The organism is Arthrobacter sp. 9AX, from assembly GCF_902506095.1.
Classification (GTDB): Bacteria; Actinomycetota; Actinomycetes; order Actinomycetales; family Micrococcaceae; genus Arthrobacter.
Genome location: NZ_LR733293.1, coordinates 3,547,138 through 3,601,854, shown reverse-complemented (window position 1 = coordinate 3,601,854; position 54,717 = coordinate 3,547,138). Strand labels below are relative to the sequence as shown.

The following is a 54,717-nucleotide window of genomic DNA, read 5'->3' as shown; positions in this document are numbered from 1 at the left end:
AGACCTCAACGTAGCGCTCCACAAACGATTCAGGAACAGCGACGCCGGCTGTGAGCCGCGAGTCGGTGGTGGTGGTCATCTTGGGTTTCCCTTTCAGTGGGTGGGTTCGGAAATCGTTGTGGGCTGCTTTTCCTGCGTGGAGCCGGTTGGCGCCGTTTTCGACCGCGCCAACCATGAAGCGGCAATGGTGATGATGACTGCCAGTGCCGTGGCGAAGTAGGTCAGGGCCGGCGCGAGGGGCACAACAACAAAGACGATGGCGGCCGCAACTGCCACCGCGACCATCGTGGTGCGGCGGCTTTTCATTGCCAGGACGCTTTGGAGCACCACTGCCCCGAAGATCGCGGGCAGGATGTAGCTGCGGGCAGTGGCAATCAGCGGTGCGGGCAGCATGCCCACAAGCCAGGTGCCCAATACGCCCACGAAGAGGATGAGCGTGGTGATGTGGACCAGGACCGCACCGATGATGGCGCTTCCGGCGATGAGTTCCGCGCGCCGGGTACCCGGCTTTTCGCCGAGGTTGGCCTGGGCCACGATGGCTGCGGGGAGCAGCTTGTTGGCGATGTTGCCGATCAGGAACGCCTGGTACATGGCGGAGCGGCCCAAAATGGGAAAGTAGGACACCGGCTCAATCACTGCGATGATCCCGAAAGTGGCCAGTACTGCACCAACCGCGGTGACCAGCTCCAGCGGGGTCACACCCACGCCGGTGCCGAAGGCGGCGTACAGCGCCGCAGCCAAGGAAATGAGGAGTCCGAGGCCCAGCGTGATGGGTCCCCAAACAGAGGTGGTGCGGTCGAAGGCGGAAAATCCTGAGGTCTTCTCAGCGGGTGTCAGTGTAGGCATCTGAATGGCTCCTGTCGGGTGGGTTTTCAGGCTGCGGTCATGAAGTAGGCGGCGGAGAGCGCCACAATGATGGCCACTCCCAATCCCCATTCCCGCAGCCAGGGGAGCCGGAACTTGTGTGCCAGCACGAGGCAGATGGCCATGGCGCCGGCGGAGGCGACCATGGTCCCCAAGTGGGCCGGAGACTTGAGTACTTCCTGGAACGCCAGCGTGAAAAACGCGCCCAGCAGCGCCGCCGTCGGGACGATGGCCATCACTGCAGGGTTGACCTTGCGAAGCTTTGCGTCGCCCTTGCTCATGATGGGGGTGAGGATCAGGGCCGTGAGCATCCAGACGAGCCCCCCGATGGTCATCGCCGCAAAGGCGATGGCGAAGATTTTCTGGGTATAGCTGGGGCCGCCCAGCTGCGCACCCTGGGTACCTGCTGAGATGCCGGCTGCGGCCACATCGAAGGCAGCCGACCCGACCAGTCCGATGCGCGTCAGTACAGCGGGTGTGCCAAAAAGGGGCAGCAGGCTGATGGCGATGAGTGCGACGGCCAGGGACGGTCCGATCGCCGCTACCGCTCCGGAGCGGACCGAGCCGGCCACCTGGGCCCGCGACAGGTCAGCTGCGGGAGCTGCTTTGCTGATGGCCTTGAAGTAGATAACGGATTGCAGGATTACCACGGCGAAGACGCCCACCGCGGATGCCCACAGGACGGGGTGATGGATGAGGGGGGTGATGTCTGTGGAACTGGGATCGACCGCTGTTAAGACCACGTGCACTCCTATGAAGACCTATGGACAAACATCATTGAGTGTCCAAATATGGATATGAATGGCTGTCAATGTCTATATTTCTCATTTATAGAGCATTGAATGTCCATAAGTACATACTTTGAAGATTTCCGCCCGATTACAGCCGTGGTGCGGCGGCGTAACTTTTGCGGCCGGACTTCGGTCCTGGAAGGCTCCTGCAGTTCAAAGTGAGCAATCGACGGGCCTTGGAGTAGCCTCGGTCCATGCCGCACATCACCCTGCCGATCCGGACGGAACGGCTCATCCTGCGCCGCTTCGAGGGCAGCGACCTGGACGCCTACCACGCCTACCATTCGCTGCCGCAGACGGCACGGTTCCTGCCCGGCCCGGCCAAGACGTACACGCAGTCGATGGAGCGGGTGGGCAAGTACGCCAACTTCGCCTTCGAGAAGGAGGGCGACTGGGTGGCGCTCGCCATCGAGGACCCGGCCCGTCCCGGCCTGCAGGGCGAGGTGGTCCTGAAGTGGCTCCCCGGCCGGGGCCAGGGCGAAATCGGCTGGACGCTGGCGCCCGCTGCCCGGGGCAAGGGCTACGCCACCGAAGCCGCGGACGCTGTGCTCAAACTCGGCTTCGAAGAACTGGGCATGCACCGGATCGAGGCCCGGCTGGACGAGCTCAACACGGCATCCGCAGAACTCTGCCGCCGGTTGGGCATGCGGCAGGAGGGGCGGCACGTGGACAAGTGGCACTACAAAGGCCAGTGGGCCACCGAGCTGATCTACGCGGTCCTGGCCGACGAGTGGCGGGTGGACCGGGCTTTGAAGCGCCGCACCTCGCAAGCCCGGCCAGGGAACCTTGCGGTCGTGGGCCCTTCGTCAATAACCGGCAGTGCCTAGGCGCGGCCCTTGAGGATCAGGTTCCAGTACACCTGCGGGAAGATGGTCCGGTCCACCACCCAGGACAGCTTGCTCTCGTTCCAGGTGGGGACGCGGGGGATGGTGGGCATGGGCCGGTAGCGGTCGTCGAACTCGGCGAACACCACGGTGTCGCGGGAGACGGTGAACGGGCACACGGAGTAGCCGTTGTACTTGGCCGGCAGCCGCTTCCCCTTCCGGCCGGCCACCAGGTTCCTGGCCAGCACGGAGGTCTGCTTGCGCAAGGCACCGCCGGACTTTGAATTGGTGGTTCCGGCGGCGTCACCCAGGGACCAGACGTTCGGGAACCGGATGTGCCGCAGGGTCTGCCGGTCCACCTCCACAAAACCGCCGGCGTCACCGGCCGCGGGCAGGTCGGTGGCCTTGAGCCAGTCCGGAGCCGATTGCGGCGGCACGCCGTTGAGGACGTCGTAATGCAGGACTTCCTCATCGCCGGTTTCCGTGTTGCGGATCGTTGCCCGCTGCCCGGACGCGTCAACGGACACCAGTTCGCTGTTGGTCCACAGCTCGATCCCGTACTCGGCGATCTTGCGGTCCAGCTCCCGGTCCACCTCCGGCACGCCGAACACGGTGGGGTAGGGCTGCACCATCACCACGCGGATGCGGTCCAGGACGCCCTGGTCCTTCCAGTAGTCGCAGGCCAGGTACATGGGTTTCTGGGCTGCGCCGCCGCATTTGACCGGTCCGGCGGGCATCGTGAACAACGCGGTACCCGATGTCAGCCCGCTCAGCAGGGTCCAGGCCTTGGGCGCCAACTCGAACTCGTAGTGGGAGGCGCCGTTCGGCGAATGGACCGCGTCGCGGAGCCCGGGCACGGCATCCCAGTCATACTGCAGCCCGGGGCACACCACCAGCTGTCCGTACGCCACCGTGCCGCCGGACGCGAGGCTCACGGTGTTCGAGTCCGTGTCCACTCCGGTGGCGGCGTCCCGGATCCACGTGACCCCGTCCGGGATCAGGGGTTCCTGCGGCCGGATGGCTTCGGCGGCTAAGGCCCGGCCCCCGGCGATGTGCGAGAACAGGGGCTGGTACAGATGGTGCTCCCGCGGTTCGACGACGGCCACGTCCTTGACCCCGTAACGCTCCAGCCGGGCGGCGAGGGAGATGCCCGCATTGCCGCCGCCGATGACCACCACCTCATGCTGCGCGGCCACCGTGCTACTTCCGTTCCGTCAGGGCCGAGGCTTTGTGTGCGGCACGTGCCCCGGTTTTCGCCGATTCCACCACGTACTGGGGCTCATCCTCGCTGGCGCGGTGGGTGTTGCCGTCCAGCTCGAAGTCACTGGTCTTCTTGTCCACGATCTTGCCGTGCGTCTTGCCCTGCGGCGTATTCCATTCCACGGACGTTCCCTTGCTCAACGACATCGGCTCTCCTAGCTGGGGTTTGCAGTGGACTGGGCTTGCACGGCCGGGGCCGTGCCCCCAGTATCCGCCGTTGGGGCCGGCGTCTCAACGGGGGTGTACGACGGCGGAGCGTCACCGGGGGCGGGCTGGCTCGGCGGGGCGGTGGCAGGCGCTGTTCCTGCCGGGGCAGGTGCCCGGGTTCCTGTGAGCGAACCGGGCGCGGTCTGTCCGGGTGCCGGCACACCCGTTCCGGTCGGCGCGGCGGGCTCGGCTGTCCCGCCCGGCGGGACGGTGGCCCGGGAAGTGCCGGTGGGCGCCGGGTTTTTCGTGGCGCTGGGGTCTGCCCTGATGATGGCTGTGATCTGTTCCTTGTAGGCGGCCAGCCGGCCCTGGATTTCCGAGAGCGGTACGTTTCGGATGGTCCGGCCGTACTCCGCGATCTCTGCCCACAGCGCCTGCAGCGAAGCCATGCCTTCGTCCGTTAACGGGCCGTCCAGGGTGAGGACGAGCTGGCTGGCCAGGGCGTAGGTGAGGCATTGTAAGCAGTTGTAGTTCGCGGCGGCCGAGAGGTTTTCTGGCACAATAACGTCCGCCTGGCCCACGATGAGGACCACCTGGAAACCCACCGCCACGGCCGAACAGCCGCTGCAGCTGGCAAAGGCGTAGGCCTCGTTCCGGGTGTCAACGGATTCTCCGTCCTCGGCCCACACCAGCGCGAAAGCCACGCTGTAGGTGACGGACCCGTCGGTGGTGTTCACCGCCAGTGCCTGGTTGCCGTCCTCCTCGGGAGCGTCCGGCCGGTCGAACGGGAACACCCACGACGGAGCGGCTGCACCGGCGCCGCCGGATGCGGCGGATCCAGCCGGGTCAACGGCGGATGAGCCAGCACCCGCACCCCCTGCGGGAACCAGCACCATGGCCAGCTGCGGGTTCTCCCGGGTCGGCTTCGCGGCTCCCTCCGGCCAGAGCGCAACGGTCCGCCCGCTGCCGCCCTCCCGCAGGGCACTGCCTGCGGACGGCAGGACTGAGGAGGTTGCATCAGCCAGCGTCCCGCGTTCGTAAGGCTGGACCGGACGGTACGTCCCGCCGTCGGGCCACCATGCCCAGGCGAGCCCCGCCAACAGCGCGGCCACGGCACCCATGGCAGCGGTGCGCTGCACAACCTTGCCGCGCGTCTTCTGCCAGAGCCCGGTGACCACCTGCCGCAGCAGGCGCCCCAGGATGTACAGCATGCCCAGGGTGGGCAGGACAACGGCCGCGATGGCCAGGGCGCGGACCGCGGCACCGGCGAAATCCCCGGACGACAGGCCCTCGGTGAGCATGGCCTGTTGCTTGGCGGCGCTGGCCCAGGCGGTGGCCAGCAGCCGCGGAAGGGAGATCACCATCATGGCCAGGCTGAACAGCAGCAGCGGCACGGTGACCAGCACCCACAGCGTCACGACGGCGCGTGCCCAGGGCTTGAGGACCTTGTTTTCCGGCCGCCCCCACCGCCAGGGGAGCAGGCCGAGGAGGACAGGCTTGATGCGCTGGAAGAGGTCCGGGACCCCGGTGGCATCGGCCAGGATGTGGTAGCCGTCGAACCTGACCAGGGGCAGCAGTTGGCGGACCATCTGCAGGATCTGTGTGACCACCACCAGCAGCAGGGCATCGAAGCCGGTGGCCCACCACAGCCCCATGATCGCCACGGCAACGGTGGCGTTGAAATACAGCCCGCCCAGGTCGGTGCGGAGGCGGCCGCCCCGGCCCAGCCGGTAGGAATCCGTGACGTCCGTAAAGAACGCCGGCCAGACCAGGTACAGGCCCGCACCCATGGCGCCCGGCGTGGCACCGCCCTTGCGCGCAGCGGCGGCGTGCCCGAACTCGTGGAAGCCGGCAGACAGGATGGTCACGGCAAAGACCAGCAGCAGCAGGACGGGATTCTCGAACGCCTCATGGGTAGCCGATCCCAGCCCCTTCACCATCAGCACCCACCAGCACGACGCCAGGAACGCCGCCGTCACAGCCACCACAATCAGCGGGTTGAACAGGGCCGTGAAGGGTGCCGTGATCCTTCGGGTCCGCTCCGGATCGGTCACCGTGTAGCGGAAGCGCATGCCCAGCAACGGGTTGGCTTTGCGCACCTCCGGCTGCGACCCGTCGGCCAGCCGGAGCAGGCCAAGCGGCAGCAGCTGTGAGTCCATCAGGGTCCGAACGTTGCCGGCGCTGATGAGCCGGCCGGACGCCCCGCTGGCGTATTCGGCCACCTCCTCCACCGTGCGGTTGCCGTCCACCGCTTCGAGCACCGCGAACAGCAGCGGCGTCAGCTGCAGCGTTTGCCCGTCCGCGCGGCGGACCAGTGACGGCGGCTCCCGGTAGCCGGATCCCAGCGCCCGGCCGATCAGCTGGACCCCGTCCGCCCGGGCGGGAACGTGCAGCGGAGGCCCGCCTGGGAGTGCAGCGGACGACGACGGCGGGCCGGGCCGGGTGCGCGGCCCGCCGCTGGTGTGGGTCATCCGGGCTTACTGTTCGAGGTTGGACTGCTGGTCAGCGGAGGCATTGGCTTCGCCCTCGATGTGCTGGGTGATCAGTGCGTCCTGGTCAGCCACGGCGTAGGCCTGGCTGTCGATGGAGCCGATGTTCGCGGCTACGGCGGCATCGATCGGCGCGGCCACGTTGGCGTTGGCGGCCACAGCGCCGTTGATCGGAGCCGCGATATCGGCGTCGGCGGCCAGGTCCACGTTGACGTTGAGCAGGTCCCCGTCGAGGGCGGCTGCGGGATCCACCGGCAGTGCACCGACGTCGGGCAGTGCGTCGCCGAGGCCTCCGTCCGGGATCGCTCCGTCGGCGCCGTCGGGGACCGAGCCGTCGGGGACAGAGCCGCCCGGGACGGCACCATCGGTGCCCGTTCCTGCGGTGCCCGCAGCATCGGTGCCCGCCGCGCCAGTGCCCGCCGTGCCGCCGTCCACCGTGTCGTTGGCCTGGCCGATGACGCTGTCCTGCGTGGACTCGGCGTTCGCGTCCGCCACGATGCCCTGGTCGATCATGACGCCCTGGTCCGCCAGCGCTTGGGCATCGGAGCCGAACGAGAGGATGTTGGCCGAGGCTGCGGCATCGATCGGAGCGGCGACGTTGGCGTTGGCCGCGACGGCCAAGTCGATGGGTGCAGCGGCGTCGATGCCGAGGTCAAGATCGGCGTTCAGGTCAAGGACGGAGGCGACTTCTTTGTCCGGCAAAGCGGTTGCCTGTTCTGCGGTCAGTTCGTCGTCGGTCAGGGGACGCATTTCCTGTTCCATGCTCACGCAAACCTCCAGTGTGGCGCGGGTTGTCTACCCCCAGCGGGCAGCCCGACGCCAGACAATAGTAAGCATGATTATGTTTTTTTGAAATCCGCACCGCTGACTGTTCCGGCTTCGGCGGCAGGTTCGGCAGCGGGTTCGACGGACGTTGCACTGCCGTCTTCGGTGGCACCGGGGCCGGCCTGGACGATTGCGGTGATCTGCTCCTGGTACGCCTCGAGCCGGTTCTGGATGTCGGACAGGGGGACGTCTTCGAGGGCGCTGCCGTACTCGTTAATTTCGCACCACAGCGCTGACAGCTGCTCCATGCTGTCGTCACTCAACGGGCCGCGCAGCGACAGAACCAGCTGGTTGGCCACTGCAAAAGTGTTGCATCCGGAGCAGTCATAGTTCACCGCCGCCGACCGGTTGTCCGGAGCTATGACGTCGGTTGGTTCCTCAATCAGCACCACCTGGAATCCCACGGCCACCGCGGTGCAGTCCGTGCAGTTGGCGAACGCGTACGCTTCATTCTTTGTGATGACCGGCTCGCCATCCTCGGCCCAGACCAGCGCGAACTCCACGCTGTAGTCCACTGAGCCGTCCGTGGTGGTGACCGCCAGGGCTTGGTTACCGTCCCCTTCCGGGTCCTCCGGCGGTTCGAACGGGAAAACCCACGGCGGGCCCGAATCCTCCCATTCGGCAGCCGGTACCGTGCTCCCGTCCCGGGGGACTGCGGCGTACGCTCCGGCGGCGGGCCACCATGCCCCCGCGGGTCCGGCCAAAAGAGCCGTAACGGTTGCCACGGCCAACTTGCGACCGGGAAAGCCCGCCGCACGCCGCGGACAAGCGGTTGTTCCTTCGTCGCTGTGCTGGGAAAACATGCTCACGTCACCTCATGTTCCGGCGCGGTTGACCTGCCCCCCAGCGGACAGCACTGCGTCAGATAAGAGTAAGTGTGATGAGCTTTTTTGGATACCGGCAATCCCCACCCGCGCCCTGGCCTCCCGTTAGCGCAGCCCGGCGCCCGGCAGCAGCGTGGTGGCCCCCAGCGAATCGGCGATGAAGGCGTAGTCCCAGGCCCGTTCACGCCACTGGACATAGCGGCCGGACGCGCCGCCGTGCCCGCCGTCCATCTCGATCTTCATGATGATGGGCTCGGATCCTGCGGTCTTGTTCCGCAGCTCCTGCACCCACTTGGCCGGCTCCACGTACAGCACCCGGGTGTCGTTGAACGATGTCACGGCAGCGATCTTCGGGTAGGCCACCTGCCGCACGTTTTCGTACGGGGTGTAGGACTTCATGTACTGGTATACCTCAGGATCCGTGATGGGGTTGCCCCATTCCTCCCACTCCAGCGCGGACAGCGGCAGGTCCGGATCCAGGATGCTGGTCAGCGGATCCACAAACGGCACCTGTGCCACCACCGCGGCGTACTTTTCCGGCGCCATGTTCGCGATGGCACCCATCAGCAGCCCGCCGGCCGAACCGCCCAGGGCCGCGATCCGGGCCGGATCCACCCAGCCCGATCCGGCCAGCCAGTCGGTGGCGTCAATGAAATCGGTGAACGTGTTCTTCTTGGTGAGCTTCTTGCCGTCCTCGTACCAGTGCCGGCCCAGCTCGCCGCCGCCGCGGATGTGCGCGATCACAAACACCACACCGCGGTCCAGCAGGGACAGCCGCGCAATACCGAAACCGGGATCCATGCTCAGCTCATAGGAGCCGTACCCGTACACTAGACCGGCCGCCGTCGAATCCTGCTTGACGGTCTTGTGCCGCAGCACGGAGAGCGGGATGCGCGTGCCGTCCGCCGCCGTCGCCCATTCGCGGGTGGCCACGTAATCGTTGCCGTCGTAGCCGCCCAGTACCGGGCTTTCCTTCCGCAGCAGCAGCTCGCCGGCGGGCTGCTCCGGAGTGGGCAGCACAAAGTCGTAAACGCGCGACGGCGTGAAGTAGGACGTGTAGCCCAGCCGGATCACCGGCGCCTCGTAGTCCGAGCGGCCCACGCCGGCCGTGTACAGCTCCTCTTCGAACGCCGGCTCCACGGGTGCTTCCTGCGAGGCCGTCCCCAGCCCGGCGAGCCCCATCACCTGGACGCGCTCGATGGTGTCCTTCCGGATGGACACCACCAGGTGTGTCGAGGTGACGCCCGCGCCGTTGACGCGGACGTCGTCGGAATGTGCGACGACGGTGTCCCACTGCTGCTCCGCGAGCGGCTTTGCCAGCTCGGCCGGGTCCGTCAGGGAGACCATGGAGTTGATCGCGCCCCGGTTGTGCGTGAGCAGGATCTTTTCCGTCTTGCTGCCGCCAGGGCCGGGAAGGAGGAAGGGTTCGGCCTCGTAGAGCACGCGTTCGTCCCGGGAAATCACGGTGGCCAGTTCCTGGGCGGGGTCATCGAAGCGGAGCAGGCGGGTCTCGCTGTACTCGGAGCAGCCGATGCCCAGCACCAGGTAGCGGCGGTCCGCGGAGAGTTCGAAGCCAAGCCACATGGCGACGTCGTCCTCCTGGTAGATCACCACGTCCTCGGTGACCGGGGTGCCCAGGGTGTGCGCCTTGACCTGGTACGGGCGCCAGGATTCGTCCACAACCGTGTAGAAGATGCGGGCGCCGTCAGGTGAGAAGGAGACCCCATAGAAGACGTTCTCGATAACGTCCGGGAGCAGCTCACCCGTCCGGAGGTCCTTGATGCGCAGGGCGAAGCGCTCATCGCCGCTGTTGTCCACGGCGTAGGCATACAGGTTGCCGTCCACCGTTACGGCCGTGCCGCCCACGGAGAAGAAGGGTTTGCCCTCCGCCTCGACGTTGCCGTCCAGCAGGACCTCCTCGCCGGGAATGTCGACGCCGGGCTCCACCTGGGGCGGCGTCCAGTCCCGTACCGGATTGCCGGTGTTACCGGCCTTGACCCGGCACTGGATGCCGTATTCCTTGCCCTCCACGGAGCGGCTGAAGTACCACCAGCCGTCCTTGCGGTGGGGGACGGAAAGGTCCGTTTCCTGGGTGCGGCCCTTGATCTCCTGGAAGATGGCCTCGCGCAGCGGCTCCTGGTGCGCGGTGACGGCTTCCTGGTAGGCGTTTTCGGCCTTCAGATGCTCCACGACCTCGGCCGATTCCTTGTCCCGCAGCCACTCGTAATTGTCCACGAAGGTGTCCCCGTGGTGTTTGCGTTCGGTGGGGATCTTCTTGGCAACCGGGGGAGCGGGCGTGGCAGTCGCGGTGCCGGCGGAATCCTGCAGCGGAGTCTGGGTCATGTTTTCAATATATAGACCTGCCCGGACAATGAACCGCCCGTTCGCTACCGGACGATAACCCTGCAAACCCGGGTGCAGTTGTGGCCGCCTGAGCGTGCACCCGGGCGCAGTCTGGATGCTCAAGCGAGCCGGCGTTTGCGGGAAGGCGGCCTTGAGTGAGCGGGGTTTGGGGGAAGGCGGTCATAAGTGAGCGGGCGTCGGGAGGCGCTAGGTGCCCTAGTGGGGTTAGGGCCGCAGGCGTATCCTGTTCACGCTAAGGCACAACCGCCCAGCGTGAGAGGGGAAGCATATGACCATCCCGCCAGTGCACGAGCCCGAACCGTTCCCGCCGGAACCCGGCCCGGACCAGCCTGATCCCGCCCAGCCCGGCCATCCCGGCCCGCAGCCTCCCAGCCCGTTCCCGACGCCGGAACCTCCAGGGCCACTGCCAGTCCCGGATCCGGGGCCCGCACCGCTGCGTCCCGATCCCACCCGCAGCTGACCACCGGCAGCTGACCAGCCAAAAAGCACAAAGCAGGGGCCTTCCGCACGCCGTGGGAGGCCCCTTCGGACTGTTTGGTCGAACACACAAAATGAGAAAAAATCCTTCCCGGAATACTTGCAGACCTGCGGCAGCAGTGCTAAAAAATCTATATCAGCCACTACAGATCGGCTGATACCGGAACATTGTTGGACCGTCTCTTAGGAGGAGGGAAGCCATGTTGATGCGGACCGATCCGTTCCGTGAGCTGGACAGGCTGGCCCAGCAGGTCCTGGGCACCGCAGCACGTCCGGCAGCCATGCCGATGGACGCTTGGCGGGAGGGCCAGGAATTCGTCGTCGCCTTTGACCTGCCCGGCGTCGCACTGGATTCGGTGGACCTGAATGTGGAACGGAATGTCCTGACGGTGAAGGCCGAGCGGCCCGAGCCTGCCGGAAAGGACACCGAATTGATCGCCTCGGAGCGCCCGCGCGGCGTGTTCAGCCGCCAGCTGATCCTCGGGGACACCCTTGATACCGACAACGTCAAGGCAACTTACGACGCCGGTGTCCTGATCCTGCGGATCCCTGTCGCCGAACGGGCTAAACCGCGTAAGATCGAGATTGAGACCAAGGGCAAAAAGCAGGAAATTTCCGCCTAGTCTCAACAGCTCAACAGAATCGGGACGTCGGGTAATTGTTTATTGCTGACTGCCTTTTGGGCGGATCGCGAATGTGCACGCCACAGCGCTTGTTGCGCACCGGCAGCCTATGCCTGAACCTCCCGATACGGTGACCCCCGGCCCGTGCCGGGGGTCATCCCACGCCGGAGCGCTGCCAGCCCGGAAACTCAGGTGTCCAACTCCAGCATCAGCGCGGGCAATTCGTCGGCGAGTTCGCGGGCCAGGAAGCCGAGGGGTCCCATCCTGCTGGCCAGCCGGTCGGCCGCCGCGGCATGGAGGTGGGTTCCCCAGCAGGCGGCCTGAGCGTGGCTGGTACCCCGCGCACGGAGGCCCGCAATGGCCCCGGCCAGCACATCACCGCTCCCTGAGGTTCCCAGTCCGCCGTAGCCCGTGGTGATCTGCCAAAGCCGGGGCTCATCCTCCGTCCCGCCGCCCGCCGGCCGGGCGATGAAGCCCTGGCAGCTCACCACCGCCTGGAACTTGTCCGCAATCTCGGCCACATCAGCCTCGAGGTCATCCACGTCCCGCTCCAGCAGTACCGCGGCCTCCTTGGGATTCGGCGTCAGGATGAGCCGTCCCTTCCAGGGCTCCAGCTGATCGGCCACCTTCAGCAGTCCGCCGAGGGCAAAGGCGTCAAGTACGACGGCGGGGCCTCCACCGGCGCCCTCCTCACCAGGGCGCGAATCACCGGAGCCGGCCTCCCGCTCAAGCAGCCCCCGCAGCAGTTCCGTAGCGAGGTCCGCGTCGTCCAGGCCCGGGCCCACCAGAACCGCATCGGCCCGGTCGAGGTAGGACCCGATCCGGTCCAACCCCTCACCGGTCACGGACCCTCCGGCCGTTTCCGGCAGTCCCATGGCCCCGCATTCGGGAAGAGCCACCGCCACCTGCACGGCCACCGACTCCGCCACGGCGAGGCTGAGTTTCCCCGCCCCGGCCCGCAGAGCGGCGGCACCAGCCAGCAGGGCAGCCCCCGGCGTGGCCCGCGCACCGCCAATCACCAGGACCGAACCGCGCGAATACTTGTCCTCGCCCGGCGCCGGCAGCGGCCACTCACGCAGCAGCGACGGCGTCACCAGTGTGGGTGAGCCCGGGTCACTTCGGGTGGACACTGGAGTCTCCGGCGTGTTCGGTGACTTCGACGCCCTGCTCGGTGAGGTGATCTGCCACGTTGAAGCTTTCCAGCGTCCACGGTCCCTCGCCGGACGGCCGGACATAGCGGGTCAGGGAGGCATTCAGGACCGAGGTGCTGGCCGCCAGATCCAGGATCTGTTCCTCGTTCATTCCTTCCAGGACGTACCGGAACAACAGGATCACGGCGTCGTGGCAGACCAGCATCACGCGGTGCCCAGTGCTCAGGTTGTTCAGCTCGTCAAGGACGGAGCGCAGCCGCAGGGCCACATCGGCCCAGGATTCCCCGCCCGGCGGCCGGTAGTACAGCTTGCCCAGCCACTCCCGGCGCTCGGCCTCTTCCGGGAACCGCTTCTCCACCCCCAGCCGCGTCAGTCGGTCCAGGATGCCCAACTCGCGGTCGCGCAGCCGCTCATCCACACGGACGTCCACCGGCCAACCGGCGGTTTCCACTGCGATCTCAGCGGTCTGGCGCGCCCGGGCATAAGGGGAGGACACCACGGTGTCGGGCCGGACGTCCTCCGCGATCCTGGCCAGGGCTGCGCCCAGGGCCTTGGCCTGCTCCTGGCCGGTGCCTGACAGGTTCACGTCCGCATCCCTCGCCGGCACGTCGATGACTTCGGCACCGGCCAGCCGCGCGTCCGTGGCCGCCACGTTGCCCTCGCTCTCGCCGTGCCGGACCAGGAGCAGCTCCACCGCCCCGGCCTCCTGGACAGCTTCCGTCAGCCCGTCCTCTTTCACAATGAATCACCCCGTCCGCGTGGCTTGCTGAATGCTGGAACACTACCAGCGGCGTACCCACAGGCAGCGGAAAGTAAACGTGCACAAACCGCAACGCGGGGTCCCTTGGCGCCCAGAACCCCTCAAATAGTGGCCCGGGAATGACCCCGCGTCGCCGGAATTACCGCTGCGGCGTCAGCTCCTTGGAGAACACTGTGGCACCGTTCGCGTTCCGCAGGCTGGCGGTGAAAGTGTTGTCCTCGCCCAACTGGACATGCCCGAAGAACTGGTTTTCGCCGTCGCGCGGTGACTCGCCGGCGAAGCGGCCGGCCTTGGAGAACACCACCTCGGGACCAAAAGTGGTGTCCATCGCGTTCGGCCCGAAGGACCCTGCGGCGATCGGGCCGGCCACAAACTCCCAGAACGGGTCGAAGTCGGTGAACGCCGCGCGTTCGGGGGAGTAATGGTGGGCGGCGCAGTAATGCACGTCGGCGGTCAGCCACACCACGTTCTTAACCCGGTTGTGCTTGAACGCGCCCAGCACCCCGGCGATCTCGAGTTCACGGCCCAGCGGCGCCCCCGGATCGCGGTTGGCCAGGCTCTCCTGGTTCACGGCGCCGTCGGGCACGATGATCCCCAGCGGCAGGTCCGCGGCGATCACCTTCCATGTCGCCGTGGACTTCGTGACCTCGCGGATCAGCCAGTCCACCTGTTCCTGGCCCAGGATGTTGGTGGCGTAGGCTTCCTTGCCGTCGGTGTTCGGCGACTTGAACGTGCGCATGTCCAGGCAGAAGATGTCCAGTTGCGGGCCCCGGCTGATCTTCCGGTAGATGCGCGCGGGCTGGTACTGGCCGCCGTCGTCGAACGTTCCCGGACGCCACAGCGCGGCCGAATCCGCGATCGGCATGTTCTCCTGCCACGCCTGCCGTCCGCGCGCCGCGAGGGTGTTGACGTCGCGGACGGTGTAGCGGGGATCGTCCAGGATCTCGCCGGGGTACCAGTTGTTGGTGGTCTCGTGGTCGTCCCAGTTCGCGATCACCGGGACGTCGGCGAACATCGCCCGCATGTTGGCGTCCATCGAGTTGTACCGGTGGCGGCCGCGGAACTCGGTGAGGGTTTCGGCCACCTTGGACACCTCCTCCGTGACCAGGTTCCGCCACACCTGCCCGTCCCGCTCCACCACGGTCTCGGCCAGCGGCCCGTCGGCGTACACGGTGTCGCCTGAGTGGATGAAAAAGTCTCGCCGGGTCTGGTGCATGGCCCGGTAGCCGCGCATCCCGCCGATCTCCTCGTTGATGCCCCAGCCCTGGCCCGCCGTGTCACCGGTCCACACGAAGCTTTGCACGGACGACGCCGTCACCTCACCTCCGTTGCTCGTGCCACCGGTGCGGCCCTTGCCGTTGTACGTCCCGGCGTCCGGAGCCGTCCGGAAGGTACCGCGCACGCTCTCACCTGCCGCGCCGCCGTCGTCCTCGAAGCTGATCTCCAGCGCGAAGCGGGTGTTGGACGGCAGGTTTCCGGCGTGGATCTTGGCGGTGAAGTCGGACGCCTGGGTGGCCCGGGGACCGCGAAGGGTGTGCTCAAAGGCGCCGCGACCGCGAAGGACCGCGCCGCCGTCGTCCACTGCCCGAAGTACCGCCGTCATCCGGCCGGCGCCCGACGCGCGGGACCAGAGCACCGCCGAATCCGAGGTGACGTCGCCGGTGGCGATGCCGCTGGGCAAGGTGAGGCGGTTCCGGACCAGCGCCACTCCGGCTGGCTGGCGCGGTGTGGGGGCGGATGCGGATGCGGCGGCGGGTGTGGCGGCCAGGGCGGCGGCGAGGACGGAGCCCTTAACGATGGTGCGGCGGGAAATATCAGTCATGCAGCCCAGCCTTTCGGTGCCGGGCGCACGGACTGTTGCCCGCGGGTGAACGCCGGGTAAGCCGGCGCTGAACAGCGCGGGACCCGTATTCGACGCGCAGGATGATTTTCGACGCGCAAGAACGGTGACGCACGGGGTATTCCGGCCGCGTCAAAGAACATGCGCGTCGACACCGAAGATGCGCGTCCCATCCGGAGCGCCCACATCACCTGCCGACAGCGGGCCGGAACCCCTACGGCACAGCGAACTCGGCGATCCGGCCCTCCCGCAGCGCGGCCCCGACGGCGCTGATGCCGCCGTAGTCGGGGAACAGCACGGACTGGCCGGCCACGAATCCGGAGCCGGCGGTGGGCAGGGTCATGGTGCCGATCGCGTTGGGGTCCAGGTTGCGCAGGCTGTAGGCGAGGATGGCGGCCTGCACCGGGTCGAAGCCCTTGTCCACGGTGAGGCAGCAGGACGCGAAGTCAACCAGTCCGCGGACCGCGTTGACGTCGTTCAGGTAGCCGCCGCCGGTGAGCCGGGCGAGGATGGCGCGGAGCATGGTCTGCTGGTTGCGCACGCGCTGGAAATCGCCATCGGCAAAGGCATACCGCTCGCGGACGAACTCCATGGCGGCCTGTCCGTCCAGGTGGTTTATGCCCGGACCGAAGTAGTGGCCGGTATCGTGCGTGGACTGGAACGGGAGGGTGACGTTGACGTCGATGCCGCCCAGCCCGTCGATCAGAGCCTTGTAACCGCCGAAGTCCAGCATCAGTGTGTGGTCAATGGTGATGCCCAGGAGTTGCTGCACCGTTGCCGTGGTCATGTCGATGCCGCCGTACTCCAGGCCAGCGTTGATCTTCCCGCCGCCGAATCCCGGGATGTCCACCCACAGGTCGCGGTTAATGGACACGATGTACACGGCGTGCCGGTCGGCCGGGACGTGGACCACCATCAGGGTATCGGAGCGGTGGTCCATGGCCTCACCCGTTGCCGCGGTGTGGGCCGCGGCATCCCTGGCATTCGCACGGTTGTCGCTGCCGATCACCAGGACGTTCATGGCTCCCGCCGCCAGTTCCGGAATGGGTGGCGGGAGCCATGAACGTCCTGGTTTTCGGAAGGGGTATCAGTGGGGGTTTCCGTGGGGGAAGCGCTTTGGGCTGCTGCGGGCTGCGCTTCCGTGCCGGCACGGTTGAGGTTAACGATCGCGACGACGGCCACCGCCACGAGTGCCAGCGCCAGCAGGGAGGCGATCCACCGCCGTCGTCCGTGCGCCACCCAGCCCAGGCCGTGCGGATGGGAACCGGAGGGGGCGTTGCCGGCCGCGCCCGACGCGTCCGCGTCGGCTCCGGGCGCGCCGCCGACTGCGCCTGCGCCGGACGGACCCGTGCCGGAGGGTTCAGAACCGTCTGGCGTGCTCATGGTGCCTCACTTCATTGTGCTGGTGGCTACCGCTTCAGTGGGATCAGTGTCCGCCAGCCAGGGCTCCGCTGGCTATATACGTATCCAAACTGTCACCTGCCAGCGCCTCGGAAATGCTCTCGACAGCCCAGGGATCGGGCAGGACGATCGACTGGCCGTCCGCGGAGGTGCCGATTCCCAGCGTGGGAAGGGTGAACATGACCATGTCGTTGGCCCGCACGTCACGCAGTTCCAGGGCCAGGCGGGCCAGGGTCGCAGCGTCCAGCCCGCGGTCCCCGCTGATGAACGGGGCCATGGCGCTGATGACGTTGTGGACCTTCACCGGGTTGAGGAGCGTCTCCGGGCTGAGGTTCTTCGCGAACAGTGCCCGCACAAACGCCTGCTGGTTCCGGACCCGCTGGTAGTCGCCGTCGGCAAAGGCATAGCGCTCGCGGACGAACTCGAGGGCATGCTCGCCGTCCAGCGTCTGGGTTCCGGCACTGAAGGCGAAGTTGTCGTGGCGGGAGACGAAGGGCTGGGGGATGTCCACGGTCACGCCGCCGAGGGCATCGGTCATTGCCTTGAAGCCTTCGAAATCGATCATTGCCACGTGGTCGATCCGCTGCTGGAACAGCGACTCCACTGTCTGGACCATCAGCGGCACGCCCCCAAAAGCCAGGGCTGCGTTGATCTTGGCCTGGCCGTGGTCCGGGATGCCGATCCAAAGGTCACGCATCAGCGAAATGGAGTAAATCCTGGCCCGGTCCGCGGGGATGTGCACCAGCATCAGGGTGTCGGCGCGCTGGTTGGAGTTGGCGCCGGAGAGGGCTTCGTCCGCCGTGGCGCCGCGGCTGTCGCTGCCCATGACCAGGATGTTCATGGACGTGCCGGCATACGGATCTTCCTGGGCCGCGGTTCCGGCGGCTGTCCCCGCTGCCGGACCGGCCCCGGGAACGCCTCCGGCTCCGCCTGGACCGCCTGCCGGCCCCGGGGTGCGCGGCTGCGGCCGGGTGGACTCGGGCGGAAACGGGCTTTCGATCGTGTTGGTCTTGGATTCGTAGATCTGCCCGAGGCTAAAGAGGTAAGCGCCGGCCGCAACAGGGACCAGGACCGCCACTGCCAGGAGCACCAGGAGGATGGTCCGCAAGGGGTGCCGGCGGCGCACGGCCCGGGGTTCGGAGCCGGGATCCTGTGCACCTGGATGCTTTCGCTGGCTGCCCATTCCCGAAAATTAGCAGCGGCCGAACGGCGATACATCGGGGGAATCCACAGAAGACCCACACACTTGTCCGCAGCGGAATAACCACGGCGGAGGCAGGGCAGGCGGGCATTTTCACCGCGGGTGCTGCAGCGGTTTTCAGGCGCGGGTGCGCGGGCAGGGTCTTGGGCGGAACGCTGCGTTCGCCGGAAACGTGCAGATTTGGCGGAACGCTACGGCGTGGCCGCACCTGTCCCGCGAACGGGGGCCTTCAGGCGTGCGTGGCGCAGGATGGACACGATCGCGGGCGCGAGCTCGTCCTCCATCTGCCGGTATACCTCGGGTGACCGCCGGTACGGGTCGATGATGTCGTTCTCCGCGGAGTCCGCGGGCAGCGACAAATGCCGCACAGCCGCGGCGCGCGCAGGCAGGCCCCGCCAGATGGCGAGGTTGGCTGCCAGTGGATCGCCGCCGTCGTACGTCCCCTCAGGGGCCACGCCCTCGGCCCCGGCGCGCCGGTCCAGGACATCGAGCATGCGGGCGAACTCTCGGATGGTGAACGTGCGTTTGAGGAGGGACGCGTCCAGCTGCAGGACTTCGCCGCGGTGCCCGGACGTCATGGTCAGGACCAGGTCCACGCCGCGCAGGATCTTCGGGGTCAGCTGGCGGGCGGCGAAGTGCTCAGGGTCGCCGCCGAAGGTTCGGATGATGTCGGCAGAGATGGGCTGGATGGGGTCGCCCACCATGGCGCGGGTCCCGGCGCTGCGCACCTCGAAACCGCCGGGCACCACCTGGTTGAGCCCGGCCTGCAGCAGCCGTTCGGCCACGGGGGAGCGGCAGATGTTGCCCGTGCAGACAGTCAGGATTCTTACTGGTGCGGGTGAGTCCAAGGGAGATTCTCTTTCCAGCCGGTGCCTCCGTGCTTTTCAACTTAACACGCAACTGCCCCGACGCCGGCCGCCCCACCCCGCACGCCCGCTCACTTTTGGCCGCTTCCCACCCGACGCTCCATCAGCTTTCGCCGCTTTTCACCCGACGCTCCATCAGCTTTGGCCGTTTTTCACCCGACGCCCTATCAGCTTTGGCCGCTTTTCACCCGACGCTCCATCAGCTTTGGCCGTTTTTCGCCCGACGCTCCATCAGCTTTGGCCGTTTTTCGCCCGACGCCCTATCAGCTTTCGCGAAGAGGCCCGATGATATGACTGTGGACAGCGTGATCGAACGGGACTGCGTGATCGCCGGCGGCGGCCCCGCGGGCATGGTGCTGGGGTACCTGCTCGCGCGCCGGGGCCTGCGGGTCACCGTCCTGGAGAAGCACGGCGACTTCCTGCGGGACTTCCGCGGCGACACCGTCCACCCCTCCACCGTGACCCTGCTCGGCGAACTCGGGCTGCGTCACAAATTCCTTGAACTGCCGCTGACCAGGCTGTCCACCCTGGACGCCGTCGTCGATGGCCAGCGCCTCACCATCGTGGACTTCGGCACCCTCCCCCTGCCGGACAACTTCCTCGTCCTCGCACCCCAGTGGGACTTCCTGAACTTCCTTGCCCGCGAGACGGCGGCGTTCCCCACGTTCGAGCTCCGCCTGCGCACCGAGGCCACCCACCTCATCATCGATGGCGGCCAGGTGCGCGGCGTCAGGGCCAGGACGTCCGACGGCGGTCTGGAGATCCGCGCGCCCCTCACCGTTGCTGCCGACGGGCGCAGTTCCGACCTGCGTGCCGCTGCCGGGCTGGCTCCTGATAACTTCGGCGTGCCCATCGACGTGCTCTGGTTCAACCTGCCCAAGCCTCCGGACCCACCGCCGCCAACACTCGGATACATCTCCGCGCAAGGGCTGGTCCTTACGATCAACCGCGGTGACAGATACCAGTCGGGGATGGCCATCCGCAAAGGCGGATTCGACGGGTTGCGGGCAGGAGGGATCGACGCCCTCCAGGCGAAGATCGCTAGTGCCGCACCTTTCCTGCGCCCCGTCGTCGGCACCCTCACAGACTGGGACCAGGTCAAACTCCTGTCCGTCCAAATCAACCGGCTCCGGCGCTGGTACCGGCCGGGGTTCATCGCCATCGGCGACGCTGCGCACGCCATGTCGCCGATGTTCGGGGTCGGCGTGAACTTCGCTGTCCAGGATGCAGTTGCGTTGGCCAACGCGATCGCGGAGGACCTGGCCATGGGCAAGGCGCCGACCGAAAAGCTCGCAGCCGTGCAGCGGCGCCGTGAGATGCCGGTGAAAATAGTGCAGCAGGTCCAGCGCAACGGACACCGGGTGCTCCTCCGGGCAACCAGCGGCAACCGTATCGCACCCCGCTGGTTCGTGATGTTCCTGCGCGCAGCGTCGCCGCTGCTGCGCCCGGTCACGGCACGGTTCGTGGGCATCGGGATCCGGCCGGAGCACGTCAGGAGCGGCAGCACCTGACTAGACGTGACCTCACCGTCACGCCACGCCCCTGCAGGACAGGGACGCTCTCTCACTTAACGCGGTATCTGGGCCAACGCTCTCTCACTCTCGTAAGGAAAGTGAGAGAGCGTCCGTCGATTTGGTGCATTGAGTGAGAGAGCGTTCCGGAGGAGGGAAGGTTAGAGCGCGGCCAGGAGCTGCTTCATCTCGGCGATCTCTGCTTCCCGGGCCGTGACGATATCCCGGGCCAGCTGGTCGGCTTCGGGATTCTTGCCTCCGTCAATTTCCTCCTTGGCCATCTCCACGGCTCCTTCATGGTGGCCGGTCATCTGCTCCATAAAGAGCCGGGCAGCCTCGGTTCCCTGGTGGGCCTTGAGCTTATTGAGGCCCTCCGCGTCCACCATGCCGGACATGCCATGCCCCGAATGGTCAGCCGCCATCGTGGGGACATTCCAGCTTTTGAGCCACCTGGTCGTCGTCTTGATTTCCGGCGCCTGGGCGTCCTTGATCCTGATGGACCGGGACGTACCACTTCACTGCCGACCCTTGACTCATATACCCCTATGGGGTATAAGAGTCAAGGTTCCTCAACTACCCGGATGAGGCCCTGGGCCTATCAACTGCGCGTGTTCACAGCCATACTTAACCTACTTAAGAGGCAATGGCGCCTGCCCGTGCTGGGCGGCTGGGTAATTTGGACCGGAGGTGGCTCTGTGGGTGAGCTGAGCAGGCCCTACACGTACTCAAGCGCATTAGGCGACAATCAGTGCGTTGCGGGCACATACCATGTGGACCTGGACGGGTGGAAAGTCCGGTGGTCGGACGGCATGTTCCAGTTGCATGGCTATCAGCGCGGCGAGGTGGTGCCCACGGTGGAGCTCCTGTTCTCGCACAAGCACCCGGAGGACCGGCCCCGCTGCGAGGAAATCGTGGCGCAGGTGGTCAAAACCGGAGGCTACTACTGCATGTACCACCGGATCATCGACTCCCACGGGCGCACGCGGCGGGTGCTGACGTCCGGTGAAGCCATCGCGGACGATGCCGGCAAGGTCACCGCGTTGGAAGGCGTGGTGATCGACCTCACCTCCACGCTTCAGCGCGAAACCGAGGCCACAGCCCGTGACGCAGTGGCCGGTGCCACCTCCACCCGGAGCGTCATCGACCAGGCCCGGGGCATCCTGATGGGCCAGCTGAACCTGGGATCGGACGACGCCTTCCAGGTCCTGGTCAGCACCAGCAGCCACCGCAACGTCAAGCTGGTGGTGGTGGCGGCCGAGCTCGTGCAGCTGGCGAACAGCCCGTCGGCGGGAGGTTACCTCAACGCCGCCGTCAAGGCGATTGCCCATGACAGCAGGACGCCCGTGAGCGCCCGGCGCAAAGTGGGCTAGGCCTTCTCAGTGGTGCTCCACCCAGCACGCCAGGATGGTGGTGGAGAGCTGGTAGGCCAGCGCGTTCCGGGTGACATCGTCCGGGCCCAGGGTGGCGGGCAGGCCTGAGGCGTCCACCTGCAGCACGAAGTTGTCCTTCTGGAACACGGCCGATCCGTCCGCTGTTTCGAACGCCGGGAAGCCCAGGTTGGCGACTCAGCCGGTGTGCGTGGCCGGCAGGGAAGTGGCAGCGTCCGACGGCGGTGCGGGCGGCGCTCCCACGGACCCTGCGGTTCCAGCGCAGCCACTGAGCAGCAGTGACGAGAGTGCCAAAGCGGCCAGCAGCCGGGGTGCGGTTGTTCATGACTCGTCCGTCCTGGCCGCCCCGTCAGGGATGCGGCCGTTTGTTCGGTTGTGCGAGACATCTCGCGGTCACTTTTCGCGCTTCGCGGTCAGGTTTTGGGCTTCGCGTAGATCACGTAGTTGTCAGCGAAGAGCCCGGTGGAGGCGTCGTAGCCGTCGCAGGTGACGAGCCGCAGTTCGGAACCGGCCGTGTTTCCGTAGACCTCCAGCGTGGGAAAGCTGTCCTTGCTGTACCGGGCTCCGCGTTCCACGCTGAAGACGGCTGTGCTGCCGTCGGCCCGCAGGACACTGACGGAGGAACCCGGCGGTGCGCTGCCGGCGTCGGACGTTGCCGGTCCGGCCGCGCAGCCGCCCAGGGCCAGCAGGAACAGAAGCCCGGCCGCCGTTGAAGCCCCAAGACCCCAACGGTGGCCGGAATTCGTGAACCGGGCCACAAACGGGTCTTGGGGGCGTGCGTGTTGCTCCGGCCGGGGTGTGCGTGTTCCTGAGGCCGGAGCGGGTTCGCGTGCGGCGGGAGGCCGCTGCGGCCGGAGTGCTCCCCGGCCCTGTAGCATTGCTTGAAGGTGCGCCGGGAAGTCTGGTCGGCATGGTTTTGTCGAGCCGACCTAAAAGGACACCGCATGAATCCCAAGCCCCCGCACAGCCCCGTCCGGTCCATCATTTTCGGGCGCGGAAGCTACGCCGAAACGTTGCGGATCGGGGAGATCCTTCGCAAGGAAACCGTGGGCGGAGCGCTTCTCGTCGCCGCTGCGGTGATCGCGCTGGTATGGGCCAACTCCCCGGCGTCGGACAGTTACTTCGCCTTGCGGGACTTCAAAGTGGGGTACGCGCCCTGGCACCTTGAACTGAGCCTCGGCGCCTGGGCGGCCGATGGGTTGCTGGCCATTTTCTTTTTCCTGGTGGGCCTGGAGCTCAAGCGCGAATTCGTGGCCGGGGACCTCCGCCAGTTCAACAAGTCGGTTGTTCCGGTGGCTGCCGCTTTCGGCGGGGTATTGGCGCCGGCGGTCATCTATGCGCTGGTCAACCTCGCCAGCCCGGAAACCCTGCGCGGATGGGCCATCCCGACTGCCACGGATATCGCCTTTGCGGTGGCGGTACTGGCCATCATCGGCTCGCACCTGCCCAGCGCACTGCGGATCTTCCTGCTCACCCTCGCCGTGGTGGACGACCTCATTGCCATCACCATCATCGCGTTCTTCTACTCGGGCGACCTCCAGGCCATGCCGCTGCTCCTGGCCCTCATCCCACTGGCGGCCTACACGTTCCTGGCGCAGAAATTCCGCTATTTCTTCGGCCGGCATACGGCGGCTGCGTGGCTGATCCTGCTGCCGCTCGGCGTGGTGACGTGGGCGCTGGTCCACGCGTCCGGAATCCACGCCACGGTGGCCGGAGTCCTGCTTGGCTTCGCCGTCCCGGTGCTCCGGTCGCAGGCCGCCGGGGGCCCGGACGCCGGACCGGGTTTGGCCGAAATCTTTGAACACCGGTTCCGGCCGATTTCCGCCGGGATCGCCGTTCCCATCTTCGCGTTCTTCTCCGCAGGCGTGGCCGTGGGCGGCTGGAATGGGCTCGGCTCAGCGCTTTCCGGTCCGGTGGCCCTGGGCGTCATCCTTGCGCTGGTGCTCGGGAAGCCGGTGGGCATCATGGGCACCGCCTGGCTCCTGACAAAAACCAGCAGGGCGCGGCTGGACGAGTCCTTTAAGTGGATAGACGTATTCGGTGTGGCGCTGTTGGCAGGTATCGGATTCACGGTGTCCCTGCTGGTGGCCGAGCTCAGTTTCGGCCAGGGAAGCCTGCATGACGACCACGCCAAGGTGGGCATTCTCACCGCATCCCTGCTTGCGGCGCTGCTGGCCACGGCCGTGCTGCGGACCAGGAACCGGCAGTACCGCGCAGCCGAAGTTGCCGAAAAACTGGACACCGACCACGACGGCATCCCGGACGTGTACCAGGAGCGCCCCTGACCCCAAATCCTCGTTGAGGGGGCTTGAGTCAGCGGCGCACGGAGCGGCGTCCCGCGATCGCCTCTGCGGTGCCCACCAGGAGCACGGACGCGATGACGGCCACCACGAAGCCCAGGAAGTTCAGCTCGAAGATGTCTCCCGTGCCCAGCAGCGAAGCCACCACCCCGCCGATCACCGAGCCGGCAAGGCCCAGCAGCAGCGTGGCGAGCAGTCCCAGGTTCTGCTTGCCCGGCTTGATGAGCCGGGCCAGTGCGCCGATGATCAGGCCGGCAATGATGAATCCAATCACGGAGTGCTCCTTCGGGTTGCGGGCATGTGGCGCCCGGACTGCCGCGGTGGTGCCGCATTGGCTTCATTCTATGCACTGCCCTCAGGGAGCTTTTGGACAGATAACGGGACCTCCGGCGAGGCGTGAGGTCCCGTTATCCGTAGTAGGGCTCCGAAGGGCGGGATGCTTTCAGGCGGTGGCCAGCCGCTGGTCCTGCGTCTTGTCCGAAGGGACGGCCGGTGCCTCGGTGTGGCGGATCTCCAGTGCCTCCGGATCCAGCAGCTTCCGCGCGCCCGTCCTCGCGTCCAGGATCCAGAACAGTTCCAGCGCCGGTACGACGTCGGTCACGCGCCCCGAGTGGAACAGCTTGCCATTGTGCCACGCCTCGATCTGGTCGCCGATGCGAAGCTGACCAGTACGTACTCCTTGTGCCTCCATAATGCGGTGCCTCCTGCTGGTTGTATCCCCGTCTTCACAGCTTGCCCCGCCGAGGTTGCTGAAATGTTTCAACGGGGTGTTTTTTCTGTGACCAGTCGCGGAGGTTCAGGAAGGGGCATGTCCAGGCCACAGGGATCACGATGGCGGGCGGCGGCAAGGAGGGACTCGCTGGCGACGCGCAGAAGCAGAATCGACGCGAAAAATCGCTGGCGCACCCGAAATCGCGGGTGCGCCAGCGTTTTGCCGCGTCGAAGTTGCAGGTGCGCGTCGAATTTGCGCCGGGATAGCCAAACGTCTGGTCAAACCACGGCGACTCATGCAAGATAGTAAGCATGCTGATTAACTCGGCTGCCGTTGGATGACAAGGAGAGCATCACCATGTACCTGCATACCGAGCTTCTGATCAACGAAATTGCTGCCGATGAGCCCGATCCGGCAGCAGCGAATGCCCTGCAGGAAGGCTTGGGCGGTCAGTTCGGCGAAATGCGCACCATGATGCAGTACCTGTTCCAGAGCATCAACTTCCGCGGGGACCCCGCCTCCAAGCCCTACAAGGACTTGCTCCAGGGTGTGGGAACGGAAGAAATCAGCCACGTCGAGCTCATCGGGACCACGATTTCACAGCTCCTGGACGGATCCCCCCGGTATCAGGGAAAGAAAAACGACCCCGTGGATGAGCCCGGTGCAAAGGGTGCCACTCCACTGAAAATCGCCCTCGACACCAGCAACATCCACCACTACCTCGTGGGCGCACAGGGTGCACTGCCGGTGGACGCAGCGGGCAACCCCTGGAGCGGATCCTACGTTTACAACAGCGGAAACCTGGTCCTTGACCTGCTGTACAACCTGATGCTCGAATCCACGGGCCGCCTGCAGAAGTGCCGCATCTACGAAATGACGGAGAACAAGACGGCCCGGTCCACCATTGCCTACCTGATCGTGCGGGACCAGGCGCACGAGAATGCCTTTGCCAAGGCATTGGAAAGCCTCGGAGTGAACTGGGGCAAGGTCCTGCCCATCCCCAAGACCAACGCAGAGCAGTTCCCCGAGGTCAAGAAGCTGCTCGACCTGGGCCTGCAAAGCGTCCAGTACACCTTCAGCGCCGACAACCTCAGCCAGGCGGGAAAGCTATACAGGGGCGCATCGCCGTCGAATGATGGCACTGAACTGAGCACGGAAGTGATGCCCACCGGCGTCCCCTTGGGCATGTCTCCGGAGCGCAAGGAAGAGTTCGCCCCCGGGCTGGACCCGGAGCTGCTCGCACTCATCCAGGCCACGGCAGAAATCGAGCTGAAGGAAGCCGACAACCCGCAGGAAGCCAAGGCCTGAGCGCTGCCACCGGCTCGTCCTCCAAGGGCATGGGCCGGCCGCGCAGAGCCGGTGGCGACGCGCATAACCGTAATCGACACGCAAAAGCGCTGGCGCACCCTAAATCGCGGGTGCGCCAGCGTTTTGCCGCGTCGAAGTTGCAGGTGCGCGTCGAAATTGCCGGAGGGGCGGTCGCGCAGGGTGCTCACTGGTTGGGGTCCGGGCTCTTGACGTCGCGCTCGCCGATGTCCGCGGCACCCAGGACGTCCGCGGCCGGGCTGTGCGAGGTTTCGTGCGTGCGGACACTCAGCTCAGGGTGGTGCAGATCCAGCGCCGGCCGCTCGGAACGGATCCGGGGGAGCGAGGTGAAGTTGTGCCGCGGCGGCGGGCAGGACGTGGCCCACTCAAGCGATGCGCCGAAGCCCCACGGATCGTCCACGGTCACTCTCTTCCTGGCGCGCCAGGTGATGTAGACGTTCCAGAAGAACGGGATCAGCGAGGCTCCCAGCAGGAAGGAACTGATGGTGGAGAACTGGTTCATCCAGGTGAAGTTGTCCTCGACCAGGTAGTCCGCGTAGCGGCGGGGCATGCCCTCAACGCCGAGCCAGTGCTGGATCAGGAAGGTCCCGTGGAAACCCAGCAGGAGCATCCAGAAGTGGATCTTGCCCAGGCGCTCGTTGAGCATGAGGCCGGTGAACTTGGGCCACCAGAAGTAGAAGCCTGCGAACATCGCGAACACCACGGTGCCGAACACCACGTAGTGGAAGTGTGCCACCACGAAGTAGGAGTCGGAGACGTGGAAGTCCAGCGGCGGGGAAGCCAGGATGATGCCGGTGAGGCCGCCGAAGAGGAACGTGATCATAAAGCCGATGCTCCACAGCATGGGCGTCTCGAACGTCAACGAACCGCCCCACATGGTGCCGATCCAGTTGAAGAACTTCACACCCGTCGGGACCGCGATCAGCATGGTCATGAAGGCGAAGAACGGCAGCAGCACGGCGCCGGTGACGTACATGTGGTGTGCCCAGACCGTCATGGACAGGGCGGCAATGGCGATCGTGGCGTAGACCAGGCCTTTGTAGCCGAAGATCGGCTTGCGGCTGAAGACCGGGAAGATCTCCGAGACGATGCCAAAGAACGGCAGCGCGATGATGTACACCTCGGGGTGGCCGAAGAACCAGAACAGGTGCTGCCACAGGACGGCACCGCCGTTTTCGGGATCGTAAATGTGGGCTCCGAAGCGGCGGTCGGCGCCCAACGCGAACAGGGCGGCGGCCAGCGGCGGGAACGCCATGATCACCAGGATGGCCGTGACCAGGGTGTTCCAGGTGAAGATCGGCATCCGCCACATGGTCAGGCCGGGGGCGCGCATGCAGATGATGGTGGTGATGAAGTTGACCGCACCCAGGATGGTGCCGAAACCGGACAATGCCAGGCCGAATACCCACAGGTCGCCACCGATCCCGGGGCTGAACGTGGTGTCGGACAACGGCGCGTACGCGAACCAGCCGAATGACGCCGCACCCTGCGGGGTGATGAAACCGGACACCGCAATGGTGGAGCCAAACAGGAAGAACCAGTATGCCAGCGCATTGAGCCGGGGGAACGCCACGTCAGGGGCGCCGATCTGCAGCGGCATGATGACGTTGGCGAAGCCGGCGAAGAGCGGGGTGGCGAACATCAGCAGCATGATGATGCCGTGCATCGTGAACAGCTGGTTGTACTGCTCCTTGGTCTGCAGTACCTGCATGCCTGGCTCGAACAGCTCGGCCCGGATCAGCAGGGCCATCACGCCGCCAAGGCAGAAGAATATAAACGACGTAATCAGGTACAAATACCCGATGGTCTTGTGGTCGGTGGTGGTGAGCCAGTTGACCACGATGCGTCCCTTGCTCCGCTTAGCCACCGAAGGTGCCGCGGTTGCCGGGGTCGCTCCCATTTTGTGGCCGGTGGTGGTCATGAGCGTTGCGTCCTTTGCCCGATGGAGTGCTGGACGTCGCGGGAATCCACCTGCGACTCCATTTGTTGAGGAACCGGCAGGAAGAGGGTGACCGGGGGCGGGGTGGAGCACGGTGCGGCGCTGCGCCGCCCCCCTGGAGTGTTTCGTTCAGTGATACACACCGCGCGCTCCTCCGGAAGATACTCCAGAGGCCCAACTGTATGAGCCCGATAACCCAGGGCAGACTGCCAGTGGGTTGTGTTGCCACAGTAGCGCGGAAAAGATCCGCAAGGAAGGGTCTGGAACCAGTCCCGGAGCAGCCTGGAAAACCGCGGAATGGGATGTACTGTGATGGATACCGTTAGGCAGTGGCGGACTGGCGCCCGCCTGCCTCCAGCGCAGGGCACCTACGCCCAGTTTGGAGTAACTGCCATGGTCCAGCAAACCACCCTGATGGGATTCGATTACCTCGACGGCTACTTCCAGGACCTCCTCGTGGAGAGCCCGGACACGGACACCTTCATGGGAAAACTTGCGGTGTCGGCTGCCGCCACGTTATCCGCGCCCGGGCTGCCGGTCTTCTGCGGGCTGACGTTGCACCGCCCAAAGAAGGGCGCCGCGGTTGCCGGCAGCGATTCCCGCGCCAGGTTGTTGGATGAGGTGCAGAACGCATTCAACGATGGGCCAAGCCTTTCGGCGATCGAGAACAGGCAGTGCGTGGTGGTGCCGGACGTGGCCCTGGAGCGCCGTTGGCCTCGATATATAAGTGCAGCCGCCAGGCAGGGTATCCACTCCATCCTGGCCGTTCCGCTGCAGATGGAGGACGGCGCCCGCGTAATGCTGAGCCTGTATTCGCTCCGGCCGCGGGCGTTCGACGGCGACGATTCAGCGCGTGCCGAGGCCTTCGCCGTGCACGCCTCCAGGGCTATGCGGCTGGCGCTGCGGATCACCGGGCTCCAACAGGCACGCGACGACATGGCAGCGGCCATGCAATCCCGGACGGTCATCGACGTGGCCACCGGTGTGCTGATGGCGCAGAACAGCTGCGGCCAGGATGAGGCCTTCCAGATCATGCGGACGGCATCGAACAACGCCAACGTCAAGCTCCGGGAACTCGCAGGGCACATTACGGACGCCCTGTCATCCAGGCAGGGGATCACCACCCATTTCGACGCCTGAGCCCCAAACCTGAACGAGGTTTGGGTGGGGCAGGGAGGACGACGGCGGCAGGCGACCTCCGCCGTCGGGCTCCCTCCCTGAGCAGGGGGTCGCTTCCGGCTGTGCGGGCTGGGGTCAGGCCACGGCGGGGTAGCTGTAGAGGATGTAGTCGGCGGCTGCGGGGCCGGTCATGTGCAGCCGGCAATCATGCACGTCAACACCGCACCGGTGCATGCCGGCGCGGAAGGCCTGGTCCGGCTTCGGCCGGAGGCCGTGAAGGGAGGCCCAGCTGACATAAAGGCCGTAGAGGCAGTCAGGCCCCAAGGGGTGATCGGCGGACGGGTCAGGGATGGTGGCTTCGGCCAGGAACTGCTGGTAGTGCGAGGACGGCATGTTGGCTCAATCCGGTTCTGCAAGGAGCGCTGCCGGCCTGCTCCAGCAGCTGCCCGCCCGGCCCGCGCAAAGGGCCGGGGGAGGGTCGGGAAATGATGCCCCGTCCCACTGCTGAATGTACTCGGGGCCGGCAGGGAAGTACAACAACTCAGCTGCGGCAAAAACCCTCTTCCCAAGGATTTATAAGCGTGCTTATTATGTTTTTCCTTGGACGGTATGCAGAGCCCGTCGGCACACCCCCTGCCCGGGCACAGACCCGGCGGAATGGCTGAAAGGCTCCCATGCACGCGACCCGGTCCGAGTACTCAAGCCCCTACAGCCCGGGCGTCACAATGACGGGCGCCCCAAGCCGACCGAAAGTGAGTGCACCGCGCCATGAATGATCCCCTGCTTGATGCCATCCACGAGCACGAGCCCCTGAGCGACCCGCTGGAAGAGGTCCACCTGCGCCTGGCCATCGCCGCCACCGACATCGCGGAGCTGCGATCCGAGGTAGTCCGGCTGGACCGGGCGCTGGAGGAGTCACGTCGGCTGAACGTGCGCGCCGCGGAGCTGCTGGAGTTAGTGTACGGGCACCTGGCCGGCGATCCGGTCCAGCCCGGTCTCCGGAATTCCGCGCCCACGCTGTGATGCGCAGGCCAATGCTCCGGATGGAATGACAAAGGACGACGGCGATGGGCGGCTTGGACGCGGACGTCACCCCGGCGGAACCCGTGGGCGCCCGCACCGGTGACGGACGTCGTCGTACGTTTGGAATCGAGGAGGAACTGCTGCTGGTGAGCCCGGAAACCGGGGAAGCCGTGCCCATGGCCGCCGGTTTGCTGGAAGGGTACAGGCGCCCCGCTGGTCCCGGCGGCGGCCCGTTCCTCACGGCGGAATTCCAGCAGGAGATGATCGAGGTTGTCACCCCGCCGCATTCAACGATGGCTGCGCTGGAGGCCGATGTGATCGCGGGAAGGGCCCTGGCGGACGCCGAGGGGCGGAAGATCGGGGTCCGCGTTGCCGCCCTGGGGACGTCGCCGCTTCCGTGCGACCCCCATCCGGCTGCGCTGCGGCGCTTTGCCGCCATGACGCACGAGTACGGGCTGACCGCCAGGGAGCAGTTGACCTGTGGCTGCCACATCCATGTATCGGTGGAATCGGATGAAGAAGGCGTGGCCGTGCTGGACCGCATCCGCACCTGGCTGCCGGTGCTGAGTGCACTCAGTGCCAACTCGCCGTTCTGGCACGGGCAGAACAGCGGTTATGCCAGCTACCGCGCCCAGGTGTGGAGCCGGTGGCCGTCGGCGGGGCCGCTGGGTGTCCTTGGATCGGCCGAGGCGTACCACCAGTTGGTGCATGACATGGTGAGCACCGGCGTCGTGCTGGATGAGGGGATGGTCTACTTCGACGCCCGACTCTCGCGGCACTATCCCACGGTGGAGATCCGGATTGCCGACGTGTGCCTGCGGCCGCAGAACGCCGTGCTGCTGGCGGGTATCGTCCGCGGGGTGGTGGAGACGGCTGCCCGGGAGTGGCAGGAAGGCGTCCCGGCTCAGGCGGTTCCCACCGAGCTGCTGCGCCTGGCCGGCTGGAAGGCCAGCCGGTGGGGGCTGGGCGGTGATCTGCTGGACCCGGTGAGCTACCAGCCGACGCCGGCGGTCGCGGTAGTGAATGCGCTGCTGGAGCACATCATGGAGGCGCTCGAGGACAGCGGGGACCTGCACCGGGTGGAGGAACTGATCGATGACCTGCTCTACGCGGGTACCGGCGCGTCGCGCCAGCTGGAAGTGCTGCACCGCACCGGGGAGCTGGAGGACGTGGTCGCCGACGCTGCCAACTGCACGGTGTGGATACCCGCTGACTAGTCACCGGCGGACTGGTCAGGACAGGCAAAAGCCCCGGAGCTCTTAAGCACCGGGGCGGATCCTATGCGTGGGAGTAGGTGAGGCAGTCGGCGTTGTCCCTGCCGGGGCCGACGTGCACCTCGGGTGCCTTGCACATCAAGTGGTCGTTGTGGACGCATTCGCTGCGCTGGCAGGCTCCGACGTCGGCCAGGACCTTGGGCAGCCCCCCGTGCAGGCCCGTTTCAATGAACGTGGCGCAGTGTGCGTGGTTTTCGGCACCGCCCACGGTGATGGCGGCGGCGTTGCAGTTGGTGTGATCGTTGAAGGAACAGTTGGTTACGCTGCAGTCTGCGACGTGCGTTGTCATCTTTGGGATCCTCCGTACTTCGGCAGCCCGGGTTGGCCTGTGTTTTCCTACCGTAGGCCCGATGACGTGGATCAAAAAGACCCAATTGTTTGACGTAATTCCGTTCGTGGCGGGTGCCGATGGCTGTTAAATACTGCTTAGCGGGACAGCCGGAGCTTGGCGGCCCTTTCCACCAGCACGGGGATGTAATCGCGGATGGGGCCGTCGTCGAGCAGGCCGTGTTCCTCGGCCACGATCTCCTCGATCACGGAGCGGTGTTCTTCAGGAAAGCGCTCGGCGAGCCGTTCGACGACAGCCATCAGCGCCTCGGGTTCATTGGTCATTGCCAAAGTTTCGACCCCGCCGGAAGGAGAGTCAACAACCAGTTCCCACCCGCCCGCACTCACCCCAACCAGGCAGCGCCGCGGATGTTGGCCCCCGGGTTTCCGGACGGCGCAGGCGGCGGTGAAATCCGGCGGCAGGCCCACGCTCGCCGGATCCAGGTCCTGGAGCTGCCAGCGTTCCTCGGAGGCGGGTCCGCCAATCAAGCGGGGGACCGGGCCGGACACATCAACGGTGGCGGGGTCCAAGGCCAGCCCGGTTCCGAGGGCTTTGAGGACGGCTTCCTTGCGGACCCAGAGGCGGGTCATGAACCCAGACCTCAGCGGCGCCGGCACCCCCGCAAGCTTGCCGCGCTCGTGGGCGGTCATGGCCACGGACTGGAATCCGTCGAAGCCGGCCGATGGTGTGGCCTCGAGGTCCACGCCGATGCCCGCGACGCCCTCATCCAGGCTGGCGGCGAGCACGCACCAGTCCCCCGACCGGCTGAGGCTGACGCGTAGCGGTCTCGCGAGGGAGGGGACGCGGTAGCCGGGAACCCCGTGCCCGGTCCTGTTCCGGCACGACGGACAGACATAATCCAGCTCCAGGGAACCGGGACTGTCCCCGGTCAGCCCGCTGATGTGGAGCCGCAGCACAATCCGCCCGGCAACAAACCTGCGCCGCAGGGCCGGTGAGCGGAATGTGTTGGCCCGCGCCAGCTCGGCGTCGTCCAATATATGTTCCAACGCAAGGTCCACGCCGGACAGCCGCACGGCTGCCAGCGAAACCCCTGGCCCGGCGAGGGAACTCATGGCAGCGGCGGGAGGGCTGTTTGGTAGAGCCACGGACGGACGGTGAACACGGCCCCACCCGAACGCGCCGTCACTTCCTGCCGCTTTTCCTGCAACGCGCCATCAGCAGGTGCCGCTTTTCCTGCAACGCGCCATCAGCAGGTGATGAGGCCGACGGCGGAGGGCGCCGTCGTCGAGGTGGCAGCTGAGCAGTTCGGAACGGAACCTGACGGCCTCGAGGAAGGCACTCAGGGTGCCGGCCCGTCCGCTGTGGGCGAATCCGTGCAGGCGCCGGCAAACGCGCCCGATAGGATGGAGTGCATTATGGATGACCCTCCTTCACATATGCCCAGGCCCCTCCACCTTCTGACCGGTTCGCCGGCCACCACGGGAGAGGGGCGCCCGAATGTATGAATGGATCATGCTGGGCATCGGCCTCGTTCTCACGGTCGGTACCGGTTTTTTCGTTGCTTCCGAGTTCGCGCTGGTCAATCTGGACCGCAACGATCTTGAAGCCCGCCAGGCCCGCGGGGAAAAGCGCCTTACGCGCACCATCAAGGCGCTGAAAATCACCTCAACGCACCTCTCCGGTGCGCAGTTGGGAATCACGCTCACCACCTTGCTCACCGGCTACACGTTTGAGCCCGCCATCAGCTCCATGCTGAGCGGACCACTGCAGAACGCAGGCCTTGCCGAATCGTTGGTACCCGGCGTCGGCGCGGTGATCGGCATCTTCATCGCCACGATCTTCTCCATGGTGATCGGCGAACTGGTGCCCAAAAACTTCGCACTGGCCCTTCCGCTGGCCACGGCCAAAGTGGTGGTACCGTTCCAGACCCTCTTCACCACGGTCTTCAAACCGGTGATCCTGCTGTTCAACAACACCGCCAACGGGATCATCAGGTCCTTCGGGATCGAGCCGAAGGAAGAGCTCTCCGGTGCCCGCAGCGCCGAAGAGCTCAGCTCGCTGGTGCGCCGCTCCGCGATGGAAGGCGTCCTGGACGCGGACCACGCGGTCCTGCTGCACCGGACCCTGCGGTTCTCGGAGCACTCGGCCGCTGACGTGATGACGCCACGGGTACGGATGACGGCAGTGAACGCCGCGGACACGGCGGAGGACATTGTCGCCGTGGCCATCAGCACAGGCTACTCCCGGTTCCCGGTCATCGGCGAGGACCGCGACGACGTCCAGGGAGTCCTGCACGTCAAGCAGGCTTTCGCCGTGGCACTGGAGGACCGTGCGGACGTCACTGCCGGGCAGTTGATGATCGAACCCCTGCGCGTGCCGGGATCCATGGGCGTGGATACGCTCCTGGTTCTGCTGCGCAGGCAGGGCCTGCAGGTGGCCATCGTCTCCGACGAACACGGTGGTACCGCCGGCATCGTCACCCTGGAGGACCTCGTGGAGGAAATCGTCGGCGAGCTTGAGGACGAACACGACCGCGCCCGGACCGGTGTTGTGCGGACGGGGCGTTCCATCACCTTCGACGCCGCACTGAGGCCGGACGAACTGCTGGACCGGACCGGCATCGCAGTGCCGGACGGCGAGGAATACGACACTCTTGCCGGTTTCGTCACGGACCAGCTGGACCGCATCCCTGAACTCGGCGATGAAGTCCGGATTGAGGCAGGCACCCTCCGGGTGGAGCGTGTCCTGGGCACCCACGTGGAGCGCATCCGCTTCACCCCGGACACCACAGAGGACGCGCCAGAGAGCGCCCATGACCGCATCGTCGATGGCCTGACGCAGGAGCTGACCCATGAGTGAATATCTTCCCGGCATCATCTGGCTGGTGGTGCTCCTGGTGGTCAACGCCTTCTTCGTCGGCGCCGAATTCGCCGTTATCTCTGCCCGCCGTTCCCAGATCGAGCCCAAGGCGGAGGCTGGCAGCAAGGCGGCGAAAACCACGCTGTGGGCCATGGAGCACGCCACGCTGATGCTTGCCACCAGCCAGCTGGGCATCACGGTCTGCTCCCTGGTGATCCTGAACGTCTCGGAGCCGGCCATCCACCACCTGCTGGAAATCCCGCTGGGCCTCACATCGCTGTCCTACGAGGCCATCAGCATCATCGCCTTTGTGATTGCGCTGCTGCTGGTCACGTTCCTGCACGTGGTCCTGGGCGAGATGGTCCCCAAGAATATCTCCTTCTCCGTCCCCACGCGGGCGGCCCTGATCCTGGCCCCGCCGCTGGTGATGGTCGCGAGGGTTTTCAAACCGGTCATCTGGACCCTTAACGGGATCGCCAACTCCATCCTGCGGCTCTTCCGGGTGGAACCGAAGGACGAGGCAACCAGCGCCTACACCCTGGACGAGGTGGCCAACATCGTGGAGCAGTCCACCCGCGACGGCATGCTCACGGACACCAGCGGCACCCTGACCGCGGCGTTCGAGTTCACCGCCAAGACCGTGGCCGATGTGGAGGTGCCCATCTCCGAGATGGTGCTCCTGCCGGAGTCCGCCACACCAGCGGAGATACAGCGGGCAGTCGCGGAGCACGGCTACTCCCGCTACATCCTGGTTAATGACGACGGCGACCCTTCCGGTTATCTGCACCTCAAGGATGTGATGGACCTGACCACGCCGGAGAAGTTCACGCAGCCCGTCCCAGCCAAGCGGATCCGCCGCCTCGCCTCGGCGTTCAGCGGTGCCGAGCTGGAGGACGCGCTGGCCACGATGCGCCGTACCGGCGCCCACGTGGCGAAGGTGTTCGATGCACGTGGCAACACCACGGGTGTGCTCTTCCTCGAGGACATCATCGAGGAGCTCGTGGGCGAAGTGCAGGACGCCACCAGCGCCTGACCCCGCTCGGATATCCAGCGCAGACACTCCAGCGCAGACATAGGGGCGCCGTTCCAACCAGGGGCGGCGCCCTTCGCATCCCCCGGCCTCGGAAGGGGGTTGAATGTATTGACACCGCCCACTCCGGGGCGCACGCTGATACCGCTGGGTGACAGCGTTGGCGCGGCATGGGACGGCTCAGAGCAGGCCCGCCAACCAACCCCGGAGATGCCTGGGGCTCCGGAAGAACAGGTACAAACTTTGCCCCTCAGGAGAACCACAATGGCCGGAGTATCCGTCACAGCCCTGCAAGAAAAATCCTTCGACGAACCCGATGAGAAACGGCGCCCGCCGAAAACCGCCGTTGATGTAGTAAACATCAGCGACCACACCCTGGCCAGGTGCACGTTCGAGCCAGGCTGGCGCTGGTCCGAGACGGTCAAGACGGTGGTCCACACGGACACCTGCCAGGTAAACCACCTCGGGTTCTGCACCGCCGGAACGCTCACAGTCGAAATGGAAGACGGAACGCGGACCACAGTACGCCCCGGCCACGCCTACGCCGTCCCGCCGGGCCACGACGCCTGGGTGGAAGGCGACGAAGCCTTCGTGGGCTACGAAATCCTCAGTGCCGCCACCTTCGCCAAGCCTGACTGATCCGCGGCGACTTCACGCCGTACTACAAGGGTCTGCCGGATGACCGGTGCCAGAGCCACCACTGGGGTTATGTTGTAAAGAGCCGGCTCATCATGCATTTGCCCGACGGCGATGAGGTGGTCGAAGCGGGGGAGGCCTACTACACGCCGCCGGGACACACCGATGAGCTTGCCCCGGGGACGTTGCTGGTGGAGTTCAGCCCCACCGAGGAACTGGAACGCACTCTGCCCGTGGTGGCGAAAAACCTGGAAGCTGGCTGAAGATCGGCCGACGGCGGGCCGTCATGCACCATGTTGAGGCTTCAGGATGAAGGTGGTCACCCATGCATGCATTTCCTGAAAAGACCTCGGACCGGCAGGACGCCGCCGGCCGCCCGCCCCGCAGGAAGCCGCGGCGCGGGTGGCGCCGCGCCGGGATCGCGGCGCTGGTCATTGTGGGCCTGATCCTGCTCTCCACGGCGGTCAACCTGGTCCTGGAGCAGTCCGAGAAATCCAGCACCCCGGCGTACGGTGAGCGCGTCGCGGTCGGAGGCGGTGCGCTGAACGTGTACCGGAACGGGCAGCAGGGCCAGCCGGTTGTCCTCCTCAGCGGCCTGGGAACCCCGGCCCCCGCCCTCGATTTCCAGCCGTTGATCCGGGAACTGAACGGCTTTGACGTGATCGTGGTGGAAGGGCTCGGGTACGGCTACAGCGACCTGGAAGGCAGCCCGCGGACCAACGAAAACATCAGCAACGACCTCCACGAAGCCCTGGCCAAGCTTCAGGTGAAACAGCCCTACGTCCTGGCCGGGCACTCGATCGCCGGTTTCTACATGCTGGACTACGCCAACCGGTACCGGGCGGAAGTCTCGGCGGTGGTGGGCATCGACGCCTCCATCCCGAAGCCCGGGAACGGGCCGGTTCCGGATCCGCAGCCGGAGCTCAACTGGCAAAAGGCGTTGGCGGTCACGGGCATCGTCCGGGTATTCTCCGCGCTGGTCCCGGGTTTTGTGGACCCCGGCGGCAGCGCCTACACGGAGGACGAGCTGCAGCGCATGCGCATGATGACCAGCTGGAACTACGGCGCCCCGGCTGTGGCCGATGAAACGGCCCGGATCGGCAACAACGCCCAGGCCCTCAAGGGAGTCACCTACCCCGATGACCTGCCCGTGCTCGCTTTCATCGCCGACGAAAAGACGGAGCACACCGCCGAGAAGACCGCCGCGGCGGAGAACCTGCTGCAGAACGTCAGGCGCCACGAGGTAGTCACCCTGCAAGGCAACCACTACCTGCACTGGACGCAGGCGCCGCGGATGGCGGAGACTATCCGGACATTCCTTGCAAAGGGGTGAGAATGGAACATCCAGACCTGGCCGGCGTGCGGAAACTGTATGAGGGGTTCATCGCTGCCTGGAACCGGCGGGACGCCAGGGCGATGGCCGAGCGTTTCAGGAAGAACGGGCTCCAGATCGGGTTTGATGGCAGCACAGCCACCGGGCCGGACGAGATTTTCGGGCACCTGGACCCCATCTTCAAGGACCACAAGACGGCCACCTACGTCGCAAAGGTGCGCGAGGTGCGGCCGCTGGGACAAGACACCGCGCTGCTGACCGCCATCACGGGATTGGTGCCGCCGGGCCGGACTGACGTCTCGCCGGCCACGAACGCCCACCAGACCCTCATCGCCGTGCGTGAAAACGGCGTCTGGGGCATCGAGCTCTTCCAGAACACGCCCGCGCAGTTCCACGGCAGGCCCGAACTGGTCAACGCGATGACCGCCGAACTGCAGAAGCTGCTGACGGACTAGCCCGCACCTTCACAATGGCCGCACCTTCACGGCGCCCAAGGCGCGGATCAATGCGACGGCGGTGATGGCACCGGCCGCCATGATCGAGGCCAGCACCACCACCTGGAAACGCCCCGCCTCGAGCGGGGAGGCACCGCCGAAGATAGCGCCCACGAACGCGCCGGGCAGGGTCACCAGGCCGGTGGTTTTGGTCTGGTCAGTGGACGGGACCAGTGCAGTGTGCACCGCGTACCGGGCCTGCGTGAGAGTGGCGCGCCGGGCCGTGGCACCGAGGGCCAGCCAGCCCTCCACCTGGTCCCACTGCTCCCGGACGGCCTCGTAAAACCGGTGCCCGGCCAGGACGGCGATGGTCATGCAGTTGCCGATCACGATCCCGCCCACGGCCAGGGCGTACCGCGGTTCAAGCGCCACAGCCCCCGTTCCGAACACGACGGCGAGCGTCACCACGATCCCCGCTGCCATGGTTCCCGCCACCACCAGAAAGCGCGGCCAGGACCATATCAGCCTGCGGGTCGCCGTCACGGCGGCCACGGTAAACATCACCAGCAGGGCCGCTGTTACCCAGAGCGGATCGGTGATGATGCCGCCGAGCACCAGGCTGATGAGGGCCAGTTGGGCGGCGCCGCGAAGGATCGCCAGGGCCGGGGCGAGGAAGGACGGCGTCCGCGCGGTCCGCAATACCCCCACCGTAAGCAGCATCAGGATGGCCACGGCCACAATGGTGGGCGCGAGGGGAGCGAGGAAGGCCATCAGCCCAGACTAGGCGGAACCTCGTGGTTGAGCCTGTCAAAACCCGCGCGGCTGGCCCGCCGCCATCCCTCGGGGAAACAGTATTCAGAGCGGACGACGGCGCCCCTCACCCGGCAGGGTACGGCTCCTTCTTCAGGAGGCGGGCCAGGTGGACGGCATTCTGGGCAGCTCCGGCCGTGGCGGAGGCGACCTTCTCGGGCACGCTGTCAAGGTCCTGGTAGTCCACGGTCTGCATGGCCTCGCCCACCCAGTAGGTGTTGCCCTGTGCAGGAGTAGTGAAGCCGACGTCGTTCAGCGCCTGCTGGATGTCCGCGAAAGTATTGTGCGCGCCGTCTTCGTTGCCAACTACAGCAACCACCGCCACCTTTCCGTACATCACGGGCCGCCCGGCGTCGTCCGTTTCGGCAAGATCGGCGTCCAGGCGCTCGATGACCTGCTGCGCGATGCTGCTGGGGTGGCCCATCCAGATGGGGGTGGCAATGACCAGGATGTCGGCCGCGAGGATCTGCTCGCGGATCCCGGGCCAGGCGTCGCCGTCGCCCATGTCGACCTGCACGCCGGGCATCACGTTGTGGTCCACCACCCGGAGGGAGGAGGTGGCCGCGCCGTGGTCTTCGAGTTCCTTCAGCACGTGTTGAGCCATCAGTTCGCTGCTGGAGGGTGCGGGTGAGGGGGTCAGGGAGCAGATCAGGGCAAGTGCGGTGAGGTCAGCCATTAGTCATCCTTCGTGGTTTCACGCGGTCCGGGACTTGGATCATTCGGAGCCGCAGCCGCCATGGATGGGTGCAGCGCCGGACGTTCCACCACTGAACGGCGGATAGGGGAGGCCCAACTCTGGCGCCCGTCTGTCCGGCCGGCGGACAATGGGAGGATCCCGCAGTGATTGTTTTGGAGCCATCATGCGTTCCACGGGCTGGCTAAAACACCACAGGCTTCCGGCATTCTTCGTCCTGGCGTTCGCGATCTCCTGGGCATCGTGGCCCGCGTACGCGGCAGGGCTGACTCCCCGCATGGAATTTTTGCCCATCGGCCCGCTCGCCGCGGCCATCATCACTATCGCGCTGACGGAGGGCAGTGCCGGCTTCCGCACCTGGGGACGGCGGCTCGTCCGGTGGCGCGTCGGATGGGTCTGGTACGCCGTCGCGCTGCTTCTTCCTGTTGTCCTGGTCCTGGCCGCGGGGTTCTTCAACATAGCCCTCGGGGCTCCCGCTCCGGGCCTGGGGCGGCTGACCTGGAGCGGGCTGCTGGCCGTCTTTGCCGTCCGGATGGTCAATCCGCTGGACGGGCCGCTGGGGGAGGAGCCCGGGTTCCGCGGCTATGCCGTCCCGTTGCTCCAGGCGTCCCGTCCGCCGCTGCTGTCCGCCGCGATTCTCGGTGTCCTGGTAACGCTGTGGCATCCGCCGCTGGTCCTGTTCGGCGGGCTTAGCTTGACCGGACTGCCAACCACGTTCGCCATCACTTTCCTCTACGTGTGGCTGTTCAACCGCACCGGTGGCAGCGCCCTGCTGACCATCCTCTTCCACAACAGCCAAGGCACCCTTACCTTCGGTTCCTTCGGCTTCACCGGCGCCGACGCCGTCCGCATGGAGCTGATCTACTTCCTGGTCGTCGTCCTCGCCGTCCTCGCCACTCTGGTGCTGGACCGCCAAACCTGGCGCACGGCACCCCGCAGGGCCACCGCCGTCGGCCCGTTCTCCCTCAGGAGGCTGTTATGACTTCACCATTGGCCAAAGCCGCCGGACCCATCGCGCTGGTGTCCGGCGTCATCTTCGCTGCCGTCGATGTGGCCCGCCTGCTCGCCGCCGACCGCAGCCTGGACCGGATCGCGATGATGCGCCAGACCCCGTTCCAGGTAACGAACGCCCTGTACTGGGTGGTGTTCATCGGGCTCGTACTGGCCTTGGTATCTGTCTACTTCCGGCTTGGCGGCCGGGCCGGGGGAGTGGGCGCAGTGGCGTTCTGCTTCGCGCTCGTGGGCACCCTGGACATGGCAGGCAACATGTGGTTCGACGGGTTCGCCGGCCCCTGGATCGCCGACGCCGCCCCGGGCGCCATCCTCGCCGGCGGCTCCGGGATGCTGGTGATCGGCGGGTTCTCCAGCTACGTGCTGTTCGCGCTCGGCTGGATCGTCTTTGGCATCGCCGGCTGGCGCTCGCACATGTTCCCCGCCTGGGTTGGCCTGCTGTTTGTGGTGGCCGGGTTCCTGGGCTACAACGCCGGACTGCCGCCGTACGGGATCCCCATCGGCCTGGCCATGGCCGTCCTGGGGTGGTGGATCATCCGCACGGGCGCACCGGCTTCTTATCCAGGCAGCCGAAGGCGGGACCTGCAGGAACACGTCCAGGGCGAGTGAATGATGGGGAAGGCATCGTGAAACATGATTCAGACACTGATGTGTAAGTTGAACCTGGGACACCACTGGATGACGGTGGAGGAGCCGAAGGCCACCTTCCGCCGGCACTGCACCCACTGTGGAAAAGTCGACCGCCGCGATGACTCCTGGTCGGGGCACCTCGGCCCGGGGGGCCGTCCGCCCCAGCACGACAGCCGCAAATATTTCTGACCGGGGTTTCGGCAGGCTGAACCGCCGGGCCGGGGCTTAGCCGCCCTGGGGAGTGAGGACCATGTGGTCCACCTTCGGCAGGGCATGCCTCAGGCGGTGCCTCGCGTCCTCGGTGACCTGACCGGCGGAAGCCAGCGTGACGCCGTCGTCCATCACCAGTGTTGCTGCGCCCTGCAGGCGGTGGCCCGACCAGCGCAGCTGCAACCGCGGCACGGCGAGGACGCCCGGTGTTCCTTCGAGGGCGTTCCGGGCGGCATCCACGAGATCCGGTTCGATGCCGTCCATCAGCCTCCGCCCGATGCTGCACACCGTTCCCCACAGGAGCACCAGGATGGCGGCGGATATCAGCAGTCCCACGATGGGGTCGGCCAGGGGGAAGCCGAGCATAACGCCGGCCGCGCCCAACACCACGGCAAGGGAGGTGAAGCCGTCGGTCCGGGCGTGCACACCGTCTGCCACCAGGGCTGCGGAGCCGATCCGGCGGCCTACCCGGATGCGGTAAATGGCCACCGCCTCGTTGCCGGCGAAGCCGATCAGGCCCGCGGCGAATACCCACCACAGATTGGTGAGCGGCTGGGGGTGCAGGAGGCGGTCGATCGACTGCCATGCGGCAACGACGGCCGAGAGTGCCACGACCCCCACGATGAACAGCCCCGCAAGGTCCTCCGCCCGGCCGAAGCCGTAGGTGTAGCGGCGGGTGGCGGCGCGGCGGCCCAGGACGAAGGCGACCCACAGCGGCACGGCGGTGAGGGCGTCGGAGAAGTTGTGGATGGTGTCGGCCAGGAGCGCCACGGAGCCGCTGACCAGCACCACGAGGAACTGCAGGATGGTGGTGCCCAGAAGCAGGACAAGGCTGATTTTCAGGGCACGGACGCCTTCGACGCTGGCTTCCATGGCGTCGTCAATGGAGTCCGCGGCGTCGTGGGTGTGCGGGACGAACAACTCGAAGAGCCAGCCTTTGAAGCCGCCGTGGTGGGGGTGGTCGTGTCCGTGGTGGTGCTCGTGGTCAGTGTCTGAATGCTGATGGACCTGACCGCTCACGAGGCAGCCTTTCGGTCGCGGCGGTGGTGCGCCGGTTCGCCGCCGAGTGCGTGCTCGGCCTGGAAGATGGCGTCCGCCACGAGCTGCCGGGCGTGCTCGTTTTCCAGCCGGTACAGAACGCGGGTGCCGTCCTGCCGGGTGGAGACCATCCGGGCCAGCCGCATCTTGGCCAGGTGCTGGGACACTGCGGCAGGTGATTTCCCCACGACGTCGGCCAGGGCACCTACGGCCATCTCGCCGTCGCGCAGGGCCAGGATGATGCGCACCCGGGTGGCGTCGGCCAGCATCGCGAAGACCTCAACTGCCAGTTCGACATACTGGCTGTCGGCGCTCAGTGAGCAAGCACTGTTATCTGCATTCATACGCATATTCTGACATATACGAGGGCCACGTTCACAAAACCGGCCCGGCCCAGCTTGACCGTTGCTGGGCAGCAACGCTTATGCGGGCAAGGGCCATTCGTACCGGGACCGCCGGCCAAACAGCGGCACTGTCAGTCACGGACGAGCGGGAGTGCAAGCCTCATCGTTGTGCCCTCCGGCCCGGTCCTGACCACCTCCACCGTGCCGCCGGCAGCAGAAGCGATTTCCCGGACCAGGGCGAGTCCGATGCCGAACCCTCGTTTGCCGGCGGCGTCATCCTGGCCTGGGGAGCGAACGAAGCGGTCAAAGATCCGGTCCGGGTCCACACCCGTAATTCCCGTCCCGGTATCCGCCACCCGGATCACGGCCTTGCCGCCGTCGCTTCCGGCACTGATGGTGATGCTGCCGCCGGGCCCGGTGTGGGCGAGCGCATTGTCGGCCAGCGCGAGCACGGCCCTGCGCAGGGAGCCCGGGTCGATGCGGACGGGCCACGTGCTGCTGCCGGAAAACTGCAACCGCACCCCCTGTTGGAGCGCCAATTCCTGCAGACTCTCCGAGACAGACCTGGCCACGCCTGCCATATCAACGGGTTCCTCAGCGGCGCTTGAACCGGCAGGGGACCCGGTGGCTGCCAGCAGCAACTCATCAACGATTCCGGTGAGCGTGGCCGCATCCGTCCGGATCCGCGCCAGGGCCAGGCCAGTTTCGGAATCGGTCGCCGCTTTGCGCTGGGCAAGCTGGATCCGTGTGTCCAGGATAGTGAGGGGTGTGCGCAGTTCGTGGCTGGCGTCCTGGACGAACCGCCGCTGCAGGGCCAGCGCTTCTCCCAGCGGACGGATGGCGCTGCGGGCGCTGAGCCAGCCCACCACACCGGCCAAAACGACGCCAGCCAACCCGGCCAGGATCATTCCCTCGATCAGGTCCCTGGAATCGAGATACGTGTAGGCCTTCCCCGTCCCCGTGGAGTCGGGCAGGTCCGGGTGGGCCAGCTTGTTCATCAGATACGCTGTGGCGGCGGCAAGGAGGCAGAGCACCAGCACCGCGCAGGCGGCGCTGATCCGCAAAGCGACCTTGAGCGAGGCCCGGCGGAGCGTGTCGCGGTCGGCGTCGCCTGGAGTGGGAGCTGGAGTCATGACGCATCCCCGATCTGGTAGCCGATGCCGTGGACGGTGCGGATCACTGTCCGTGAGATCTTCCGGCGAAGGTGGTGGACATACGTGTCGATCACGCCGGGCTGGTCGGTGGGGTGGAAATGGGCGGCCAGCAGATCGTCGCGGGTAAACACCCGGCCCGGCTCGGCAGCGAGTGCGGCCAGCACCTCGGCCTCCTTGGCTGTGAGGGTCACCAGGTCCCCGTACACGGAGCGGACAGCGCGCGACGCCGGGTCGAGCTCCCAGGTGCCGATGCTCACCGGCCCCGCGGGCTGGCTATAGGTACGCGTCAAGGCACGCAGCCTGGCCGCCAGCTCGCCGGCATCGAACGGTTTGGTCACGTAATCGTTGGCACCCGCATCCAGGCCCCGGACCTTCTCACGGGTGTCTCCCAGCGCGGTGAGGATGAGGATCGGCGTGGAAATACCCTTGGACCTCAGGGCCGTGATCACGCTGATCCCGTCCATCATAGGCAGCCCGCGATCGATCACCATCACGTCCCACGGCTGCGTCAGCCCCAGGTGCAGGCCCTCCTGCCCATGGGCCGCCAGCCGGACCGCGTAATCGGCCTCCAGCAACTCGGCAATCAACGGGCCCAGGACCGGATCGTCCTCGACGAGCAGCAGGGCGAGGCGCTCAGCGGTTGTCATGCCGCCTATTCTTTCGCAGCCGCTTCCGGGTCGGGTTCAGGTCCGGCAGCGGCCCCCGGGGAAGCCCCGGCATCAGCCGCGGACGCCGTCGCGGCCCGACTGTTGTTCCGCCGTCGTTTGAGGAACTCGATCACCCACGGCACCACCGAGACGAGCACCATCACCACGGCAATGACGTCGATGTTCTTTGCCACGATCTCATAATGTCCCAGCCACGTGCCTAGGAGTGTTACCGACGTCGCCCACGCCAGGGCACCCACGATGTTCCAGAGCGTGAAGGCTTTGTATTCGTAGCGGGCCATCCCGGCGGTGAGCGGCGCGAAAGTCCGCACCATGGGCACAAACCGGGCCAGGACGACGGCGGCGCCTCCATGGCGGCGGAAGAAGTCTTCCGTGGCGGTCAAGCGGGCGGTTTTGAGGATGCGTGCGTCGTCCTTGAACCATCGCCGGCCGAATTTGCGGCCGAGCATGTAGCCCACCTGGTCGCCTGCGATGGCGGCGGCAGTAATGACGCCGATCAGCACGGGCAGCGCCAGTTGCAGCTGTTGGTGCAGCAGGCCGGCCGTGAAGAGCAGCGAGTCGCCGGGCAGGAAGGGGAACAGCACGCCGGACTCCACGAACACCATCGCGGCAATGACACCCAGCGCCGCCGGGCCGAGCCCTTCGAGGAGGCTGGCCGGGTCCAGCAGGGAGGGGGATCCGGCAGCCATTACCGGGACCAGTCCCGACGTCAGGAGTGTTTGCACGGTCAGTTCCTTAAAGATTGGCGGGAAAGAAGCGGCAGCTGTTCCAGCACCCGCGGAGCCAACCGGTTCCAGAGCCCGGCTGTCAGGACTACCGCAGCACCCGCGGCAGGGAAGGACGCAACCACGTCCGTGGGGTAGTGGACGCCCACATAGAGCCTGGACCACGCCACGGCGACTGCCGCAAATGCACCAGCGATGGCCACAGCCTTGGCCCAACGCGTTCCGCGGGCCAGGAAACACAGGGCGAACGCGAGGGCAACGGCGAAGCAGACGTGGCCGCTCGGGAAGCTGTTGAAGCCCGTCTCCGGTGCGAGCGGATCGAAGAGCAGAGTTGGGTTGGGCCGCTGCCGGGCGAAGATGAGCTTGAAGGTTTCGCTGGCCGCCCAGCCCGAGCACGCCACGAGGCCGAAGGCAACGGCTTTGGGCAGGTCGCGCCGGAGCAGCCAGATGCTGAGTGAGGCGGCGCCAATGAGCAGCAGTCCAGCCACCGGGCCAAACAGCAGGTTAATCCCCATCGCCACGGCGGTCAGCGCGGCGGCATGGTGCAGGCTGAGGTCCTGGTCCACGCCCAGCTCGGCGGCTGTGTCACCAGGGATCAGCTGTACCGTCAGGCCGAGGACGACGACGGCTGCGCAGAGCAGTGCCGCCACCAGCAGCCACTTGCGGGGCTGCGGGAGTGCCCAGGAGCGGGTGCCGGCAGCCGGCAGGGGCGTGGTTGACGGCTGCGCTTCGGTGCGGCTGGCAGGGGCTGGTCCGTGCATGGTTTCCTTCTGGGCGGGGGCAGGACACTGTTCCGCCCATGGTTCAACTCTCCCGCGTGCCCATTAAGAAAGGCTTAAGAATTTCTGTGCGGTGCCTTCGATGCCCCGCGGAAGGGAAGTGCTGCCCTTGAACCCGGCATGGCAGCTCAGCCCGGCACGGCCTCGGAAAGGATGTCCTTCATCTTGTCCCGCAGGAACTCCTGGCCCGCGTCACTGGGATGCTCACCGTCCGGTCCCAGCAGCACGTCGGCGCGGCCGCCGCTGAGCCACCCGTCCGCGATGGGATCGATGAACTGCACCCCCATGTTCTGGGCCGCGGCAGCGGCAGAGTCGCGCACGCCAACCAATGCCGGGTCCGGCTCGTCGCTGCCGGACAGGGGGCCCACGGCCACGAGGACAGCCTGCGGTGCGAGCTCCGAAGCGGCGGCGAACGTTGATGCCGCAGCCTCGCGGAGGTCCTCCGGGTCTGCAGCCCAGTCGTTGTCGGACCCGAAGAAGACCACCACGTCGGCGTCGGGCCCCACTGCCGCCTGGACTTCCGTAGAGAAGGTGTTCCCGTAATCCCCGGGAACCAGGTAGCCGCTGCCGTTCTCGGCCGCATTGGTGACTTGGACCGTCCGCGCCTGGATTTGGTGCGCCTGCTGAAGGAGCAGCGGCCACGCCTGATCCGGCGAGGTGCCGTATCCCGTGCTCAGTGAATCCCCGATCACCACAACCTTGACCGGAGCGTCTCCGGACGTCTGATCTTCGGCACCCGCCGGGGAACACGCCGTCGTACCACCAAGGAGAAGGGCCCCGGCGGCCATCGGGGCGAGCACACGAAACGACCGTCCGTCCACAACCCCTCCAACTTCCCGGAAGCCGGGAACACCACTGAAAGGACATATGTTAACCCGCATTCCTGAGAGCGGGCCACACCACAGGTTCCGCGCCGGACAAAGAGGGAGCCCCGGCACCAACGCCGCGGGCTCCCCTGAGGGTGGCAGCTTAGTCCGTGATGGATTCGAGGAGCCATTGTCCAGCGGGATCGTGGCGCAGATCGAAGGTCCGCAGGGCCGAGGCTGAGCTCAGGAGCACCTGCACACGCCAGTGTTCAGCGCCGGGCTGAACCGTTCGTTGTATCTCCCGCAGGTCTCCGGCGAGCCGGCGCACGGGATCGCCAGTGACCACCCAGATCCGGCCGTCGTAACGGACGGCCAACGGCCGGCCCGACACAAAACGGACGTCTACGGGGGTATGAAGGGTGGTTTCAATTGCTGTCGCTGTCACGTTGTGAACGGTACTGGCGGGCACTGACATTGCCTCAGGCGGGGTAGATGGAGATTGCCGCGGCTTTGATGACGAAGTAGGCCGCGGTGCCCGGGGTGAGGCCGAGGTCTGCTGAGGCGGCGGGGGTTATGTCCGCGGACAGCCCGCCGGCCCGCACACGGATCAGGTCGCCGTGCGGCTCCATGTCCGTGATCGTCACGCGGAAGGTGTTTCTCGGGCTGCCGTGTTCGGTGGTGAGGAAGATGGATACGGCTGAGGGCGGGAAGGCTGCGACGCCCGCCTGGCCCGGAATTGCTGTCTCGTCCCGGTGGGCGGCCACGGTCAATCCGTCGTCCGTGGCCAGGCCGTGCTCGGTGATGGTGCCCGTGAGGAGGTTCAGGCCGGCCAGCCCTGCCGCGAACCTGCTGCGGGGCTTTCCCAGGACGTCCCGGGTGGGCCCTTCCTCCGTGATCCGGCCTCCCTCAAGGACGATCACGCGGTCGGCGAGCATGAGGGCGTCCAGGACATCGTGGGTGATGATGATGGCCCCGCGGTTGGCGAGGACGCGTTTGAGCAGCCGCCGCAGCAGCGGCGCGGCGTGGATGTCCAGTGCGGCCATCGGTTCGTCCAGCAGCAGCAGCTCGGGGTCGGTGGCCAGGGCGCGCGCTACGGCGACGCGCTGGGCCTGCCCGCCGGAGAGTTGAGCGGGTCTGCGGTCAGCGAACCCGGCGGCGTCGACTTCGCCGAGCCAGTGCCGGGCCGTGGTGTGTGCCTCGGCGCGGGCGGCACCGGAGGCGCGGGGCCCGAAGGCGACGTTCTCCAGCACGCTCAGGTGCGGGAACAGCAGGGGTTCCTGGGCCAGGAGCGCGGTTCCCCTGCTGTGCGGGGGAGCGAAGTGGTGCCGCCCCGCACCGAGGTTGAAAAGTGTCGTGTCTCCCAGCGACGCGTGGCCGGTATCGGGGCGGAGCAGCCCGGCAATGAGGGACAGCAGTGTTGATTTGCCGGCTCCGTTGGGGCCGAGGACAGCGACGGTTTCGGCCGGCCCAAGAGTGAGGGAGACCTCGAAGTCCCGGCTGTGGAGGGTGGCGTCGAGCTGGAAGGTCACGGTGCCGCTCCTGCGGGAACATTCGCGGCCCCGGGCCGCCCGAATGAAAGCCCGACGACGGCCACGGCCACGGCGACTAGGACCAGTGAGAGGGCGACGGCTGCGTCGGCGTCGGTTTCGCGCTGCAGGTAGATTTCCAGCGGAAGGGTGCGGGTCACGCCCTGGAGGCTGCCGGCGAAGGTGAGGGTGGCGCCGAATTCGCCGAGGCATCGTGCGAAGGACAGCACGGCACCCGATGCCAGTCCGGGGATCACCAGGGGGAGGGTGACCCGGCGCAGGACGGTGCCCGGGCGTGCGCCGAGCGTCGCGGCCACGGCCTCGTACTTCGTGCCGGCCGTGCGCAGCGCGCCTTCGAGGCTGACAACCAGGAACGGCAGGGCAACGAAAGTCTGGGCCAGCACCACGGCGGTGGTGGAGAAGGCGATCTGGATCCCCGCCACTTCGAGGGTCTTCCCGAGGAGTCCCTGGCGCCCGAACGTGTACAGCAGCGCAATACCGCCGACGACGGGTGGAAGCACCAGGGGCAGCAGGACGAAGGCGCGGAGGAGCCGCTGCCCCGGGAAGGTTCCGCGGGCCAGGACCAGGGCCAGGGGCACCCCCAGGACGATGCACAGGGCGGTGCTGGCCGCAGAGGTGCGCAGGCTCAGGCCCAGGGCGGTGAGTGAGGATTCGGAGGTGACCAGCGGGATGAACTGGGGCCAGTTGACCTTGGCCACCATGGCCGCCAGCGGCAGCAGGACAAACAGGGCCCCTGCTGCTGCGATGGCGTAAATCCACGGCGGAACGCCGGTGTATGCGGTGCCGCTGCGTTGCGTCATGGTGTCCTCAGGGGGCGCCGAATCCGGCATCGGTCAGGACCTTCTTGCCGGAGCTGCCAGTGACGGCGGCCATGAAGGCCTTGGCAAGGTCCTTGTTGGTGCTGGCTCCCACTGTGGCGATCGGGTAGGTGTTGACGGCACTGTTCGATTCCGTGAACGGGATGCCTTCGACCTTGTCTCCTGCGGTCTTGATGTCCGTGACGTAGACGAGCCCGGCGTCGGCCTCGCCGGAGGTGACCTTGCCCAGCACGTCGGTGACCGAGGATTCTTCGCTGACCGGGGACAGCGTGGTCCCGGCGGCTTTTTCCACGGTCTCCGTGGCGGAACCACACGGCACCTGCGGCGCGCACACCACCACCTTCACCCCGGGTTTGGCCAGGTCTGCAAAGGAGCTGATGGAGGCAGGGTTGGCCGGCGGTACGGCGATTTCCAGGACGTTGGTGGCGAAGTTTTCCGCCGTTCCGTCGATGAGATTCGCGTCCTCGAGCTTGTCCATGTTCCTGGTGTCGGCCGAGGCGAACACATCCGCCGGGGCGCCCTGGGTGATCTGGGTGACCAGGTCCGAGGAGCCCGCGAAGTTCAGCGTGACTTTGGTGCCGGGGTTTGCGGACTCGAACTCGGAAGCGATCTTCGTGAAGGTTGCCTTCAGCGAGGCCGCGGCGAAGACGGTGACCGTGCCGGTCAGTTTGGCGCCTTCGCCGGAGCTCGCGGAATTGGTCGCCGCAGGGATAGCGGAGGTGCAACCGGCCAGGCCGGCGGCCAAAGCGCCGGCCGCCAGCAGCGCGGCGATGCGCCTGATGGTCATATGATGCTCTTTCCCTGGGGTGTTTCGATGATGACGGTGGTTGCCTTGACCACGGCGGTGGCCACCGATCCAGGCTCCAGGCCCAGCTCACGGACGGCTTCGCTGCTCATCAGCGACACCACACGGAAGGGCCCGCACTGCAGCTCAACCTGTGCCATGACTTTGTCCGAAGTGATCCCGGTGACGAGCCCGACGAAGCGGTTGCGCGCCGAACTGCCCACCCGCGCAGGGTCCTCGGGCAGGTGCGCCTGGGTGCGGGCAAGCTGTGCCAGTTCGAGTCCGTCAACGGCCTGGCGGCCGGAGTCGTCCTTCACCGGAGTCAGGATGCCGGTCTCGGTCCACCGCGCACGGTGTCGTCGCTGACCCCGAGGAAACGTGCAGCTTCTGATATGCGAATCTTTGGCATGGGTCAATGATCTCCTATTTGCGGATTTTTCCGGCAGAATGGGCCGCAGATCCGAATATGACCATCGCATCTCAGCGCAAATGCCGCTTCGCTGGCGTTCGGCACCAACCCCCAGACTCCCAGCTGCAGCTGTCATGATCAGGCCATGAGCACGCAGCAATTCAGCAAACCCGTCCACAGCACCCGGGTCCGACTGGTGGTGATGGCGGCAGGAGGTGCCTCCGTCGGGATGGCTGTGGGGCTTCTCGCCTCATGGGCCTACGCGCCGGCCCTCGGCTGGGCGGCCGCATCGCTCATCTACCTGGTCTGGGTGTGGTCCGCCATCGGGCGCCTCGACGCCGCGGGCACCGCCGCCCACGCGCTCCGGGAGGATCCGGGACGAATTGCCGCGGATCTCTTGGTGCTGGTGGCCACGGTGAGCAGCTTCGGCGGCGTCGCGCTTATCCTTTTCGACGCCGGATCCGAGGAGGGTGGTACCAAAGCCGCCATCATCGGCCTTGCCCTGGCGAGCGTGGTCCTCTCCTGGCTCCTGGTCCATACGCTCTTCACGCTCCGGTACGCCACCCTCTACTTCCAGGACAACAACGGAGTGGACTTCAACAAGGAACGGCCGCCCAAATACGCCGACTTCGCCTATCTGGCATTCACCATCGGCATGACATTCCAGGTCTCCGACACCAGCCTGACCACGGACGCCACGCGCTATACCGTGTTGCGCCAGGCACTGCTCTCCTACGTGCTGGGCACCATCGTCCTTGCCACCACCATCAATCTCGTCGCCGGGCTGGTCCGGTGAGCGGGGACCCGCCCACCTCGTGCGGGAGGACGACGTCGTCCGCAGCACGGGACGCGAAGGGGAACAGGAGGAGCAAAAGGCCCAACCCTGCGGCCGCGCCGAGGAGCTGCGCGAGAACGAACGAGGGCGCGGAGGCCGGTGCGATGCCGGCGAAAGTGTCGCTGAAGATACGGCCCACGGTCACGGCCGGGTTCGCGAACGACGTCGAGGACGTAAACCAATAGGCGGCACCGATGTAGGCGCCCACCGCCGGCGCGGCAAGGATGCCCCGCTTGGTGGCGGCGAGGGAGAAAACCAGCAGGATGAGTCCCGCCGTCGCAACGACTTCGCCCAGCAGATGCCCACCGGTGGCCCGGTCCTTGCCGGAGATGGAGGTTCCCACCTCAAACATCGCATTCGCGATGACGCTGCCGCTGATGGCGCCGAGGATCTGGGCAGCCACATAGGTGCCGAGCTCTGCCAGCGTCAGCCCGGTCCCGCTGCGCCGCCCCAGGATCCAGTCCACCAGCGAGACAGCAGGGTTGAAGTGCGCGCCGCTGACGGGCCCGAACGCCAGGATCAGGACGGTCAGTCCCAGCACGGTCGCGGTGCTGTTCTGCAGAAGCTGCAGCCCGACGTCGTTCGGGGAGAGCTGCTGCGCCATGATTCCGGAGCCCACAACGGTCATCACGAGCAGGCTGGTGCCAAGGAACTCGGAAACGGCGCGGCGCCACAGCGGTGGCTGGCTGGTTGTCATGCCAACAAGCTTGATCCAAGAAACTAACTCAGTCAAAATTGAGTCAATGAAAACTGATTCAGTGGAGATGTTCCAGGCCCGGGTGGCCAAGCACGCGGCGCTCGCCGATCCTGCCCGGCTGCGAATCGTGGACCTGCTGACCCTCGGCGACTTCTCCCCAACAGAGCTCCAGGCCGAACTGGGCATGCCGTCGAACCTCCTGGCACACCATCTGCGCACCCTCGAAGCCGCGGGCCTCGCAACCCGGCACCGCTCCGAAGCCGACAAGCGCCGCAGCTACATCCGCCTCGCGCCGGGTGCGCTGGAGGGCCTCGCCCCCGGCGCCGAACACGCCGCCACCCGGATCCTGTTCGTCTGCACGCACAACAGTGCCCGCTCCCAGATCGCCGCCGCCCTCTGGCAACAAGCCAGCGGGATTCCGTCCACCTCGGCGGGGACACACCCGGCGGAGCGGATCGCCCAAGGGGCCATCGACGTCGCCCGCCGTCACGGAGTGGACCTCCCTGACGTTCCGCCGCGCAGGCTCGAAGAGGTGGCTGGCGGCGACTTCGTGGTCACCGTCTGCGACAACGCCCACGAGGAACTCACCACCCTCGGCGGCATCCACTGGTCCGTCCCCGATCCCTTGCGAATCAACACGGAGGAAGCCTTCGAAAACGCCTTCGCTGACATCTCCAGCCGCGTCAAAGACTTCGCGCCGCGGATGCACGCCGCCTGACGCACGATATTGACAAGCATCAATGTACTGTCCGATACTTCCTGCATCGATCAACATCAATATTTGATGCAGGGTGTGTGCGCGGAACCATCACCGTCCCCCGATTCAGGAGCAAAGTAATGAGCACCGAAACCGCCAAGAAGCCCTCCGTCCTGTTCGTCTGCGTCCACAACGCCGGGCGCTCCCAGATGGCCGCAGCCTTCCTCACCACCCTTGGCCAGGGCAGGATCGAGGTCCGTTCCGCCGGATCCCAGCCCGCAGACTCCATCAACACCGCCGCCGTCGAAGCCATGGCGGAGGTGGGCATCGACATGTCCGCCGAGGTCCCCAAGGTCCTCACCACCGAGGCTGTGAAGGAATCGGACGTGGTGATCACCATGGGCTGCGGTGACGAATGCCCCTACTTCCCGGGCAAGCGCTACGAGGACTGGGTGCTGGAAGACCCGGCGGGCAAGGGCGTCGAATCCGTCCGCCCCATCCGCGACCAGATCAAGACCCGCATCGAGGCCCTGATCGAATCCCTGATCCCCGCCTAACACGCCTGGCGCTACCTACTTGGCCCGGCCGGCCGCAAACCCACGAATGAACTGAGGACAGCATGGACGCAGTGAAGCGCCTTCCCGTTGCAGTCATTGGCGCCGGGCCCGTGGGCCTGGCCGCCGCCGCCCACCTGCTCGAGCGCGGCCTGGAGCCGCTGGTCTTCGAGACGGGTACGACGGCGGGCGCGGCCATCGAGCAATGGCGCCACATCCGTCTGTTCTCACCTTGGCGGTTCAACCTCGACGCCGCCGCCCTCCGCCTGCTCGAACCCACCGGCTGGGAGCCGCCCCGCCCCACTGCCCTTCCTTACGGCGGCGAACTCATCGACAACTACCTCGCCCCGCTGGCGGCGCTGCCGCAGGTCGCGTCGCGGCTGCAAACCGGCGCCCGCGTCATCGCCGTCACCCGGCAAGGCCTGGACAAGACCCACGTCAAGGACCGCGATACCACCGCGTTCACCGTCCGGGTGGAGCACGCGGACGGTGAAACCCGCGACCACACGGTCGCCGCGGTCATCGACGCCTCCGGCACCTGGTCCCGCCGCAACCCGCTGGGGACCTCCGGGCTGCCCGCCATCGGTGAGGAAGCGGCAGCGGACCGGATTTCGGCCCCTCTTCCGGATGTCACCGGCAGGGACCGCGCAGCCTTTGCCGGCCGCCGGGTCCTGGTGGTGGGCGCCGGGCACTCGGCCGCCAACACCCTCATCAGCCTCGCGGACCTCGCCAAGGAAGAGCCGGACACCCGCATCCTTTGGGCCGTCCGCGGCGCTTCGGCCGGGAAGGTCTATGGTGGCGGGGATGCAGACGGGCTGCCTGCGCGGGGCCAGCTCGGCGCCCGCGTCCGCCGGCTCGTTGAGGCAGGAAAAGTCGAACTGCACACTGGCTTCGGCATCAGCTCACTGAAGACCCTGCCCTCGCACGTGGCTGTCGAGGCCGTCGACGGACGAACCCTCGAGGCCGACGTCGTCATTCCCTGCACAGGCTTCCGCCCGGACCTGAACATCCTGCGCGAACTCCGGCTCAACCTTGACCCGGCCATCGAAGCGCCGCTGGAACTCGGTCCGCTGATTGACCCTGAATTCCACTCGTGCGGCACCGTCCCGCCGCACGGCGCCAAGCTCCTGGCCCACCCGGACAAGGACCTTTATATCGTGGGCATGAAGTCGTACGGCCGCGCACCGACGTTCCTGCTGGCCACCGGCTACGAACAGGTCCGCTCCGTGGTGGCCGCCCTCGCCGGAGACCAGGAAGCCGCCGACACCATCCAGCTCGAACTGCCCGACACCGGGGTCTGCTCCACCGATGCCGGCACCAGCTGCGACGTCCCGGCGCCAGCCTCTGCGAACGCCGAGTCCGCGGGGAGCGGCTGCTGCGCCGCGCCCGAGCCGGTGTTCATAGGTTTCCCCACCGGCCTGGCGCATGGCCGTTCCGGCACCAGCTGACCCGCACCAGGAAAACCAGCGGCCCATGCACACCCGGACCCCCAGGGCCCCGGCCGGGTGGTTGGTGAGCGGGCGTTGGGGGCAGGAACGTACGACGGCGGCACCCGCCTTCGGCGGTCAGGCTGCGGGAGGTGATGGGGCGTCGGGGAAAACGTGCGGGAGGTGATGGGGCGTTGGGG

Annotated in this window: 61 protein-coding genes and 1 pseudogene (1 of these 62 only partly in view); 22 read left to right on the top strand and 40 right to left on the bottom strand. The window is 66.6% G+C overall.

What is annotated here, in order from left to right; translation table 11 throughout:
- The 3 genes in view from BACI348_RS16705 to BACI348_RS16695 are tightly spaced (at most 26 nt apart) and all read right to left on the bottom strand, a layout consistent with a single transcriptional unit that may run on beyond the window.
- On the bottom strand, positions 1–79 hold the 5' end (the start) of the coding sequence (locus BACI348_RS16705) for an amidohydrolase (protein WP_159828030.1). The gene continues 1,169 nt to the left of window position 1, outside the view; 79 of the gene's 1,248 nt are visible here — the first part of the coding sequence; it begins with the start codon at positions 77–79; its stop codon lies off the left edge, out of view.
- A gap of 14 nt (positions 80–93) precedes the next feature.
- Entirely contained in the window at positions 94–846 is a 753-nt protein-coding gene (locus tag BACI348_RS16700; RefSeq protein WP_159828027.1) for a hypothetical protein, read from the bottom strand.
- Between the two features lie 26 nt (positions 847–872).
- Positions 873–1,613 (bottom strand): DUF5058 family protein, encoded by a 741-nt coding sequence (locus tag BACI348_RS16695; RefSeq protein ID WP_442858508.1) that lies wholly within the window; start codon positions 1,611–1,613, stop codon positions 873–875.
- A 236-nt stretch (positions 1,614–1,849) separates the two neighbouring features.
- On the opposite strand from BACI348_RS16695, the gene BACI348_RS16690 reads away from it, so the two are divergent.
- On the top strand, positions 1,850–2,482 hold the full coding sequence (locus tag BACI348_RS16690; RefSeq protein WP_159828021.1) for a GNAT family N-acetyltransferase: 633 nt from the start codon (positions 1,850–1,852) through the stop codon (positions 2,480–2,482).
- Here the strand turns inward: BACI348_RS16690 and BACI348_RS16685 are convergent.
- The 6 genes from BACI348_RS16685 to BACI348_RS16660 form a co-directional block, all read right to left on the bottom strand.
- Positions 2,479–3,675 carry an NAD(P)/FAD-dependent oxidoreductase gene (locus BACI348_RS16685; protein WP_159828018.1) on the bottom strand — a complete coding sequence of 399 codons (1,197 nt, stop codon included), beginning with the start codon at positions 3,673–3,675 and terminating at the stop codon, positions 2,479–2,481. The two genes, BACI348_RS16690 and BACI348_RS16685, sit on opposite strands and share 4 nt — an antisense overlap.
- A 4-nt stretch (positions 3,676–3,679) precedes the next feature.
- Entirely contained in the window at positions 3,680–3,886 is a 207-nt protein-coding gene (locus BACI348_RS16680; RefSeq protein ID WP_159828015.1) for a hypervirulence associated TUDOR domain-containing protein, read from the bottom strand.
- An 8-nt stretch (positions 3,887–3,894) separates the two neighbouring features.
- Positions 3,895–6,357 carry a zinc metalloprotease gene (locus BACI348_RS16675; RefSeq protein ID WP_159828012.1) on the bottom strand — a complete coding sequence of 821 codons (2,463 nt, stop codon included), beginning with the start codon at positions 6,355–6,357 and terminating at the stop codon, positions 3,895–3,897.
- A gap of 6 nt (positions 6,358–6,363) precedes the next feature.
- Positions 6,364–7,137 (bottom strand): peptidoglycan-binding protein, encoded by a 774-nt coding sequence (locus tag BACI348_RS16670; protein WP_236557725.1) that lies wholly within the window; start codon positions 7,135–7,137, stop codon positions 6,364–6,366.
- A 77-nt stretch (positions 7,138–7,214) separates the two neighbouring features.
- Positions 7,215–7,925 (bottom strand): hypothetical protein, encoded by a 711-nt coding sequence (locus BACI348_RS16665; RefSeq protein ID WP_159828009.1) that lies wholly within the window; start codon positions 7,923–7,925, stop codon positions 7,215–7,217.
- Positions 7,926–8,129: 204 nt separating this feature from the next.
- A complete protein-coding gene (locus BACI348_RS16660; RefSeq protein ID WP_159828006.1) occupies positions 8,130–10,367 on the bottom strand; it encodes a S9 family peptidase in 2,238 nt (745 codons plus the stop codon).
- A gap of 698 nt (positions 10,368–11,065) precedes the next feature.
- Between BACI348_RS16660 and BACI348_RS16655 the strand changes: the two genes are divergently transcribed.
- Positions 11,066–11,488 (top strand): Hsp20/alpha crystallin family protein, encoded by a 423-nt coding sequence (locus BACI348_RS16655; protein ID WP_159828003.1) that lies wholly within the window; start codon positions 11,066–11,068, stop codon positions 11,486–11,488.
- Between the two features lie 188 nt (positions 11,489–11,676).
- On the opposite strand, the gene BACI348_RS16650 is transcribed toward BACI348_RS16655, so the two are convergent.
- From BACI348_RS16650 to BACI348_RS16625, 7 genes are all read right to left on the bottom strand, one after another.
- Positions 11,677–12,618 (bottom strand): NAD(P)H-hydrate dehydratase, encoded by a 942-nt coding sequence (locus BACI348_RS16650; RefSeq protein WP_236557606.1) that lies wholly within the window; start codon positions 12,616–12,618, stop codon positions 11,677–11,679.
- Entirely contained in the window at positions 12,602–13,378 is a 777-nt protein-coding gene (locus BACI348_RS16645; protein ID WP_159828000.1) for a histidine phosphatase family protein, read from the bottom strand. Before BACI348_RS16645 ends, BACI348_RS16650 begins: the two co-directional genes overlap by 17 nt.
- Before the next feature lie 160 nt (positions 13,379–13,538).
- Positions 13,539–15,221: an alkaline phosphatase D family protein gene (locus BACI348_RS16640; RefSeq protein ID WP_159827997.1), complete on the bottom strand. Its 1,683-nt coding sequence runs from the start codon at positions 15,219–15,221 to the stop codon at positions 13,539–13,541.
- Positions 15,222–15,453: 232 nt separating this feature from the next.
- Positions 15,454–16,260, bottom strand: a complete 807-nt coding sequence (locus BACI348_RS16635) for an LCP family protein (protein ID WP_236557605.1) — start codon at positions 16,258–16,260, stop codon at positions 15,454–15,456.
- Positions 16,257–16,622, bottom strand: a complete 366-nt coding sequence (locus BACI348_RS20760; RefSeq protein WP_236557604.1) for a hypothetical protein — start codon at positions 16,620–16,622, stop codon at positions 16,257–16,259. The genes BACI348_RS16635 and BACI348_RS20760 overlap by 4 nt, the downstream gene beginning before the upstream one ends.
- 43 nt (positions 16,623–16,665) lie before the next feature.
- The gene (locus BACI348_RS16630; protein ID WP_159827994.1) at positions 16,666–17,823 is read right to left on the bottom strand and encodes an LCP family protein; all 1,158 of its coding nucleotides are present in this window, start codon (positions 17,821–17,823) and stop codon (positions 16,666–16,668) included.
- Positions 17,824–18,032: 209 nt separating this feature from the next.
- Positions 18,033–18,689: an arsenate reductase/protein-tyrosine-phosphatase family protein gene (locus BACI348_RS16625; protein ID WP_159827991.1), complete on the bottom strand. Its 657-nt coding sequence runs from the start codon at positions 18,687–18,689 to the stop codon at positions 18,033–18,035.
- Between the two features lie 308 nt (positions 18,690–18,997).
- Between BACI348_RS16625 and BACI348_RS16620 the strand changes: the two genes are divergently transcribed.
- Complete coding sequence (locus BACI348_RS16620) at positions 18,998–20,218, top strand: FAD-dependent oxidoreductase (RefSeq protein ID WP_159827988.1); 1,221 nt, start codon at positions 18,998–19,000, stop codon at positions 20,216–20,218.
- A 161-nt stretch (positions 20,219–20,379) separates the two neighbouring features.
- Here BACI348_RS16620 and BACI348_RS16615 read toward each other — a convergent pair whose 3' ends face one another.
- Positions 20,380–20,709 carry a DUF305 domain-containing protein gene (locus tag BACI348_RS16615; protein WP_328700012.1) on the bottom strand — a complete coding sequence of 110 codons (330 nt, stop codon included), beginning with the start codon at positions 20,707–20,709 and terminating at the stop codon, positions 20,380–20,382.
- A gap of 204 nt (positions 20,710–20,913) precedes the next feature.
- Between BACI348_RS16615 and BACI348_RS16610 the strand changes: the two genes are divergently transcribed.
- Entirely contained in the window at positions 20,914–21,588 is a 675-nt protein-coding gene (locus BACI348_RS16610) for a PAS and ANTAR domain-containing protein (protein WP_236557603.1), read from the top strand.
- Between the two features lie 6 nt (positions 21,589–21,594).
- On the opposite strand, the gene BACI348_RS16605 is transcribed toward BACI348_RS16610, so the two are convergent.
- On the bottom strand, positions 21,595–21,735 hold the full coding sequence (locus BACI348_RS16605; RefSeq protein WP_201298439.1) for a hypothetical protein: 141 nt from the start codon (positions 21,733–21,735) through the stop codon (positions 21,595–21,597).
- A 284-nt stretch (positions 21,736–22,019) separates the two neighbouring features.
- Positions 22,020–22,364 carry a sortase domain-containing protein gene (locus tag BACI348_RS20755; RefSeq protein ID WP_236557602.1) on the bottom strand — a complete coding sequence of 115 codons (345 nt, stop codon included), beginning with the start codon at positions 22,362–22,364 and terminating at the stop codon, positions 22,020–22,022.
- Positions 22,365–22,550: 186 nt separating this feature from the next.
- Between BACI348_RS20755 and nhaA the strand changes: the two genes are divergently transcribed.
- Positions 22,551–23,891, top strand: coding sequence for a Na+/H+ antiporter NhaA (gene nhaA, locus BACI348_RS16595; RefSeq protein WP_159827982.1), 1,341 nt, complete (start codon positions 22,551–22,553; stop codon positions 23,889–23,891).
- Between the two features lie 28 nt (positions 23,892–23,919).
- Here the strand turns inward: nhaA and BACI348_RS16590 are convergent, their stop codons facing one another.
- Together BACI348_RS16590 and BACI348_RS16585 are read right to left on the bottom strand one after the other, a co-directional pair.
- Positions 23,920–24,180 (bottom strand): GlsB/YeaQ/YmgE family stress response membrane protein, encoded by a 261-nt coding sequence (locus tag BACI348_RS16590; RefSeq protein WP_159827979.1) that lies wholly within the window; start codon positions 24,178–24,180, stop codon positions 23,920–23,922.
- A gap of 168 nt (positions 24,181–24,348) precedes the next feature.
- Positions 24,349–24,597 carry a hypothetical protein gene (locus BACI348_RS16585; RefSeq protein ID WP_159827976.1) on the bottom strand — a complete coding sequence of 83 codons (249 nt, stop codon included), beginning with the start codon at positions 24,595–24,597 and terminating at the stop codon, positions 24,349–24,351.
- A gap of 140 nt (positions 24,598–24,737) precedes the next feature.
- On the opposite strand from BACI348_RS16585, the gene BACI348_RS16580 reads away from it, so the two are divergent.
- Both BACI348_RS16580 and BACI348_RS16575 read left to right on the top strand, forming a co-directional pair.
- On the top strand, positions 24,738–24,884 hold the full coding sequence (locus BACI348_RS16580) for a hypothetical protein (protein ID WP_159827973.1): 147 nt from the start codon (positions 24,738–24,740) through the stop codon (positions 24,882–24,884).
- Positions 24,885–24,975: 91 nt separating this feature from the next.
- Complete coding sequence (locus tag BACI348_RS16575) at positions 24,976–25,926, top strand: manganese catalase family protein (RefSeq protein WP_159827970.1); 951 nt, start codon at positions 24,976–24,978, stop codon at positions 25,924–25,926.
- Between the two features lie 184 nt (positions 25,927–26,110).
- On the opposite strand, the gene ctaD is transcribed toward BACI348_RS16575, so the two are convergent.
- The gene (gene ctaD / locus BACI348_RS16570) at positions 26,111–27,865 is read right to left on the bottom strand and encodes an aa3-type cytochrome oxidase subunit I (protein WP_503487628.1); all 1,755 of its coding nucleotides are present in this window, start codon (positions 27,863–27,865) and stop codon (positions 26,111–26,113) included.
- Between the two features lie 411 nt (positions 27,866–28,276).
- Here ctaD and BACI348_RS16565 point away from each other — a divergent pair, with 411 nt between their 5' ends.
- Entirely contained in the window at positions 28,277–29,023 is a 747-nt protein-coding gene (locus BACI348_RS16565) for a GAF and ANTAR domain-containing protein (RefSeq protein WP_236557601.1), read from the top strand.
- Positions 29,024–29,137: 114 nt separating this feature from the next.
- Here the strand turns inward: BACI348_RS16565 and BACI348_RS16560 are convergent, their stop codons facing one another.
- On the bottom strand, positions 29,138–29,395 hold the full coding sequence (locus BACI348_RS16560) for a hypothetical protein (protein WP_159827967.1): 258 nt from the start codon (positions 29,393–29,395) through the stop codon (positions 29,138–29,140).
- 375 nt (positions 29,396–29,770) lie between these two features.
- Between BACI348_RS16560 and BACI348_RS16555 the strand changes: the two genes are divergently transcribed.
- Both BACI348_RS16555 and BACI348_RS16550 read left to right on the top strand, forming a co-directional pair.
- The gene (locus tag BACI348_RS16555; protein WP_159827964.1) at positions 29,771–30,025 is read left to right on the top strand and encodes a hypothetical protein; all 255 of its coding nucleotides are present in this window, start codon (positions 29,771–29,773) and stop codon (positions 30,023–30,025) included.
- A 44-nt stretch (positions 30,026–30,069) separates the two neighbouring features.
- The gene (locus BACI348_RS16550) at positions 30,070–31,242 is read left to right on the top strand and encodes a carboxylate-amine ligase (protein WP_159827961.1); all 1,173 of its coding nucleotides are present in this window, start codon (positions 30,070–30,072) and stop codon (positions 31,240–31,242) included.
- 61 nt (positions 31,243–31,303) lie between these two features.
- Here the strand turns inward: BACI348_RS16550 and BACI348_RS16545 are convergent, their stop codons facing one another.
- Both BACI348_RS16545 and BACI348_RS16540 read right to left on the bottom strand, forming a co-directional pair.
- The gene (locus tag BACI348_RS16545; RefSeq protein ID WP_159827958.1) at positions 31,304–31,588 is read right to left on the bottom strand and encodes a DUF1540 domain-containing protein; all 285 of its coding nucleotides are present in this window, start codon (positions 31,586–31,588) and stop codon (positions 31,304–31,306) included.
- Positions 31,589–31,725: 137 nt separating this feature from the next.
- On the bottom strand, positions 31,726–32,733 hold the full coding sequence (locus tag BACI348_RS16540) for a 4'-phosphopantetheinyl transferase family protein (protein WP_159827955.1): 1,008 nt from the start codon (positions 32,731–32,733) through the stop codon (positions 31,726–31,728).
- 352 nt (positions 32,734–33,085) lie between these two features.
- On the opposite strand from BACI348_RS16540, the gene BACI348_RS16535 reads away from it, so the two are divergent.
- The 6 genes from BACI348_RS16535 (at position 33,086) to BACI348_RS16510 (ending at position 37,901) form a co-directional block, all read left to right on the top strand.
- A complete protein-coding gene (locus BACI348_RS16535; protein ID WP_159827952.1) occupies positions 33,086–34,447 on the top strand; it encodes a hemolysin family protein in 1,362 nt (453 codons plus the stop codon).
- The gene (locus BACI348_RS16530) at positions 34,440–35,480 is read left to right on the top strand and encodes a hemolysin family protein (protein WP_159827931.1); all 1,041 of its coding nucleotides are present in this window, start codon (positions 34,440–34,442) and stop codon (positions 35,478–35,480) included. Before BACI348_RS16535 ends, BACI348_RS16530 begins: the two co-directional genes overlap by 8 nt.
- Positions 35,481–35,741: 261 nt before the next feature.
- Complete coding sequence (locus tag BACI348_RS16525; protein WP_159827907.1) at positions 35,742–36,116, top strand: cupin domain-containing protein; 375 nt, start codon at positions 35,742–35,744, stop codon at positions 36,114–36,116.
- Positions 36,117–36,208: 92 nt separating this feature from the next.
- Positions 36,209–36,376, top strand: coding sequence for a hypothetical protein (locus BACI348_RS16520; protein ID WP_159827904.1), 168 nt, complete (start codon positions 36,209–36,211; stop codon positions 36,374–36,376).
- A gap of 62 nt (positions 36,377–36,438) precedes the next feature.
- On the top strand, positions 36,439–37,446 hold the full coding sequence (locus BACI348_RS16515) for an alpha/beta fold hydrolase (protein ID WP_159827901.1): 1,008 nt from the start codon (positions 36,439–36,441) through the stop codon (positions 37,444–37,446).
- Positions 37,447–37,448: 2 nt separating this feature from the next.
- On the top strand, positions 37,449–37,901 hold the full coding sequence (locus tag BACI348_RS16510; RefSeq protein ID WP_159827898.1) for an SgcJ/EcaC family oxidoreductase: 453 nt from the start codon (positions 37,449–37,451) through the stop codon (positions 37,899–37,901).
- Positions 37,902–37,910: 9 nt separating this feature from the next.
- Here the strand turns inward: BACI348_RS16510 and BACI348_RS16505 are convergent, their stop codons facing one another.
- Positions 37,911–38,651, bottom strand: a complete 741-nt coding sequence (locus BACI348_RS16505) for an ABC transporter permease (protein ID WP_159827874.1) — start codon at positions 38,649–38,651, stop codon at positions 37,911–37,913.
- 106 nt (positions 38,652–38,757) lie between these two features.
- On the bottom strand, positions 38,758–39,366 hold the full coding sequence (locus tag BACI348_RS16500) for a flavodoxin family protein (protein WP_159827871.1): 609 nt from the start codon (positions 39,364–39,366) through the stop codon (positions 38,758–38,760).
- Positions 39,367–39,550: 184 nt separating this feature from the next.
- Here BACI348_RS16500 and BACI348_RS16495 point away from each other — a divergent pair, with 184 nt between their 5' ends.
- Together BACI348_RS16495 and BACI348_RS16490 are read left to right on the top strand one after the other, a co-directional pair.
- A complete protein-coding gene (locus BACI348_RS16495) occupies positions 39,551–40,366 on the top strand; it encodes a CPBP family intramembrane glutamic endopeptidase (RefSeq protein ID WP_159827868.1) in 816 nt (271 codons plus the stop codon).
- On the top strand, positions 40,363–41,004 hold the full coding sequence (locus BACI348_RS16490; protein WP_159827865.1) for a hypothetical protein: 642 nt from the start codon (positions 40,363–40,365) through the stop codon (positions 41,002–41,004). The genes BACI348_RS16495 and BACI348_RS16490 overlap by 4 nt, the downstream gene beginning before the upstream one ends.
- 246 nt (positions 41,005–41,250) lie before the next feature.
- On the opposite strand, the gene BACI348_RS16485 is transcribed toward BACI348_RS16490, so the two are convergent.
- From BACI348_RS16485 to BACI348_RS16430, 12 genes and pseudogenes are all read right to left on the bottom strand, one after another.
- A complete protein-coding gene (locus BACI348_RS16485) occupies positions 41,251–42,255 on the bottom strand; it encodes a cation diffusion facilitator family transporter (RefSeq protein ID WP_159827862.1) in 1,005 nt (334 codons plus the stop codon).
- Entirely contained in the window at positions 42,252–42,617 is a 366-nt protein-coding gene (locus BACI348_RS16480; RefSeq protein ID WP_159827859.1) for an ArsR/SmtB family transcription factor, read from the bottom strand. Before BACI348_RS16480 ends, BACI348_RS16485 begins: the two co-directional genes overlap by 4 nt.
- 131 nt (positions 42,618–42,748) lie before the next feature.
- Entirely contained in the window at positions 42,749–43,750 is a 1,002-nt protein-coding gene (locus tag BACI348_RS16475; protein WP_159827856.1) for a sensor histidine kinase, read from the bottom strand.
- A complete protein-coding gene (locus tag BACI348_RS16470) occupies positions 43,747–44,418 on the bottom strand; it encodes a response regulator transcription factor (RefSeq protein ID WP_159827853.1) in 672 nt (223 codons plus the stop codon). The genes BACI348_RS16475 and BACI348_RS16470 overlap by 4 nt, the downstream gene beginning before the upstream one ends.
- A 5-nt stretch (positions 44,419–44,423) precedes the next feature.
- Positions 44,424–45,128, bottom strand: a complete 705-nt coding sequence (locus BACI348_RS16465) for a DedA family protein (protein ID WP_159830237.1) — start codon at positions 45,126–45,128, stop codon at positions 44,424–44,426.
- Positions 45,129–45,166: 38 nt separating this feature from the next.
- Positions 45,167–45,925, bottom strand: coding sequence for a phosphatase PAP2 family protein (locus tag BACI348_RS16460; RefSeq protein WP_159827850.1), 759 nt, complete (start codon positions 45,923–45,925; stop codon positions 45,167–45,169).
- Positions 45,926–46,071: 146 nt separating this feature from the next.
- Complete coding sequence (locus BACI348_RS16455; RefSeq protein ID WP_159827847.1) at positions 46,072–46,764, bottom strand: SGNH/GDSL hydrolase family protein; 693 nt, start codon at positions 46,762–46,764, stop codon at positions 46,072–46,074.
- Between the two features lie 148 nt (positions 46,765–46,912).
- Positions 46,913–47,194: a hypothetical protein gene (locus BACI348_RS16450; protein WP_236557600.1), complete on the bottom strand. Its 282-nt coding sequence runs from the start codon at positions 47,192–47,194 to the stop codon at positions 46,913–46,915.
- A gap of 34 nt (positions 47,195–47,228) precedes the next feature.
- Positions 47,229–48,278, bottom strand: coding sequence for a sulfate/molybdate ABC transporter ATP-binding protein (locus tag BACI348_RS16445; protein WP_159827844.1), 1,050 nt, complete (start codon positions 48,276–48,278; stop codon positions 47,229–47,231).
- On the bottom strand, positions 48,275–49,096 hold the full coding sequence (locus tag BACI348_RS16440; protein ID WP_159827841.1) for an ABC transporter permease: 822 nt from the start codon (positions 49,094–49,096) through the stop codon (positions 48,275–48,277). Before BACI348_RS16440 ends, BACI348_RS16445 begins: the two co-directional genes overlap by 4 nt.
- Before the next feature lie 7 nt (positions 49,097–49,103).
- On the bottom strand, positions 49,104–49,901 hold the full coding sequence (gene modA / locus BACI348_RS16435; protein ID WP_159827816.1) for a molybdate ABC transporter substrate-binding protein: 798 nt from the start codon (positions 49,899–49,901) through the stop codon (positions 49,104–49,106).
- Positions 49,898–50,307, bottom strand: a pseudogene (locus BACI348_RS16430) (TOBE domain-containing protein). The gene modA and the pseudogene BACI348_RS16430 overlap by 4 nt, the downstream one beginning before the upstream one ends.
- Before the next feature lie 145 nt (positions 50,308–50,452).
- Here BACI348_RS16430 and BACI348_RS16425 point away from each other — a divergent pair.
- On the top strand, positions 50,453–51,103 hold the full coding sequence (locus BACI348_RS16425) for a DUF1345 domain-containing protein (RefSeq protein WP_159827813.1): 651 nt from the start codon (positions 50,453–50,455) through the stop codon (positions 51,101–51,103).
- On the opposite strand, the gene BACI348_RS16420 is transcribed toward BACI348_RS16425, so the two are convergent.
- Positions 51,075–51,839 carry an aquaporin gene (locus tag BACI348_RS16420; protein ID WP_159827810.1) on the bottom strand — a complete coding sequence of 255 codons (765 nt, stop codon included), beginning with the start codon at positions 51,837–51,839 and terminating at the stop codon, positions 51,075–51,077. The two genes, BACI348_RS16425 and BACI348_RS16420, sit on opposite strands and share 29 nt — an antisense overlap.
- Before the next feature lie 46 nt (positions 51,840–51,885).
- Here BACI348_RS16420 and BACI348_RS16415 point away from each other — a divergent pair, with 46 nt between their 5' ends.
- From BACI348_RS16415 to BACI348_RS16405, 3 genes are all read left to right on the top strand, one after another.
- Positions 51,886–52,557: an arsenate reductase/protein-tyrosine-phosphatase family protein gene (locus BACI348_RS16415; RefSeq protein WP_159827807.1), complete on the top strand. Its 672-nt coding sequence runs from the start codon at positions 51,886–51,888 to the stop codon at positions 52,555–52,557.
- A gap of 119 nt (positions 52,558–52,676) precedes the next feature.
- On the top strand, positions 52,677–53,093 hold the full coding sequence (locus BACI348_RS16410; RefSeq protein ID WP_159827804.1) for an arsenate reductase ArsC: 417 nt from the start codon (positions 52,677–52,679) through the stop codon (positions 53,091–53,093).
- A gap of 62 nt (positions 53,094–53,155) precedes the next feature.
- Entirely contained in the window at positions 53,156–54,538 is a 1,383-nt protein-coding gene (locus BACI348_RS16405; protein ID WP_159827801.1) for an FAD-dependent oxidoreductase, read from the top strand.
- Positions 54,539–54,717 lie beyond the last annotated feature (179 nt).

Excerpts from the sequence above, each read along its gene's own strand:
- modA (WP_159827816.1), bottom strand. The coding sequence starts at position 49,901 with ATGACCATCAGGCGCATCGCCGCGCTGCTGGCGGCCGGCGCTTTGGCC.
- BACI348_RS16420 (WP_159827810.1), bottom strand. The coding sequence starts at position 51,839 with ATGACAACCAGCCAGCCACCGCTGTGGCGCCGCGCCGTTTCCGAGTTC.
- BACI348_RS16470 (WP_159827853.1), bottom strand. The coding sequence starts at position 44,418 with ATGACAACCGCTGAGCGCCTCGCCCTGCTGCTCGTCGAGGACGATCCG.
- BACI348_RS16635 (WP_236557605.1), bottom strand. The coding sequence starts at position 16,260 with ATGAACGTCCTGGTGATCGGCAGCGACAACCGTGCGAATGCCAGGGAT.
- BACI348_RS16440 (WP_159827841.1), bottom strand. The coding sequence starts at position 49,096 with ATGACGCAACGCAGCGGCACCGCATACACCGGCGTTCCGCCGTGGATT.
- BACI348_RS16530 (WP_159827931.1), top strand. The coding sequence starts at position 34,440 with ATGAGTGAATATCTTCCCGGCATCATCTGGCTGGTGGTGCTCCTGGTG.
- BACI348_RS16515 (WP_159827901.1), top strand. The coding sequence starts at position 36,439 with ATGCATGCATTTCCTGAAAAGACCTCGGACCGGCAGGACGCCGCCGGC.
- BACI348_RS20760 (WP_236557604.1), bottom strand. The coding sequence starts at position 16,622 with ATGAGCACGCCAGACGGTTCTGAACCCTCCGGCACGGGTCCGTCCGGC.
- BACI348_RS16405 (WP_159827801.1), top strand. The coding sequence starts at position 53,156 with ATGGACGCAGTGAAGCGCCTTCCCGTTGCAGTCATTGGCGCCGGGCCC.
- BACI348_RS16675 (WP_159828012.1), bottom strand. The coding sequence starts at position 6,357 with ATGACCCACACCAGCGGCGGGCCGCGCACCCGGCCCGGCCCGCCGTCG.
- BACI348_RS16510 (WP_159827898.1), top strand. The coding sequence starts at position 37,449 with ATGGAACATCCAGACCTGGCCGGCGTGCGGAAACTGTATGAGGGGTTC.
- BACI348_RS16700 (WP_159828027.1), bottom strand. The coding sequence starts at position 846 with ATGCCTACACTGACACCCGCTGAGAAGACCTCAGGATTTTCCGCCTTC.
- BACI348_RS16660 (WP_159828006.1), bottom strand. The coding sequence starts at position 10,367 with ATGACCCAGACTCCGCTGCAGGATTCCGCCGGCACCGCGACTGCCACG.
- BACI348_RS16545 (WP_159827958.1), bottom strand. The coding sequence starts at position 31,588 with ATGACAACGCACGTCGCAGACTGCAGCGTAACCAACTGTTCCTTCAAC.
- BACI348_RS16425 (WP_159827813.1), top strand. The coding sequence starts at position 50,453 with ATGAGCACGCAGCAATTCAGCAAACCCGTCCACAGCACCCGGGTCCGA.
- nhaA (WP_159827982.1), top strand. The coding sequence starts at position 22,551 with ATGAATCCCAAGCCCCCGCACAGCCCCGTCCGGTCCATCATTTTCGGG.
- BACI348_RS16475 (WP_159827856.1), bottom strand. The coding sequence starts at position 43,750 with ATGACTCCAGCTCCCACTCCAGGCGACGCCGACCGCGACACGCTCCGC.
- BACI348_RS16520 (WP_159827904.1), top strand. The coding sequence starts at position 36,209 with ATGCATTTGCCCGACGGCGATGAGGTGGTCGAAGCGGGGGAGGCCTAC.
- BACI348_RS16575 (WP_159827970.1), top strand. The coding sequence starts at position 24,976 with ATGTACCTGCATACCGAGCTTCTGATCAACGAAATTGCTGCCGATGAG.
- BACI348_RS16460 (WP_159827850.1), bottom strand. The coding sequence starts at position 45,925 with ATGCACGGACCAGCCCCTGCCAGCCGCACCGAAGCGCAGCCGTCAACC.
- BACI348_RS16670 (WP_236557725.1), bottom strand. The coding sequence starts at position 7,137 with ATGGAACAGGAAATGCGTCCCCTGACCGACGACGAACTGACCGCAGAA.
- BACI348_RS16415 (WP_159827807.1), top strand. The coding sequence starts at position 51,886 with ATGAAAACTGATTCAGTGGAGATGTTCCAGGCCCGGGTGGCCAAGCAC.
- BACI348_RS16580 (WP_159827973.1), top strand. The coding sequence starts at position 24,738 with ATGGCGGGCGGCGGCAAGGAGGGACTCGCTGGCGACGCGCAGAAGCAG.
- BACI348_RS16565 (WP_236557601.1), top strand. The coding sequence starts at position 28,277 with ATGGTCCAGCAAACCACCCTGATGGGATTCGATTACCTCGACGGCTAC.
- BACI348_RS16525 (WP_159827907.1), top strand. The coding sequence starts at position 35,742 with ATGGCCGGAGTATCCGTCACAGCCCTGCAAGAAAAATCCTTCGACGAA.
- BACI348_RS16680 (WP_159828015.1), bottom strand. The coding sequence starts at position 3,886 with ATGTCGTTGAGCAAGGGAACGTCCGTGGAATGGAATACGCCGCAGGGC.
- BACI348_RS16585 (WP_159827976.1), bottom strand. The coding sequence starts at position 24,597 with ATGGAGGCACAAGGAGTACGTACTGGTCAGCTTCGCATCGGCGACCAG.
- BACI348_RS16620 (WP_159827988.1), top strand. The coding sequence starts at position 18,998 with ATGACTGTGGACAGCGTGATCGAACGGGACTGCGTGATCGCCGGCGGC.
- ctaD (WP_503487628.1), bottom strand. The coding sequence starts at position 27,865 with ATGACCACCACCGGCCACAAAATGGGAGCGACCCCGGCAACCGCGGCA.
- BACI348_RS16655 (WP_159828003.1), top strand. The coding sequence starts at position 11,066 with ATGTTGATGCGGACCGATCCGTTCCGTGAGCTGGACAGGCTGGCCCAG.
- BACI348_RS16480 (WP_159827859.1), bottom strand. The coding sequence starts at position 42,617 with ATGAATGCAGATAACAGTGCTTGCTCACTGAGCGCCGACAGCCAGTAT.
- BACI348_RS16630 (WP_159827994.1), bottom strand. The coding sequence starts at position 17,823 with ATGGGCAGCCAGCGAAAGCATCCAGGTGCACAGGATCCCGGCTCCGAA.
- BACI348_RS16505 (WP_159827874.1), bottom strand. The coding sequence starts at position 38,651 with ATGGCCTTCCTCGCTCCCCTCGCGCCCACCATTGTGGCCGTGGCCATC.
- BACI348_RS16495 (WP_159827868.1), top strand. The coding sequence starts at position 39,551 with ATGCGTTCCACGGGCTGGCTAAAACACCACAGGCTTCCGGCATTCTTC.
- BACI348_RS16555 (WP_159827964.1), top strand. The coding sequence starts at position 29,771 with ATGAATGATCCCCTGCTTGATGCCATCCACGAGCACGAGCCCCTGAGC.
- BACI348_RS16535 (WP_159827952.1), top strand. The coding sequence starts at position 33,086 with ATGTATGAATGGATCATGCTGGGCATCGGCCTCGTTCTCACGGTCGGT.
- BACI348_RS16690 (WP_159828021.1), top strand. The coding sequence starts at position 1,850 with ATGCCGCACATCACCCTGCCGATCCGGACGGAACGGCTCATCCTGCGC.
- BACI348_RS16465 (WP_159830237.1), bottom strand. The coding sequence starts at position 45,128 with ATGGCTGCCGGATCCCCCTCCCTGCTGGACCCGGCCAGCCTCCTCGAA.
- BACI348_RS16490 (WP_159827865.1), top strand. The coding sequence starts at position 40,363 with ATGACTTCACCATTGGCCAAAGCCGCCGGACCCATCGCGCTGGTGTCC.
- BACI348_RS16500 (WP_159827871.1), bottom strand. The coding sequence starts at position 39,366 with ATGGCTGACCTCACCGCACTTGCCCTGATCTGCTCCCTGACCCCCTCA.
- BACI348_RS16560 (WP_159827967.1), bottom strand. The coding sequence starts at position 29,395 with ATGCCGTCCTCGCACTACCAGCAGTTCCTGGCCGAAGCCACCATCCCT.
- BACI348_RS16640 (WP_159827997.1), bottom strand. The coding sequence starts at position 15,221 with ATGACTGATATTTCCCGCCGCACCATCGTTAAGGGCTCCGTCCTCGCC.
- BACI348_RS16550 (WP_159827961.1), top strand. The coding sequence starts at position 30,070 with ATGGGCGGCTTGGACGCGGACGTCACCCCGGCGGAACCCGTGGGCGCC.
- BACI348_RS16410 (WP_159827804.1), top strand. The coding sequence starts at position 52,677 with ATGAGCACCGAAACCGCCAAGAAGCCCTCCGTCCTGTTCGTCTGCGTC.